Origin of the sequence: Xanthomonas nasturtii (assembly GCF_001660815.1) — a bacterium.
Lineage (GTDB): Bacteria > Pseudomonadota > Gammaproteobacteria > Xanthomonadales > Xanthomonadaceae > Xanthomonas > Xanthomonas nasturtii.
The window spans coordinates 115,343-173,013 of record NZ_LYMI01000009.1 but is presented as its reverse complement, the minus strand read 5'-3'; the positions used below and the strand labels follow the sequence as shown (position 1 = coordinate 173,013).

Sequence of the window (57,671 nt, the reverse complement as noted above, 5' to 3'; positions counted from 1 at the left end):
CATCCAGCCGGGCCACGTGCTCGCGCAGCCGCTGCGCCAGGCCGAGGTCGCGTTCGACCAGCGTTGCGTGTGAGGCCCCGCGCGACACTGCTTCCAGCCCCAGCGCGCCGGAACCGGCGAACAGATCCAGCACGCGCGCGCCGGGCACGCGCGCCATCAGCCAGTTGAACACCGTTTCGCGCACGCGGTCGCTGCTGGGGCGCAGGCCGGGCAGATCCGGCACGGCCAGCCTGGTATTGCGCCAGCGCCCGCCGACGATGCGCACCTGCCCTTCCGCGCCGCGTGGCGCCGGCCGCAGCGGGCGGCTCATCGCAGCGTGCCTGTCGATGGCGAACGGGTGCAAGACAGCGGTGGCGCGAATGACGGCATGGCTAAGGATAGGACGAATGGCCAGCCATGATAGCGCCGCCATCGCCACGGCCGCCCTGCCCGGCCCGGCAGCCACGCACGGCCCGTTCGCCGGGGCCCGCCTTGAAAAATCGGCAGAAGCCCGCATCCCCCAGGCCATCGGCCGCGTTGCGGCCTGGACCACCATGGAGCACGACCCCAATGACCGTTGATACCGACAAGCAGACGCTCGGCTTCCAGACCGAGGTCAAGCAGCTGCTGCAGCTGATGATCCATTCGTTGTACTCGAACAAGGAAATCTTCCTGCGCGAGCTGGTCTCCAATGCCGCCGACGCCGCCGACAAGCTGCGCTTCGAAGCCTTGGTCAAGCCCGAGCTGCTGGAAGGCGGTAGCGACCTGCGCATCCGCGTCGACTACGACAAGGACGCACGCACCGTCACCATCGACGACAACGGCATCGGCATGAGCCGCGAGGATGCGGTTTCGCACCTGGGCACGATTGCAAAGTCCGGCACCGCTGACTTCCTCAAGCACCTCAGCGGCGACCAGAAGAAGGACGCCAACCTGATCGGCCAGTTCGGTGTCGGTTTCTACAGCGCCTTCATCGTCGCCGACCAGGTGGACGTGTACTCGCGTCGCGCCGGCCTGCCCGCCAGCGAAGGCGTGCATTGGTCCTCGCGCGGCGAAGGCGAATTCGAAGTTGCCAGCATCGACAAGCCCGAGCGCGGCACGCGCATCGTGCTGCACCTGAAGGACGGCGAAGACAACTTTGCCGACAGCTGGACCTTGCGCGGCATTCTCAAGAAATACTCCGACCACATCGGCCTGCCGATCGAGATGCGCAAGGAGCACCACGGCGAAGACGCCGACAAGCCCGCCGAACCGGAGTGGGAAGCGGTCAACCGCGCCAGCGCACTGTGGACGCGGCCCAAGTCCGAGATCAAGGACGAGGAGTACCAGGAGTTCTACAAGCACGTGGCGCACGATGCGGGCAACCCGCTGGCGTGGAGCCATAACAAGGTCGAAGGCAAGCTGGAGTACACCTCGCTGCTGTTCGTGCCCGGCCGCGCCCCGTTCGACCTGTACCACCGCGATTCGGCCAAGGGCCTGAAGCTGTACGTGCAGCGCGTTTTCATCATGGACCAGGCCGAGCAGTTCCTGCCGCTGTATCTGCGTTTCATCAAGGGCGTGGTGGATTCGTCGGACCTGTCGCTCAATGTCTCGCGCGAAATCCTGCAGTCCGGCCCGGTGGTGGACTCGATGAAGTCCGCACTGACCAAGCGTTCGCTGGACATGCTGGAAAAACTCGCCAAGGACAAGCCGGACGACTATGCGACGTTCTGGCGCAACTTCGGCCAGGCGCTGAAGGAAGGCCCGGCCGAAGATTATGCAAACCGCGAAAAGATCGCCGGCCTGCTGCGCTTCTCCTCCACCCACGACACCACCGGCGCGCAGAGCGTGGGCCTGGCGGACTACGTCGGTCGGTTGGCCGAGGGCCAGGACAAGCTGTACTACCTCACCGGCGAGAGCTACGCGCAGATCAAGGACAGCCCGCACCTGGAAGTCTTCCGCAAGAAGGGCATCGAAGTGCTGCTGCTCACCGACCGCATCGACGAATGGCTGATGAGCTACCTCACCGAATTCGACGGCAAGTCGTTCGTGGACGTGGCCCGCGGCGACCTGGACCTGGGCAAGCTGGATTCGGAAGAAGACAAGAAAGCGCAGGAAGAAGTCGCCAAATCCAAGGAAGGCCTGGCCTCGCGCATCAAGGCCGCCCTCGGCGAGGACGTGGCCGAAGTACGCGTCTCGCATCGCCTGACCGATTCCCCGGCCATTCTGGCCATCGGCCAGGGCGACCTGGGCCTGCAGATGCGCCAGCTGCTGGAAGCCAGCGGCCAGGCCGTGCCGGAAAGCAAGCCGGTGTTCGAATTCAACCCGGCCCATCCGCTGATCGAAAAGCTGGATGCGGAAGCAGACATGGACCGCTTCGGCGATTTGAGCCGGGTGTTGTTTGACCAGGCTGCGCTGGCGGCGGGCGATAGCCTCAAGGACCCAGCTGGGTATGTGCGGCGGTTGAACAAGTTGTTGTTGGAGTTGTCTGCGTAAGCGGCAGCTGCACTGGGTGTCATCCAAAGACCGGCCTGCGCGCCGGTCTTTTTTTGCGCATTTCGGCAGGCACAAGACATACGTTTAGGCAGGCACTCGGCTTCGCACAGCTGCCGCATGTCGTCGACGCTGGCCAACCGCCAGGATGGGTGGCCTTGCGATCTCTACTCGACCAGGCAGACGCGGCGCAGCGGACTGCAGCCAACTTACCTCATCACAGAGTGCAGTGGATCGTCGACAGATTTCCCGCTTGCGCTTGCGGGGGCTATCGTTGGAGCAGTTGCGACTTGCGGTTGGTTGCAAGTTGCAGCCCGTTGCGCGTCGAGGTGAGTTGGTGGTGGCTGCTGCGGAGGATTCCGTGGCGAGGCGGTGAGGCAACGTGGTGCGATGGATTGTCGTGGGGGCTTCGCCTACGTACCCTCACCCCAACCCCTCTCCCGGGGGGAGAGGGGCTTTTGTTCCCTGCGCTGGTTGCTTCTGATGCTTTGCTGGTTGTGTGCTTGCGGTGTGCCATCTACGCGTGACACAGCTCATAGGTAACTACAGCGATGCGGCAACGGCTGCGTTTCTGTCCCCCCGCTCTCACGCCGACTCCAGCACCCAGCACCCAAACGCCGGCCCTGCCGAATAACCGGTTTCCGGTTCGATGCGGATCTGCAGGGTGGTGCGACCTGCTACCGCTGCGGGTAAGGCGTAGTCCACGTCGACGAAATCCAGGCCGCGGTTGCCGTCGAGGCGTTCGTTGGCGATGAGTTCGCCGTCGGCGAGGATGCGGAAGCGGCGGCGGGTTTCGGCGCCCCAGTACCGCAGGCGCAGGATGCGCGCCTGTGTGGTGTTGCGCACGGTGAAGGCGATGAAGCCGCCGGTGCGGGCGTCGCGGCCGGCGCGGCGGCGGTAGCTCAGTGCGTAAGAGCTTTCGCTGGTGAGTGCGTGGGCTTTTTCGGAGGTGTCGTCGCCAAGCGCAACGTGGTCGAGTGCGCGGGTATCCAGGGCTTTTTGCTGTTGCGCGCCGGCGGCTTGTTCGGCCTGGCGTTGCTGCCAGGCGGCGGCGTCGCGGTGTTCCAGGTACACCGCGCTGCGGCGGTCGAACTGGGCGTAGAACGGCGAGAAATGCCATTGCTGGGCGCCGTCGGCATATGCGTAATGGCCGTGTACCGGCAGTGGCTGCAGGCGTTGCAGCACTTCATCGCCACCGACCAGTGCGGGGGTCTTGGTGCTCCAGGGCGTTGCGGCGTCGCCAAGGTCGGCGGCGAGCACTAGCGGGCCGCGCATGAGCGTCACCCAGGCCGGGTCGTCCGCCGTGGGTTCCAGGCGCAACGGCATGTCCAGCTGCAGGGACACGGTGTCGCCAGCCTTCCACACCCGTGCGATGCGCAGGTAGCCATCCACCGGCTGCAGGGTTTGCAGCTCACCGTTGACCTGCAGCGTGGGCGCGCTGGCCCAGCCGGGCACGCGCAAGGCCAGCGTGCGTGCCTCCGCTGGTGCGGCTTCGATGCGCAGTGCGACCTGGCCTTGTTCGGGCAGCGTGCTGTGCAAGGTCAGTGCGAAGCCGGCGGCATCGCGCACGGTGGAAGGCACATATAGATTGACGTAGACGCCCTGCCCGTCTTCCCAGTAGATCGAGTCGCCGAACTGCGCGTGCGCTTCCATGCCGCTGCCGACGCAACACCAGAAATCGTCGAACGGCGACGACCAGCCGCGCGCTTCGCCGGCCAGCAGCGGTGTCATGTAGGTGAACATGCCGGTGCGCGGGTGCTGCTGCGCCATCACGTGATTGAGCAAGGTGCGCTCGTAGTAATCGAAGAACGCGGCTTGCGGCCCCCATTGATACAGATGCCGGGTGAGCTTGAGCATGTTGTAGCTGGCGCAATGCTCGCAGGTTTGTTCGGTGAGGAATTTCGAGATGCTGTCCGGCTGCTGGAAATATTCGCGGTCGCCATTGCCGCCGATCACATAGGTGTGGTGGTTGATGACGGTGTGCCAGAAGAAGCGCGCTGCGGCGCCGGATGCGGCATCGCCGGTGACCTCGTACTCGCGTGCCAGGCCGATCAGCTTGGGGATGTTGGTATTGGAATGCTGGTGCACCAACTCGTCGCGCTGGGCGATGAGTGGGTCGAGCACGGCGTGGTGATGCAGGCGCTGCGCCAGCGCCTGCCATTGCGCGTCGCCGGTTTGCACATGCAGTTCGACGAACGATTCGTTGAGGCCGCCGAATTCGCACGACAACACTTTCTGCAATTGCGCGTCGTCGAGCGCGGAGAAGATGCCCTGCAGATACCCGGCCAGGGCGACTGCCACCTGTAGCGCTTGCGCGTTGCCGCAATGCGCATGCACGTCGAGCAAACCGGCGAACAGTTTGTGCCAGGTGTAGAGCGGCGCCCAGCTACCGTTGAGATAGAACGGCGCCGGGTCGATCTTGCCGCGTTTGAGTTCGTCGAAGACCGCGCGCCCGCTTTCGATCTGCCCTGCCGCGTTCTTGCGGGTGAAGCCGGCCACGTAGCCATCGCCGGCATGTGCCTGGCAGCGGGCCAGTTCGCTGACGATGTAGGCCGCGCGCGTGCGGCATTGCGCATCGCCGGTCTGCGCATGCATCAGCGCCAGTGCGCTGAGGTAGTGGCCGAGCGTGTGCCCGGCGATGGTGTCCGCTTCCCAGCCGCCATAGGCCGGCGCCTTGGGATCGAGGCCGGCATACAGTACGAAGTTGTGCAGCAGGCGGTCCGGCTGCAGGCGCATCAGATAACGGCGGTTGGTATTGAGCGCATCCAGGAACAACGACGGCGTGAGCCTGACCTGGGCCAGCGGCACCGCGCGTACGCTGCCCGGTTGCGCAGCGCTGGCCTGGGCAGGGAACCGCAGGAAGCCGGCGGCAACCGCCAGGCTGCTCCAGGCCAGAAAACGCCGCCGCGACACACTCGGTGCGTGGGCGTTGGTTGATTCGCTCGCAGGCATCTCCGTCATGGGCTCAGCTTAGCTCCTGTCGGCACGCATGGACTGCGCGCACCATTGCAAACAAAGGCATGCGCAGCGGCGATCTTTCGCGACTGCACAAGCGTGGCTTACGCGCGACCGGCTCCCCCTCCCCGCGCGCTTCGGCACTCAAAACTTCACCGTCGCGCGCGCCCAATAGAACCGACCCAGCAAATCGTAGGTGGCCACATCGGTGTTCGCATTGCCCACGTTGTTGGAGTAATACAACGGCGGCTGCTTGTTGGCGATGTTGTCCACGCCCACTTCAAAGCGCGTGTGCCAGGGTTCCACGTTGTAGCCAAGCTGCAGGTTGTTGTAGACGTAGGCGCCGATGTTGCGCACCACGGTCGGCTGGCTGGAATCGGCGGAAAGGCTCTGGTCCGGATCCGAATTGCCGATGGCGGTGTGCCCCACATAGCGGATGCGCCAGGTGGCGCTCCAGTCGTCCAGTGCCCAGCTCACCGTGCCCAATGCACGCCAGCGCGGGAAGTTGCCGTAGGCCTGGGTGTAGCGGCCCACGTTGTGGATGGTGACCGAGCTGGGGTCGGTGGTGTCGGGCAGCACGTCGTAACGGGTGAGATAGGTGCCGTTGAGGCCGGCGGTGACGTTGCCCCAGGCAGTTGCCGGCAAGCGGTAGGTCAGGTTGAAGTCCATGCCCTTGGCCCAGAGCTTGCCCAGGTTGACGGTGGGCTCGGCGATGTAATTGATGGTGCCGTTGCCGTTGCGATGGATCAACGCGCAGAACGCGCTGGCCGGGTTGGCGAAGCATTGATTGAGCACGGTCTGCGCCGACACCGTGGTGATGGTGTCTTCCAGGTCGATGCGCCACCAGTCTGCGCTCAACGACAGGCCATCGATCCATTGCGGGTCGTACACGAACCCCACATCGTACGACTTGCCGGTTTCCGGCTTGAGCTGGTAGCCCGCCACCGCCGCACCGGACACCTTGCCCGACACCTGCCCGTCCGATTGCTGGTAGCTGCCGTCGGTGGGCACGTTGGCGCAGGCCACGGTGTTGCCACCGGTGTAGCCATTGCAGGGGTCGTTGACGGTCGCCGCATCGCCGGCCACGCCGGCATACAGTTCGTTGATGTTGGGCGCGCGGAACACCTGCGACACGGTGCCGCGCAGCAGCAGGTTTTCGATCGGGCGGTATTCAAGCGACAGCTTGCTATTGGTCTTGCTGCCCACCGAGCTGTAGTCGGAAAAACGCGTGCCCACGGTGATGTTCAACGCGTTGATGCCGGGCAGATCCTTGAGCAGCGGGAACAGCGCTTCGGCATAGGCTTCCTTGACGTCGAAACTGCCACTCAAGGTGGACGAGCAGAACTCGATCACCCCGCACAGGCCGTTTTCATCGCCAGTCCACAGCGGGTCCGAGGCGGTGGTGGAGCGCTCCTTGCGGTAGGAAATGCCGGCCGCCAGGCTGGCCGCGACGGCAGGCAAGTCGAACAAGGTGCCGTTTGCATTGGCCTCGAACTGCTTGACCGTGTACACGCTGGTGACGATGGGATTGACCACCATGCCTTGCAGGGTCGCAAGGTTGGAGCTGTCGTTGAGGTTGAAGAAATTCAACGGCGTGCAGCCGGCAACCGCTGCGCCAGCACTGCCGCACTTCACCACACCATCGCTGTCCAGGAACGACGGGCCGATGGCTTGATTGAACGCGGCATAGTCGAGAAAGCCGTTGTTGATCGACTTCTGCTTGACCTTTCCATAGTTGAAGGTGGCATCCCATTGCCAGGAGCTGTCGCCGAAGCGGCCGCGCAGGCCGGGGCTGATCTGGAAGTTGTAGGTGTTGTATTGGTAGCTGCGATTACCCAGCACGGTGGCGCGCGTGTTGAGGTCGTTGTAGGAGGTGCCGGTGCTGCGGTCGGTGCCGAAGTTCACGCCGAACGGGTTGTAGTAACTCTGCGCCGACACCAGGATGTTGTCGCCGTTGGAGAAGATCGGAATTGGCGCAATGATCGAGGCCGATTCGGTTTTACTGAACCATGTGTTGACGTAGCCCTCGACGCTGTCGCTGAAGCGATAGGTGCCCAGCAGGAAGGCGTTGGTGCGTTTTTGCGGCGTTTGCAGCAGGTTGAATGGCTGGTAGTTGTAGGAGTCTGCGCTGGCGTTGTAGCAATGGAAATCGCCCGGGCCGGCGCGCCCGCTGACGCCGCTGTTGAGGGTGACGCGCCCGCAGCCATTGGACTGGGCGAGCAGCAGCGATTGATCCGAGCCGTCGTTGAAGTTGACCGTGCCGGTGGGCGTGGCGGACGAGCCCTGCTTCACCGGTTGGCCATTGGTCAAGGCGAGCGCGTCCCTGGAGTAATCGCGCGCCGCTGCCGAGACCGGGTCGATGTTGTGGTGCGACAGGCCGCCGATCAGGCTACCGCGCTCCCAGGTCTTGCCGGTGGTCAGGGTGAAGTTGTGGCGGTTGCCATCGCCTTCACTGCTGGTGCCGAAGTCGCTGCTGAACTGCACGCCGTCGAAGCGCGTGCGCAGGATGAAATTGACCACGCCACCGATCGCATCGGAGCCGTAGACCGCCGAGGCGCCATCGCTGAGCACTTCGATCCGCTCGATCATGCTGGACGGAATGGCGTTGACATCGTTGTAGGCCAGCCGGACGCCGTTGACCAGCACCAGCGTGCGTTTGTCGCCCAGGCCGCGCAGCGAAATTGCGGACGCGCCCGTGCCGCCGCCGTTGTTGGTGTACGGGTTGGTGGCGTTGCCGGCAATCGATGGCAGCTCCTGCAACAGATCGCCGACGGTCGCCTTGCCGGTGGCGGCGATCTGTTCCTGGCTGACGGTCACCACCGGGTTGGCGGTTTCGGTATCCACGCGGCGCAGGCGCGAGCCGGTGACCACCACGCTGTCCAGGGTCTGCGTCGTATCGCCAGCGGTCGCCTGCTGTGCCGACACCGGCGCGACCGCACCTGCCGACAACGCCAGCAACAGCGCGGTGGTGAGCATGCTCGGCAATGGCCGCATGGTGGCGCCGCAGGTGCGGGAGAGAGGCAACGGCAACATCGGCATGCAAGGCTCCTGAGTCGTACAACAGACAAACGATGGGCAACACGCGCCCGTGCCGGCGTACAGCGGCGCAGGTCGAGGTGATTGGCAGAGGCATGACGCAGCGAAACCGCTGCTCACGCCCGTAGTGCAGACACGCGGACAACCTGCGGCACAGGCGAGCGATCGCGCAGCAACGCGTGTTGTCAGGAAGAGGTGGATTCCGCACTGAAGGCGCCCATGCGCTCCAGTTTCATCAGCTGGTCACAATGTGCCTGTGCGCACGCGCCACGTCTTGTCGCATTTGGCGACAGCGCATGCGGAAAACAGCATGGTTCGCAAGTGAACCATCGTGCGTTGGTGGTGCGAGCGCGCTCCAGTCCGCAATCGCACGCGCATTGCTGTGCAGCGATTGCGGTGTTGCAGACGTGCGAGGTGTCACTGCCACAGGACGCAAGGATCACCGGCAAGATGGCCGCTACCGCTGGATGCTGGTGCACCACGCGACGATTGCGATACGACGACGTGACGAAAGGTGCACGCGTGTCCGCTTGAAGGGCGGGCCGTGAGTCACTTGTACTCAGGGTGCAGCATCGGCAGCGCCGACACCGGAGGCATGCTTCGCTTTGACGGCCACACCCTTCCATTCCTGCAAGGCTGCGCCGCACCGTGGGTGCTGGCGCACCGGCGGAGCCGCACCGATTGCAGTGCCGGCGGTCGAACATATCGGGAAGGTCAGTGGTTGTGCCAATCGCGCGGCGCTGCACCGTACGGCAGCGCAGCAGCGCCGGGCTGGCGCGCCGTGCCTCAGCCGTACCACGCCTGCACCCTCACCGTTGCCGCGCGTGCGGGCAGCGCCACGCGGTCGGCATGCGGACCTTGCAGGCGCGCCGGTGTGTCGTCGATGAGCACACGTTGCAGACGCGTGCCCGCTGGAGCGCGCAGGGTCAGCCAGGTGCGTTTGGGTGTGCGCTCGGGCAACTGCACCTCTGCATCGATACGCCCCGCGGCCACGTCGGTCCGCAGGCTCAGCGTCACCGTGCCCCAGCGCGTTGGCGCTGCGGTGATGCCCAGCGGCGTGCCGCTGCCCAGCCATGCGCGCGGTAGCGCGCGTGCGAGAAACAACTGCTCGCCCGCGCTGTCGTCGCTGACCAGCATCCAGCGCAGCAGCAGCGGGATGGTCATCTGCGCCGGGATGCAGAACAACGGCATGCCACCGGTGATGCCGCTGACTTCGCCCGCCGTCCAGCTGCCGCGCGTGTGCACCTGGTAGCGGTGCGCGTAGACGAACAACAGATATTCTTCGATGCGGTCCAACCGCAGAAGCTGTTGCGCATAGCCGTAGGAAATGAAGCCGAGCAGATCGCGGCTGCCCGGCTCCGGCGGCGCGATATTGGCCACCACGCCGATGCTGGTACCGCCATGACCACGCAAGCAATCGACCACCAGGTTGGCCAGATCGTCCGGCAGTACGTCGGCCTGCAGCAACTCAGCATACGCACGATGCGGCCATTGCTGTTCGCTGGGTTTTTCCTGCAGCAGCGATTGGCGGAAGGTCAGTGTGGTGCCGGGCAACGGGCCCACGTACGGTGGCGAGATATCGCGGCGCACGTTGGCACGCAGGCTGGCTTCCAGGCGCGCGCGCAGTTGCCTGGCGCGGCGCTGCCACTGTGTTGCCTGGCCGATATCGCCGCCAAGTGTGTTCCACACCTGTGCGATGTCTTCCCAACCGCGGATTGTCAGCGCGCTGTTGGCGTAATACGGCTTCCACCATAATGATGGATCGGAAAACAGGCAGGCGTCGGATTCGTTCCAGCCATGCAGCAGGCCATGCCCGTGCGCGGTGCGCGGCAATGCCAGCGCCTGGTCGTGCAATGCACACAATACCTGCGCGGTGGCGGCAATCTTGGGCAACAAGCGCCGCAGCCGTGGCGCATCGCCGGTGTAACGCAGGTAGCGCGCCAGCAGCGACAACGTCAGCCCGAACTGGCCAACCTCGGGCCCGCGCATGTTCGGCAGGCCATCGTCCTGCACGAAATCATCGAAGTAATTATCGAGTACCGCCGCAGCCTGCGCGAAGCGGCCCCACTCCAGGTTGGCGTAGAACGAACTGGTAAACGTGTCCTGGAAGCCGTCGTATTCGTTGCCGTAGTAGTCGCGTTCCACGGCGCCGTACTTGGGGTAATCGCCACCCGGGCGCACCACCAGCTCGCGCGCAAACGCGAACTGCGCCATGTCGTTCCAGCTGGCATCGGGCAGCTGCGCCTGCACGGTACCGTCCAGCGCCTGCTGCCAGTACGCGGCGAAATCTATCAACGCCGCGTAGAACTGTTCGGCAGTGGCGGCGCTGCGCGATGGCGCAAATTCGGGATAGCTGTGGGTGTAGTGCACCGCGACGATGGCGCCGGCCTGCACCTTCATCGTGCGGTGCCAGGTCTGCGCCACGAAGCGGTCGCTTGCCCGCACATCGGCAAACACCAGCACGTCGTACCAGGCATCGACCTCGCCTTCGCGGCGCATCACCTTGCGCACCGCCGGCATCCAGCCACCGAGCATGCCTTCTTCGCGGCGCTTGATCAGCGCTTCCTCGCCCAGCTCGGTGAAGGCATGTTCCGGACGCGAGGTGCGGCTGCGGCCGTTGGGCAGGATCGGCATGGTGTCCAGGCTTTCGCGCGTGCCCACAAAGGTGGTCCACGGCCAGCGGCCGCCGTTGTCCTTGGGGTCGAGCAAGGACGCGGGCGGCGGCGCCACATCGCGCACCTGAGCCTCGTCCGGGTCGCCATCGCGCAGCAGGCGGTCGGCCAGCAGGTCGGCTTCGGCCATCGCTACTTGCGCCAGCGGCAGCCCGAAGTACGGCTTGCGCTCGGCCGGATAGGTTGGCTCGGTGCGCTTGTCCAGCTGCAGCATGCCGCTGTCGGTCCACAACGTGAGCTGGCCTTGCGCATCGTCCAGATGCTCGTAGACCGTCCAGCGTTGCTGCAGGTGCGTGAAGCTGCACAGCGTACTGCCCACATGCGCGGCCGAAGGCAGCGGCTGCAGATGCGGCCGTGCCGGCGGCGGCGCGGCGGTTGCCCTTGCTGCCGTGGCAGGTAGTGCCAGCCCAGCACCTGTACCGACAGCTGCCGTAGCCGCCATGCCCTGACGCAGAAAGGTTCTACGGTCCATCGTTGCGCCCTCGAATGATCGTTGCCCATCGTGCGCGCCTTCGCGCAGCGCGTCTTGTGACAGCGCTCAGACGCCCGTGCGGAAATCTGCATAGAGAGGGTGTATTGCCTGCCTGCAGCGGTGCTTACGGCGAACGTGGCTGCGCCAGACCACACGCAATGCACATCACCCGGCACGCTGTCGCAGGATCTGAGGCGCACGCCTTAGATGCTGACCTTGCTGCAGACGCCCGCCGTTGCGGGCCGTTGCCAGGGCGATCCACCGATCGACCTGTCATCACTTCGCATGGCGATCGATCGCACGCGGCGGCGGAGGCGCACACAGCCCAGGCATGGTGTTGAATGCAGAATGCCGTGCGCCTGGCTGCTGCGCTGTGCGGCCGTGACCGTGACCGTGCAGCACGCTGTATCTGCATCTCGACCGCTATCGGCTCGCCTACCCTGATGGAGTTCTTCCCGCATGCATACGATCCTCGCTGGCAGTGAGCGCCGTCCCGCACCCTCCACTGTCGAGGCTGGCCAACCGCCGCTGGACGAGCGCCTGCGCGTGCTGCTCGCGGTGCGGATGCCGGCACTGAATGCCGCCGCCGATGTGCTGTTGCAACTGCAGGCCAGTACGCTGCCGGTTGCCTTCACGCGCGCCGAGTTCAGCGAACGCTTCGCCGCCAGCGCCGCAGATCTGCAGGCTGTCGCCGACTTTGCCGCCAGCTATGGCTTGACGGTCGAGCGCGCCCACGCAGACAGCGGCAACGTGATTCTGGAAGGCACCGTGCAGCAGTGCGAAACCGCATTTCAGGTCAGCTTGCGCGAATACGTCCATGGCACGCTGCGCTACCGCGGCCGCACCGGCCCGGTGTCGATTCCGCAGCCCCTGGCCGGCATCGTCACCGCCGTGCTCGGGCTGGACGCACGCCCGCAGGCGCAGACGCTACCCAGTGCGCCCGCCCCCTCTGCGGCCTTGCCAACCTCGCCGCGGCCAGCCGAGCCTGCCGACACGCAGGATGGCCCGATCATGCAGTACACACCGCCGCAGCTGGCGCAGCTGTACGGCTTTCCCGAGCACGACGGACATGGGCAGTGCATCGCCATCATCGTGCTCGGCGGCGGCTATGCACGCGAGCAGATGGCTGCCTATTTCGCGCAGTTGCGTGTGCCCATGCCGACGCTGGTGGATGTGCTGTTGCCCGGTGCCACCAATACCGTCAGCACCGGCAATGCGGATGCCGACGTGGAGGCGCAGATGGATATCCAGATCGCCGGGGCCATCGCGCCGGGCGCCAAGCTGGTGGTGTATTTCGCGCCCAACACCGACAACGGCTTTCTGGAAGCGATCAATGCCGCCATCCACGACACCGAGCATTGCCCCGGCATCATCGCCATCAGCTGGGGCTTCACTGAATCGCAGTGGACGCCGCAATCGCGTCAGGCCTACGACTGTGCGTTTCAAGCCGCCGCATTGTTGGGCATCACGGTGTGCATCGCCGCAGGCGACGATGGCGCCAGCGACGGGCAGCCGGGGTTGAACGTCTGCTTCCCCGCTTCCAGCCCATTCGTGCTGGCCTGTGGAGGCACCCGGCTGCAGGTCACGGCGGACAGCGCCAACGAGCAGGCGTGGGCCAACGGCGGTGGCGGGCAGAGCAAATTCTTCGCACGCCCTGCCTGGCAGAAAGATCTGCGCCTGACCGATGCACAGCACCAATCTCGCCAATTGAGCATGCGCGGTGTTCCCGATGTGGCTGCCAACGCCGATTCGCAGACCGGCTACTACCTGTCGATCAACGGGCAGCCAGCGGTGATGGGCGGGACCAGTGCCGCCGCACCGTTATGGGCCGCCTTGCTGGCACGCATCTACGGTGCAAACGGCATGCAACCCCACTTCGTGCTGCCGCGCCTGTACGGGCGAACGGATGCGTTCCGCGACATCGTCGCCGGCGACAACGCCGGCTTCCGCGCATCCGCCGGCTGGGATGCCACCACGGGATTGGGCGTGCCCGACGGCGCACGCTTGACAGACGCCCTACGACCGGACTGAGAGCAGCGCGAGTGATACCGCAGGCGGCCATCACGGCGCACAGGGCCGGCATCGCTATCCGCGTAAGCGTGGTGACTGCCGCCGCATTCGCCGCTCCCCTCTCGGCTCTGTGCAGGCCTGCCTGACGCAGGCGACTTGCGCACGGCGCGTACCACGCGCCGGGGACTATGTTTCAGCATCAGGCAGGCGCGTTGTGGTCTGTGCACGCCAACGCCCCCTGCCATTTGACCGCATGACTTTCCGGCCGGGCCCGACGCCTGCTGCTTCGGCCACACGCGCCGCACGTCCACTGCTGCGGCGTGCGCTTGCGGCAGCGCGCATTCCACAAGGAACGTCATGCAGATTCCCTTCTATCGCAAAGCGAGCAGCGGCGACACAGCCAGTGCACGTTCCGCTCCATCACCGGTCGTGCACACTCGCCCGCGAAGTCGCGTGCTGTGGTCAGCATTGCTCACGCTCATCACGCCCTGCATCGCGCCCCGCATCGCGCAGGCACAGGTGGAGCTATCGCAGCTGGATGCAGAGATGGCCGCGCCACGCAGGAGGTGCTGGTTCTTGGCAGCGTGCACCTGTCGCAGCTACCCAAGGGCAGCGATGTCTCTGCCGCGCGCCTGCAACCGTTGCTGGACCGGCTGGCGGCCTGCCAGCCCACCATCATCACGACAGAGGATCTGTCGGGCGAAACTTGCGATTTGATGCGCCGGCACCCCACGGTCTATCTGCCGGAAGACGGTGCAGCTTATTGTCCCAAGGTCGACGACGCGGCGCGTGCGACCGGCCTGGATGTGCCGGCCGCCATCGGCAAGGTGCATGCAACACTCAAGAGCTGGCCCAGCGCGCCGACGTCGGCGCAGCGCCGGCAGCTAGCTGCATTGTTTCTGGCCTCGGGCGATCCATGGTCTGCCTTGGTGCAGTGGTTGCAGCTTGCACAGACAGAGCAACGCCCTGGCGATGGATTGGATGCCGCGCTGGTGGCACGGCTGCGTGCGATGGAACATCGCCAGGACGAGAGTAGCCAGATCTCCGTGCCTCTGGCCGTACGGCTGGGCCTGCAGCGCGTCCACCCTGTCGACGATCACACCGGCGACAATGTGCAGGTGGACAACCCGGCGGCCTATGGAAACGCGGTCCAGGCAGCCTGGGAAAAAGCTGCGCCGCGTGCCGGCACGATGCGCGCGCAGAGAAAAGATCTGGCGCAACAAGGCAAGCTATTGGAGCTGTACCGCGCAATCTACCTGCCGGCCAACCAGCAGCTCTCGATCGAGGCGGACTTCCGCGCTGCGTTGAGCGAGAAGTCACCGCAACACTACGGCTATCGCTACGTATCCTGCTGGGAGATCCGCAACCTGCGCATGGTGTCTAGCGTGCGTGCCAGCTTTTCCGACCAACCCGGTGCACGTGTGCTGGCGGTAGTGGCGCTACGCACAAGCCCTGGTTCGATCAGTGGCTAGGCCAACTGCAGGGCGTAGAGATCGTGGACGCGGCGCAGGTGTTGGGCAGTAACGAGCAATGACGACGGTGAGTACAACGATTGCAGCATGACGGGTTCGGTCAAGTGCACGGTGACCTCATCGCGTCTGACTTGCAGCATGTCGAGGATGGTGTTTTCCACCGCTCGTGGGATCTTGGAGGTATGGATTCCGCCAAAGAGCTAAAGGACGTGCTTGCAGCATGTCGTGCGATGGTGAGCAGGCAAGGGCTTCAGTGAAGGCGCAGCGTCGGTCGAGTGCGCGGTGCCCTCACCGCTCGCGGGACACGCCGTGAATCTCCGTCCGTGGAGGCTCGGCGGCGGCATCCATGCCGCCAACGGTCCCGCAATCGGTGAGGACACCGCACCAGACAGTTGGCTGGTGGTTTTTTGAAGAGCAAAAGCCACCGCATCGCAGCCTGCTGGGGCGCTGGTTCAGATCCATGCGAACCGACCATCTCCGCTGGTCCTTGCTCGCCCACCGTCGCGGGACCCTTGGCGGCATGGATGCCGCCACGGAGCTTACATGGACGTACTTGCAGCGTGTCCCGCGATGGTGGGCGGGCAAGGGCCCTGCAGCAAACGCGAAGAACTCGAGCGCGCGGTGCCCCACCAGATAGTTAGCTGGCGGCTTTATTGAAGAACAAAATCACCGCACCAGAAATTCTGCGGACTGTTTGATCGAAGCTCTGCGCACCGACCATCTCCACCAGTGCTTGCAGCCAAGCAGCAGACGGATGTCGCCAGGGCGCGACCACACCGACAGCCGTGTACCCGGTGTATCAGGACGACGAGGGCTGGCATCCACTCCGCGCCGCTTAGGTCAACACGTCCAGCAAGCTACCCAACATCTCGTCGGAGCGCCGCAGCGCGGTGGCGTTGGCCTGGAAATCGTTGCGTGCCGACAGACCCTCGACCAGATCGGTGGCCGGCGCCGATGGATCGGCGCCGGCATCGACGACGCTGGCGGCCACGCCGCCATTGGCCTGCGTGCTGGCGGCAACGGACTGCCGTGGGCTGCCGTCCACTGGCTGACGGGCCACATTGCTGGCGGCTACCTGCTGGCGCAGTGCGGCCACCTGCATTCCGGAACTGGCGATGCTGTTGATGCTCATGATGGCTCCAGTGCACAAACTATGAAAAAAAAGCGAGGACGCTCGTTGACTCACCAACCGGCGCAGCCGCCGATCACAATCGCGCTGCGCTGCTGTCGCGTTTACCGCACGCTAACCGCCGGGCGAGCCTTTCTTACGCGGATGGACCCAGCGAACAGCAACTGCGACCCACCTGCTCCACCCACATGTCCTACCTACCCATTGCGACAACGCCCGTCTTACGGCTGCACGGTCGCCTCGCCCGCTCAATACGTACCCACCCGCACACGCAACACCACGGGCACATTGCCGGCCGCATCCGCACGCCCGAAGTTGAGGCCGTAGTCGGTCTGGTCGCCGTTGAGCTGTTTTTCCACCTGCCAGCGCCCGTCGACATACCGCCCCTGCTCCACCCGCAACAGTTGTCCATGACGGGTATCGGCCGCGTCGCGGAAAAATTCAATACGTGCAGCCATACCCGTCACCAGAAATTCTTCCGGCCCCAGCTGGGCGACCAGCAACCGGCCTGCATGGTCGTCGTTGCCGGGCAGAATCGGCGGCGCATCGCCCCAGAGTGGCGCACCGAACGACACCTTGCCCTCCCACTCGCCGAAGCGCAGCGTGCGCTGCGGCGCGCCGGGCTGTTCGGCCACCGCCTGCAGCCGGCCGTCGAAGGCGGCCTGCGCCAGAATGCGCTGCATCGGCGCAAGCAGCTTGAAGTTGGCCGCGTGCGCAGCGATTGCGGCGCGATTGGCCTCGCTGTCGGGGTTGCCATCCATGCCGAACACCGAAAAACCGATCCCGCCCTGCCCCAGTACATGGAACAGATAGGGCGCGGTGGCCGCTTCGAAGCCGGTTTCCGACACCCAGGCCGGGTTGTCGGGCCGCGCGTACTGGCCGATGACCTTGGTGTATTCGTTGTAATCGTTGGTGTAGATGTCGGTGCCGATGAAGTCGATCGACGGCGTGGCCGCGCGCCATAGCGCGAACATGTTCACCGTGGCACCGCCGGAGGGATAGTCCATGCCCGGATAGCGCTTGCCCTTGTAGCGCAGCCAGGTGTTGACGTAGAGCGGCAGCGGGTACGCACGCTTGCCGGCTGCGGCCACCTGCTCGATGTAGGCGGCGGTGGCATGCGCGTTGAATGCTTCGGCCGCTTCGGCGCCGAACAGTTGCTGCCAGCTGCCCTGCGGCTTGCCCAGTGCACGCGCAATCTCGGCCGGCACCGGTTGTGCGAAGGCGGCCTCGCCGGCCGGGCCATGGTCGCGCACGGTGCCGATCGCACCGGGCTCGTTTTCCACCTGCGCCAGGATCACCGTGTGGCGGTCGCCATCCACCTTGCGCAGGTGCTGCATCAGTGCAGTGAACGCACGCGCATCGGCCTGCACGTTGGCCGCCACATGGGGCGACAGCACATCCACCGGCTCGCCATTGGCATCGCGCATGCGCGGATACGTTGTCTCGTCGCGCTTGATCCACTCGGGCACGTAATGCATCTGGCCGTTCTTCCAGCTGCCGAACCACAGCAAGGCCACGCGCAGGCCACGCTTGCGCGCGCCGGCAATCAGTGCGTCGACGTTGGTGGTATCGAAGCGGCCCTGCGTCGGCTCGAACTGCTCCCAATACACCGGCGCTTCCACGGTGTTGGCATGCAGCGCGACCACCTCGTCCAGCGCCTTGGGCAAGACGGCCGGCCATGCGCTGGAGTTATGCAGTTGCGCGGCCAGGACCGTATAGGGCGCACCATCGACGAAGACCGCATGCCGCCCGTTCTGGGTGACAAAGCGCGGCAGCTCTGCTGCGCTGGCAAGCAGCGGCACACCGACTGCCAGCACCACCAGCAACCACACCAGACCGGTCACCCGGCCGCAGCGTTGTGCCGTGAATCGAGCAAACACACGCATCATTGCGCCTCCGATGACAGCGAATTCCAGTGTGGCGTAGGGTCGTTGCGCAGGTGGCGCACGAAGAAGTCGTACTGACGGCGTTGCACGTAGTCGATCGGCCCGCTGGAGCGGCCCACCGAATGCTCGCCACCGGGCACGTTGAGCAGATCGAACTGCTTGCCGGCCTTGATCAGCGCATCGACCACCTGCGCAGTGGAGGCCGGGTCGACATTGCTGTCCTGCTCGCCGACGATCAACAGCAGGTCGCCCTGCAGCTTGCTGGCGTTGACCACGCCGGATGCCTGCGCGTAGCTCGCATCCACCGGCCAGCCCATCCACTGCTCGTTCCAGCTGATCTTGTCCATGCGATTGTCGTAGCACCCGGCAAACGCCACGCCCACCTTGTAGAACTCCGGGTGGCGTTCGAGTGCACCCAGCGTGCTCTGCCCGCCGGCCGATGCGCCATAGATGCCGACCCGGCTGATGTCGTACGCAGGATCCTTCGCGGCCAGCGCGCGATGCCAGGCGATCCGGTCGGCAAAGCCGGAATCGCCCAGATTTTTCCACGCCACATCGTGAAACGCCTTGGAACGATTGGCGGTGCCCATGCCATCGATCATCACCACGATGAAACCCAGATCGGCCTGCGCCTGCATGCCGATCTGCTTGTCGCCGCCGGAGTGGTAGCCGAACGGCCAGAACGTCTTGGGCACGAAGGCGTCGTGCGGCCCGGCGTAGATGTTTTCGATCACCGGGTATGTTTTGTGCGGGTCGTAATCGCGCGGGCGCACCACCATGCCCCAGATATCGGTGCTGCCATCGCGGCCCTTGGCCACGAAGATCTCCGGCGCGCGCCAGCCGGCGGCCTGCAGCTTGCCGATATCGCCGCGCTCAACGGTGTGCAGCAGTTGCCCATCGATGGCGTGCAGCTCCATCACCGGCGGCAGATCCGGGCGCGAATACACATCCACGTAATGCCGGCCATCGTCGGCAATGGCCACATCGTGATCCGCTTCGGCGTGGGTGAGCCGGGTCAAGTGGCGGCCATCGAAATCCACGCGGTAGAGCTGCCGGTAGTACGGGTCCTTGCCGGCATCCATGCCGCTGGCGGCGAACCAGATGCGGCGCTGCGCATCGTCCACGCGCAGCACATCACGCACCACCCACTGCCCGCGGGTGATCTGGCGTTTGACCTTGCCGCTGCGGCCATCGAACAGGTACAGGTGCCGCCAACCGTCACGTTCCGAAATCCACAACACCTCATCGCCACGCCCATCCACGTCGTGGCGAAAGCTGCGGTCGGCATACACGAAGGTGCGCGCATCTTCGCCAACGGCCACATGCGCGCGTGCAGTGCGCGCATCCACCGCAATCACCCGCATGTGCTGAAACCCGCGCTGCACGTACTCGAAGCTCACACTGCGGCCATCGCTGCGCCATTGCAGCGGCGACAGCGAATATGGAGTGGCGAACAAGGCGTTATCCACCACGCGCCGGCTGCCATCCACGGACAGCAGCACCGGCCGTTCCACATCCACCGCATCGCCCGGCTTGGGATACAGCTGGGTGTGCACCACCGGCTGAAGGCGACCGGCCGGTGCGGCCTCCACACGGGTCACCCGGCGCGCAGTGCCCGGCCGTACCCGATACACCGCCAGCTGCTGCGAATCGGGCGACCAGGCAATGCTCTCCGGATCGAAATAGTCTTCCGCACGGCCATCGTCGGTGCGCTGGACCAGCTGGCCATCGGCCACCCGGCGCACGACCAGGTTCCAGCCATCGGCCAGCGCCTCCCACTGCCCGTCGGGCGAACGGCGTGGCGTGGTATCGGCGGCCACGTCCGGGTCGCGCACCACGCCAAAGGCGCGCGGCCGCTGTTGCCCCTGCGGCTGCCGGCCGGGATCGTCGGGCGCGCAGCGGTAGGTGGTCAAGGTACAGCGCCACGCAGCGTCCTCGATGGCGAACACGATCGCCCCGTCCTCACGCGCGCCTTGCTGCGCATACGCAAACCGCTCGAATGGCAGCATCGACGCCGCATAGGCAGTGCCGGTGGCTGCCTGCAGCGCCTGGGCCACGCGCGCCTGATCGAAGGCCGGTTGCTTGTGCAACGTGGCGACGTCCACGCGCATGAAGGCGAACCCGCCAGGCACCGTCTTGCGGTAATGGAAGGTGCCGTTGTCCTGCCAGTACGCCGGCCAGGCAACGTTCTCGGTCAGCGTGCTCCAGTGCGCGCGCAGGCCGAGCGAACGTTGGTAATCGGCCACGCTGGGTGCCGCATGCGCAGTGACGGCAAGCAACAGCAGGCAGGCGGCCATGGCGCGCGATGTCTGCGCCAGCCATGCGCAGCGCAAGGCATCACTCACCATCGTCGTCCTCCAATGCCAGTTCGTCGCTGCGCAAACCGCTGCGTGCGCCCCAGTGATAAATGAAGAACGCGATCACCGCCACGCTCAACGTATCGAACGGATGCGCGATCCAACCGTGTCCACCGAAGGTGCCGGCCCACGACACCAGCATTACCAGCACGAAGAACACGATCAGCCACAAGGACGCGCGTACCTGCCGCAACAGGCGGGTGCGGCCCTCGCGCGATGGCAGGCGATACAGCACGTACAGCGCAAATGCCAGCACCTGCAAGCCAAGCAGCCACGACAAGGTGGGCCATGTGGACCAGTACACGATCAACGCCGCCACCATGAACGACAGCGGCCCCAACACCGCCAGGCCGCGGACGAAAAACGGGCGCGGCAATTCCGGCGCGCTGCGGCGCAGGGCTGCCACCGTCACCGGCGCTACCGCGTAGCTCAGCACCAAGGCGGCCGACACCACGCCGATCAAGGTTTCCCATGAAGGGAACGGCAACGTCCAGAAGATCGACAAGCCCAGGCTCAACCACAGGGCCGGGCGCGGAATGCCCGACACCGGGTCCACCCGCGTCAGCACCGGCAGGAACCCGCCGCTACGTGCCCAGCCATACACCACCCGCGGGGTGGCATTCATGTAGATATTGCCGGTGCCGCTGGGCGACACCATGGCATCGCAGATCACCAATGCCGCCAGCCACGCCATGCCCAAGGCCAGTGCGATGTCGTGGTACGGCAGCGCGAAGGCCTTGTCGATGCCGGTCCATCCTTGCGCAAGCTGTGCGGCCGGAATGCTGCCCAGAAACGCCAGCTGCAGCAGCACGTAGATCACCGTGGACAGCGCCACCGATAGGATCAAGGCGATGGGAATATTGCGCTGCGGGTCGCGCACCTCGCTGGCCACCGACACGATCGGGGTCAACCCCAGATACGCGAAGATGATGCCGCCGGCGGAGATCGCCGCTTCCACCCCGGCCATACCCGAGGGTGCGAACCCGTGCACGCTCAGATTGCCGGCATTGAAGTGCTTCATCAGCAGCACGATCACCAGGATCGGCACCAGAAACTTGAAGATGCTGACGATGTTGTTGGCCAGCGCAAAGGTCTTGACGCTGAAGTAGTTGAGCAGGAAAAACAGCACCAGCAAGGCCAGCTGCACCAGCCAGCCCCAGATGCTGGGGTGCGTGCTGTTGGGCTGACTCAACCACGGAAACCACGCCGCTGCATATTGCCGCGCCGCCTCCACTTCAATCGCGATCAAACTGGAAAACGCGATGAGCGTGATAAAGCCGGTCAGCGAGCCGAGCAAGGCGCCATGCGAATACTCCGGGTAGCGCACCACCCCGCCGGCGCGCGGCAACGCCGCACCGAGTTCGCAATAGACCAGGCCCAGCAGCAAGACGGCGATGCCGCCAAGGATCCACGACACGATGCCGGCCGGCCCCGCAATCGAGGACACATGGCTGGCCGAAAACAACCACCCGGAACCGAAGATCGAACCCAGCCCGATAAAGGTCAGGTCGGTCAGGCTGAGCCGCTTGTGGAACTTGCCTTGCGTGGCCATGGTGCCCCCGTTGGAAAGGTTGTAGGCGATTCCTAACTACTACAGCTGTTCCTTCTCCCTCCGGGAGAAGGTGCCCCGACGGGGCGGATGAGGGTACGGGCGCAGCCTCGTGCCATTTCGACCCGCGCGGCTTCGCCCCGTACCCTCACCCCAACCCCTCTCCCAGAGGGAGAGGGGCTTGAACGACGCCCCCTTCTCCCTCCGGGAGAAGGTGCCCCGAAGGGGCGGATGAGGGTACGTGCGCAGCCTCATGCCATTTCGACCCTGCGCAGCTTCGCCAGTACCCTCACCCCACCCCCGCTCCGCGCCCCGGCCCGCGCCAGTGGCGCGCAAACTGTGCCTTCTCGCCCCGGGGGGAGAGGGGCTCGAACCATGCCCCCTTCTCCCTCCGGGAGAAGGTGCCCCGAAGGGGCGGATGAGGGTACGTGCGCAGCCTCATGCCATTTCGACCCTGCGCAGCTTCGCCAGTACCCTCACCCCAACCCCCGCTCCGCGCCCCGGCCCGCGCTTGTGGCGCGGGCGCTCCAAGGCACGCGCGCCAACGGCGCACAAACTGTGCCTTCTCGCCCCCGGGGAGAGAGGAGCTTCAGCATCGCTACTGCTTCGATACCTCCTGCGCCCAAGGCGACTTCCCACCCTCGGCGATGAAACGGTCGATGCGTTGCTCCAGCACCGGGAGCGGCACCGAGCCGGTTTCCAGGATCGCGTCGTGGAAGGCGCGGATGTCGAACGTCTCGCCGAGCGCGGCTTCGGCCTTGCGGCGTAGCTCCAGAATCTTCAATTCGCCCAGGTAGTACGACAGCGCCTGCCCCGGCCAGGCGATGTAGCGGTCCACCTCGGTGGTCACTTCGTGTTCGCTCAGTGCGGTGTTGTCGCGCAGGTACGCCTGCGCCTGTTCGCGCGTCCAGCCCTTGTGGTGGATGCCGGTATCTATCACCAGACGGCAGGCGCGCCACATCTGATAGGTGAGATAGCCGAAGCGGTCATAGGGCGTGTCGTACATGCCCATTTCCTGGCCAAGGTACTCCGAATACAGTGCCCAGCCTTCGCCGTAGGCGGAAATGAAACTGTAGCGGCGAAATTCCGGCAGCCCCTGCGCTTCTGCCGCCAGCGGCATCTGCAAGGCGTGGCCGGGCGAGGACTCATGCAAGGTCAGCGCGGTCAGGTTGTACAGCGGCCGCGACGGCAGGTTGTAGGTGTTGACCAGGTAGATGCCCGGCCCGCCACGGCCGCCGGTGTAGAACGGCGCCAACTCCGGCGGCACCGGTTCGATGGCGAAGCGGCGGCGCGGCAGCCGGCCGATGTAATCGCCCACCTTGGCATCCACACGCTTGGCAATCCATGCGGCCTGCTTGAGTAGCTCTTCCGGCGTCTTGGCATAGAACTGCGCATCCGTCCGCAGGAAATGCAGGAATGCCGGAAACACCACCTGCCCGGCCGGCGCTTTGAAGCCGCTGGCCGCGATGGTCTGGTCCATCTGCGTACGCAACTTGGCAACCTCGTCCAGACCGATCTGGTGGATCTGATCGGGGCTCAAGTCCAGCGTGGTGAACTCACGAATCTGCGCGCGGTAATACGCCTGCCCGTCCGGCAAGGCCTCGCCGGCCAGCGTGGTGCGCGCACGCGGCTGATAGTCGTTGCGGATGAAGTCCAGCAACCTGGCGTACGCCGGCAGCACCTGCGTATCGATGGTCTTGACCGCCTGCTGGCGCAGTTGCGCCTGCACCTCGGCCGGCAGCGTTGCCGGCATCTGCTTGAACGGTGCGTAGAACAGATTGGCCTGGCCCTTTGCCTGCGCCACGTCGGCGATGGATTGATCGCGTCCGGTCAGCGTCACCCTGGGCTGGCTGAAACCGCGCGCCAGCCCGGCGCGCATGTTGTCGGTGTGCTCGGCGAAATAGCGCGGGATATCGGCCAGCATCTTCAGATAGCGCTGATAGTCCTCGCGCGTGCGCAGCTTGGCCTCGGCGCTGAAGCCCAGGTCGCTCCAGAACGCCGAATCGCTGTTGAACGGCATTTCCCAGGCGCGAAAACGCTGCTGATCCAGCAGCACCAGCAACTGCTGGCGGTACACCTGGTAACTCACCTGATCTTCGGCCGACAACTGCGCCTGCGGGATGCCATCCAGTTCCTTCAACGCCTGTTGCCAGTACGCCGTGCGCTGGTCCTGCGTGGCCACATCCACCTTGGGCAGATGGTCGGATTGCTCCTGCGTGGCCTGGTTGTCTTCATCCACCGCGCCGGACAACTGTGCCTGCCGCCAGCGCCATTCGCGCGTGTACAGCGCTTTGAAGCGTGCCGCCGCGCTGTCTTGCGTGGTTGCTGCGGGTGCGGGGACTGCAGCCTGCGCCTGCACGGCGGCAGTGCCCAGACCGGATGCAAGCAACACGCTCAATGCGCTTGCGCGCCAGATGCGGCTGGTCTTCATCCGCGTGCCTCCGGCGCCGCCTTGGCCTGTGCAATCCACTGCCGCACGCGCTGCTGCAACAGTGCCAGCGGCATCGCGCCGCCGCCCAGCACCGCATCGTGGAAGGCGCGCACATCGAAACGATCGCCCAGCTCCTTTTCCGCTTCCGCGCGCAATGCCAGGATCTGCAGCTGGCCGAGTTTGTAGCCCAGCGCCTGGCCGGGCCACACGATGTAGCGATCGGTTTCGGACTGGATGCTGGGCTCGTCGTCGGACGGGTGCGCGTGGAAGAAGTCCACCATCTGCTGGCGATTCCAGTGCTTGTAGTGCACACCGGTGTCGAGCACCAGCCGGTTGGCGCGCAGCAACTCGCCAGACAGGCGGCCGTAGTCGTTGTACGGGTCCTTGAAGAAACCGATCTCCTTGCCCAGCCGCTCGGCATACAGCGCCCAGCCTTCGATGTAGGCGTTGTAGCCGGCCTGCTGGCGGAACGGCGGCAGGGGCAGCGTCTGCGCAAGCGAGATCTGCAGGTGATGCCCGGGCACGCCTTCGTGATAGGCGGTGGTTTCGATATTGATCAGCGTGCGGCTGGCGAAGTCGCTGGTGTTGACCTTCACGATCGCCGGCTTGGTGCCTTCCGGATTGCTTTGCCAGTACTCGGCACCGGGTGCGCTGCGGCGGAACGCCGGCATCGCCTGCACCTCCAGCGGGGTCTTGGGCAGATGGCCGAACAGCTTGGGCAGTTCCGGTTCCATCGCCGCGATGTACTGCCGGTACTGCTGCAAAATCTGTTGGCCGGAGCTGGCGAAGTGGCGCTTGTCGGTCTCCACCGCCTTGCGGAAGCTGGCCAGATCGGCAAAGCCCTGCGCCTTGGCGATCACCGTCATCTCGCCTTCGATGCGCGCCACTTCCTTCAGGCCGATCTGGTGGATCTCCTCCGGCGCCATGTCGGTGGTGGTCTGGGTGTGAACGGCGTAGCGGTAACGGCGCTCGCCATCGGGCAGCGACCACACGCCTTCTTGCGCGCGCCCTTGCGCGGCGTATTCGTCGCGCACGAACGCAGCCAATTTGCCGTAGGCCGGGCGCACCTGTTGATCGATCGCGGCGAGCACCTGTTGACGCAGCGCGTCGCGTTGATCGGCCGGCACCGCCGCATCGAGCTTTTTCAGCGGCGAGGCGAACGGGCTCTGCTCGCCGGTCAACGCGGCAATCTTGTCGATCTGCTCGGGCAGGCGCTCCAACAGATAGCGCGGCTGGGTGAGGCCATCGGTCGCGCCCTGGCGCGACACCGCGATGACTTGTTCGATCACCGTCGGAATTGTCTGCAGGCGCTTGATGTAATCCCGGTAATCCTTGGCGTTTTCGAACGGAAACGCATCGCCATACCCGGCCAGCGCCAACTGCACGCCGCCGATGGGCTCCAGCGGCATCGTGTAGGTCTTGAGGTCGATGCCTTCCAGCTTGTCGCGCAATTGGCCCAGCATCATCTGCAGGCTGAGCTGGCGTTGCGCGTCCAGCACCTTGGCATCCACTGCTTCGAACTGCGTGAGCAGGTCCGCGGTTGCGGCGCGCTCGGCCTGCACCGCTTCCAGCGAATAATCGCTCCAGCGGTCGTTGTAGCGTTTGTCGCCGATGATGCTGGCGAACTCCGGGTTGTGCTGCAGCTGGTATTGCCATTGTTTGTCCAGCAGCGCATCGAAGGCCTTGGCTGCTTGTTCGCTGGTTGGCGCGGAAGTGGCCGCAGCCGCCGTTTCCGATGCCGGCGGTGCTGGCTTGCAGGCAGTAAACAATGCGGCGGCAAGCAGGCCGATGGCGACAGGACGCAGGTGGTTCATGCATTCACTCCAAGATGCGATGGCGGCCGCAGGAGCGCGCTTGCGCGCGATGGGCGTTACCGATAACGCCATTCGCGCGCAAGCGCGCTGCTACGGGTACGTGAATCCGGGCCGGCTCACGCAAACGGTTGATCGATTGCCAGCGACGGCGGCGTAAACCACTGCGCGCCCGCCTCGGTGACATAAAAATGGTCTTCAAGCCGCACGCCGAACTCACCGGGCACCACGATCATCGGCTCGTTGCTGGCGCACATGCCCGGCTGCAGCGGCTGCGCATTGCCGCGCACCAGATACGGCGCCTCGTGAATCGCCAGACCGCAACCGTGGCCGGTGCGATGCGGCAGGCCGGGCAAGCGATAGTCCGGGCCCAGCCCTGCGGCTTCCAGCACCGTGCGCGCGGCCTGGTCCACCGCTTCACAGGCCACGCCCGGGCGGATCGCCGCAAATGCCGCTGCCTGCGCGGCCTGCTCCAGGTCCCAGATGCGCTGCTGCGCAACGTTGGGCGTGCCATAGATCCAGGTGCGGGTGATGTCGGAATGGTAGCCCTGCACGGTGCAGCCGGTGTCGATCAGCACCAGCTCGCCTTCGCGCAGGTGCTGCACGCCGGGGATGCCATGCGGAAATGCAGTGGCGTGGCCGTATTGCACGATGCAGAAGGTCGACCCGTTGTCCGCGCCCAGCGCGCGATGCGCCTCGTCGATGAAGCGCACCAGTTGATCGGTCCCGATGCCCTCGTGCGCAATGCCGGCGGCCAGCCGCTGCACCAGCAGGGTCATGTCGCAGGCCTGCTGCATCAACGCCAGCTCGGCAGGCGACTTGCACATGCGGCAGCCGTCGATGATCGCCCCCGCATCGCGGATCGCCGCACCCAGATGCGTGCACAGACCGGTGTGCACGGCGAAGGCAATGCCCGGGTCCAGCGCCAGCGCATGTGCGTGGCGCTCGTCCATGGCATGTGCCACCAGCGCATACGGGTCGTCGTGTTCTTCCCACAGGTACTTGGCCACCGGGATCTTCAGCACCGCGTCCAGCGAGCCTTCTTCGAACGCAGGACACAGCAGCACCGGGTCGCCATTCAAGGTCAGCAGCAACGCCACCAGGCGCTCGCTCGCGCCCCACGGCACGCCGGTGAAATAGCGCAGCGAGGTGCCGGCGCCGATCAACAGCGCATCCACGCCCTGGCTGCGCATCAGGCTGCGCGCGCGTTCGATGCGCCGCTCGTATTCGTCCGCGGCGATCGGCGCGGCGCGTTGCGTCCACGGCGCCAGCTGCGCGCGCGCCTGCTCCAGCGACAGCCCGCCGATCTGTGCGCTCATGCACCGGCTCCCAGATCGGCCGTGCTCCATTGCCCATCGACCAGCCGCGCCACCCCGCCCGGATTGCGCTGGCGCAATTCCGCAGGCAGCAGTGCATCGGGCACCGCGTCATAACTGTGCAGGGCCGCAAAACGGCCGATTGCACCGGGCATGCCCACGGCGGTGAAGCCCGGGTGCCCGGTGCTCGGGAACGGCCCGCCATGGTTCTGCGCCGCGCTCACTGCCACGCCGGTCGGCATCTTGCTGTTGATCAACCGCCCCACCCGCGCGCGCAACACCGGCGCGATGGCCTGCCAGGCCGCATCGTCGCTGCCGTCGCCGGCGCGATACAGCGTGCCGGTGAGATTGCCTTCGAACGCGGCCGCCACCTGCGTCATCTGCGCTGCATCGGCCGCGCGCACCAGCAGGCTCACCGGGCCGAACGCTTCGGCCTGCAGTGCCTGCGGGTTGGCGATGAACGTCTTTGCATCCACGCTCAACAAGGTCGGCGCGTAGCGGTAGCCATCCTCGCCGGTGTGCCCGCCTGCCAGTACGCTGGCGCAGGCAGCGCGCAGGCTGGCCACCCCGCGTTGCACACTGTCCACACCGGCCGCCGAGAACAGCACCATCGGCATGGCCGCTTCGAAATGGGCCTTGGTGGCCGCAACAAACGCATCGCCGGCCGCACCGTGCGGCACTACCACCACACCGGGATTGGTGCAGAACTGCCCGCTGCCCAGCGTGCAGGACGCGAAGAACTCCTGCGCCAGCGCATCGCCGCGTTCGGCCAGCGCGCCGGGCAACAGGAACACCGGGTTGACGCTGGACAGCTCGGCGTAGAACAACACGCCTGCTGCGTCGGCCGCCGCTTTCAGCGCCAGCCCACCGGCACGGCTGCCGGTAAAACCAATCGCGCCCAGCCGCGCATCGCCGGCCAGCCGCACGCCGATGGCGTTGTCGAAGTGATACAGCAGCTGCACGGCCGCCGCCGGCAGACCGGCCGCAACCAGCGCCTGATGCGCCAGCTGCGCCATGCGCTGGCTGGTGGCCGGATGCAACGGATGCGCCTTGGCGATAACCGGATTGCGCGCGGCGATCGCGCTGGCGAAATCGCTGCCGGCAATCGCGTTGAACGCAAACGGGAAATTGTTCGGGCCGAACACCAGCACCGGCTTGCCCAATGGCGCCAGGTGCGAACGCAGATCGGCCGCGCGATCGATGACGGGATGGGTCCAGCTGTACGTGCGCACCGCCTGCGCGGCCTGGCGCAGCTGCCCGCTGGTGCGCGGCAGTTCGTTGCCACGCAAGCGTGTGGGCGCGGGCAGTGCGGTTTCGGCATGCGCCAAGGCGACCAGGGTGTCGGCATCGGCATCCAGTGCGTCGGCATAGGCGTCCAGGAAGGCGGCGATGCGCTCCACCGGTGCGGCCGCCAGTTCCGCTGCCACCGCCTGCGCGGCGGCGACGGCGGCTTCCACATCGTCCGCGCCACTGATCGGAAACTGCGGACCGATCGGCTCGCCGGTGTTCGGGTCGGCAGCGCGGAAGCTGCCGGCCGCATTGCGGCTGGGTTGCCATTGGCCTGCCAGCAGCACCTCGGCGGCGGTCGTGGGAATGGAGTGGTTCGTGTCGTTCATTGCGGCACCTTCGATAACAGGAATGCAGGGCCTGCGCACTGTGCGCCGGCGGCCGACCAGAAAAGCGATTAAGCGATGAGGATGCAGCACTGCATGCCGCATGCGCAGGCACGGCGCGTGGGGAGAATCCGCATGCGCCGCACGCTGTGCGTACTTGCAGGCGCAGCGTGCGATGGCAGTGCACCATCAGGAAAACTGAGAGCGTCTAACAAGACGTAGCGAGCGGTCGTCGGATGGGTGCGGGCGGCGCGTTCAGAGCCGGAGTGTACGAGTGGTACATGCCGATTCCGAGCAACGACCACGCCCGCCTGGCGGCCGCGCGGTCGTGTTGCTAGCTGTTCTTCGGCGCCGTGGCAATGGCATGCTCGATCACCTTCAACGCGGCATCGCGTTCGGCGCCGGCCACCACCAGCCGCGGCGCACGTACCTGCTCGCTGCCCATGCCCACCTTTGCCTGCACCAGCTTGATCAGCTGCACGAAGGTGGGCACGGTGTCCAGGCGCAGCAGCGGCAGGAACCAGTGGTACAACTCCTTTGCCGCCGGGTAACCGCCGTCGCGGGCGAGCTCGAACAGGCGCACCGATTCTTTCGGATACGCATTGACCAGGCCGGCGATCCAGCCCTTGGCGCCCATGCTCACGCCTTCGACGATGGCATCGTCCATGCCCACCAGCAGCGCCAGACGATCGCCCAGCAGCTCCTGCAGCGCGGCGAAGCGGCGCACGTCGCCGGAGGACTCCTTCACTGCCTGCAGGTTGGGGAATTCGGCGGCCAGCTCGGCAATCTGCGCCGGGCCGAAATCGGTCTTGTAGGCGACCGGGTTGTTGTACAGGATCACCGGCAGGTCGGTTGCGCCGATCACCGCGCGCACATGTGCGCCCATCTCGCGCCAGTCGGTGGAGTACACGTACGGCGGCAGCACCATCAGGCCGCCGCAGCCGATCTCCTTGGCCGCCTTGGCCAGCGCCACCGCTTCGCCGGTTGCCAGGCTGGCGATGCCCGGCACCACCGGCACGCGGCCGTTCAAGGCGGTGACCAGTGTGCGCAGGATCGCCAGCTTGTCGTCCACGCTCAAGGTCGCGGCCTCGCCCAACGAACCCAGCGGCACGATCGCGGTGCAACCGGCATCCACCAGCTGGTTGGCATGCTTGCCGAGAAAGTCGTGGTCGATATCGCCATTGGCGGTGAACGGGGTGGTGATGGCCGGCAACACGCCGTGCCAGAACGCAGCAATGCTCATGGGTGATTCCCTTGCGAGTCGGAAGTGAACGAGTCGGCCAGCGCCGCGAGGCGGACCGGGAACAACGGCGGCCGGCGGCCGGCGTCGGTGGAAAGCTCGGGCGGGCAACGGCCCAGTTCGGCCAGCGCGGTGCCGCAGACGCGGCCCTGGCAGGCGCCCATGCCGCAGCGCGAGGCCAGCTTGGCGTCGCGTGCATCGGTGAAGTTGTCCAACGCACCCAGCGGCACGTCTTCGCAACGGCAGATCAGCGTGTCTGGTTGCGCCAGCGCGCGGATGCGCGGGTCCAGCGCGAACTGCTGCTGCAACAGATCGGCAAATGCACGCGCTGCGCGCCGCCGTGGTTGCAGGCGCAACGCGCCCTCCGGCGCATCGGCGGCCATGTGCCCGGCCATCGCGCCTTCAATCAAGGCGCAATCGCGCCCGCCGATGCCGCAGGCTTCGCCGGCGGCAAAGATCTGGGTGACGCTGGTGCGCAGCAGCGCATCCACCTGCACCTGTTGGTGCGCCCCATACGCCTGCAGCTGGCAGCCCAGCAATTGCGCCAGCTCGGTATTGGGCACCAGGCCGTAGCCCACCGCCAATTGATCGCACGCAATGCGCGTGCGGCCGCCGGGCCCTTCAAGCTCGACTTCGCGTAGCTGCGTATCGCCATCTGCGGCGTTCACGACGCTGCCGGCGCGATACGCCACTGCGTGCAGCTGCAGGCGCAACGCGGCAGCCTGCGCGGCCTTGCCCGGCCAGCGCCACAACTGCAGCGCGAACTGGCGCAGCGCCGCTGCCGAAGCCTGTTCGTGGATGCCCAGCACCTGCGCGCCATGCCGTTGCAAGGTGGCCGCACTGGCCAGCAACAACGGGCCACTGCCGGCCACCAGCACGCGCTTGCCGGCCAGCGGCCAGCCCTGTTTGGCCAGCGCCTGGGCGGCGCCGGCACCGGTCACGCCGGGCAAGGTCCAGCCCGGAAACGGCAGCAGCAATTCGCGCGCACCGGTGGCCAGCACCAGGGCGGCGTAATGCAGTTGCAGCGTGCCATCCGGGCCATCGGCCAACAACCAGCCCGGTTGCGCCAGCAGAACCTGCGTGCGCGTCAGCAGCGTGATCGCCGCATCGCCCTGCACCTGTTGCAGCAGCGCGCGCGCAGCGGCCGGCGCACCGTGCTGCACATCGCTGCGCCACACCTGCCCACCCGCACGCGGCTGCATGTCCACCATGCCCACGCGCACACCGTGACTGGCCGCCGCCTGCGCTGCGGCCAACCCGGCCGGGCCGGCGCCGATCACCAACACATCGAAATGCAGCACGCGCTCAGCCATCGCTGCGCACCTGCATGCCATCGCGTGCGTCCACCAGACACGCGCGTTGCTGGCCGATGCCATCGATCCGCACGCGGCATTCGAAACACACGCCCATGCCGCATAACGGCGCGCGCGGTTGCCCGCTGCTCGATTGCCGGAACTGCAGCGTGGCCTGCGCCACCGCGGCCGCCACGCTGGCACCGGCCGGCACCTCGACCAGCTGCGCATCCACGTGCAGCCGCACTGTCGCGCTCATACGGCCGCGCCCTGCACGGCACGCGCCGGTGCGTACGGCGCCGGGTCGATGGCCGGCGTGCGCCCGAGCAGGCTGTCCACGATCACCCGTGCGCTCCCCAGCGCCGTGGTGACGCCCAGCCCCTCGTGACCGGCAGCCACCCACACATCGCGGCGGCCGGGCACCGGCCCAAGATACGGCCGCCCGTCCGGCGTGGCCGGACGCAACCCGGTCCATACGCGAATTGCCTGCAACTCGCGCAGCACCGGCAGATAGGCAAAGGCGCGCTGCAACATCTGCTGCAGCACCGGCATCGACAACGCGCGATCGTGCTCGCCGAACTGGCGCGAGGAGCCGATCAATATCTGGCCGGTCGGCCGCGGCTGCACATTGAAGGCCACGCTGGTGTCGTCGGCGCCGTGCGCCGAATCCGCATAACCGAGCTCCAGCAGCTGATGCCGGATCAACCCCGGGTGGCGGTCGGTGATCACCAGGTGGCCCTTGCGCGGGCGCAACGCCAGCTCGGGCAGCAACTGCGGCAAGGCCACACCGCTGGCCACCAGCACCGGCCCGGAAAGCATCTGGCCATCGTCCAGACGCACTGCATGCTCCTCCAACTGCGCAACGCGGCGGCCGGCAAACACCTGCGCGCCGGCCTTGCAGGCCAGGCTCACCAGATGCCGTGCCACCCGCGGCGGATACACCACCGCTTCAGCGGGCACGCGCATGCCGCCTGCCAGGCCTGGCACCAGCTGCGGCTCCAGCGCATACAACTGCGCCGCATCGATCGCTTCTGCCTGCAGGTCGGCAGCGGCCAGGCGCGTGATCTTGGCCGGCACCGCCGCCAGTTCGCGCGCATCGCGGGCCACCCACAGCGTGCCGCAACGGCTGAATTCGGCTTCGCTCAGCGTGGCGAAGCGCTCCCACAGGCGCAGCGAATACGCCGACAACGCCAGCTCGGCCGGATCGTCGTCCATCGCCACCAGGTGCCCCATTGCCGCTGCGGTGGAGCCGCCGCCGATCGGTCCCGGTTCGACGATCGCCACCCGCAGCCCCTCGCCCGCTGCAGCCTCGGCGCAGGCGGCGCCCACGATGCCGGCACCGACCACGATCAGGTCGTAACTGCGCTGCGTGGAAGCGGCAGGCGGTGCAGAGCCGGATTCGGATCCGGCAACGGAACCCGGCACAGGCGCAGAGGTCATCGCGGGCGATGGCGACGCGGGCAGCGCAGCAGACGTGCCGGGGATGGGATCAGGCAACAGATCGGCCGACGCCACGGCCGACGCAACCACCGGCGCGGGCCGCACGGCCGCCATCAGGCCACGATGCCCCAGGCGAACGGGTCGGCCGGGTCGATCAGCAATTGCGCGCGCGCAGTGATGTACGCCTGCCCGCTGATGCGCGGCGCAATACCGCGCCCGCTCAGACGATAACTGCCTTCGAACGCACTACCCAGGATGCCTTGCTGCACCCAGCGCTCGCCCTCGGCCAGCTTGCCGTCGGCGGCCAGGCACGCCAGCTTGGCGCTGGTGCCGGTACCGCACGGCGAGCGGTCGTAGGCCAAGCCCGGGCACAGCACGAAATTGCGTGCCACGCCGCTGCCGTCGGGCGCGGCGCCGTTGACTTCGATATGGTCGATCTCGCCACCGCCCTCGCCCGTGATCCCGGCCGCTTGCAGGGCCAGCCGGATCGCTTCGGTGTAGCCGGTCAGCTCGCGCTGATGCGCCAGGTCCAGCACACACGGCGCCTGCTCGGTGATGAAAAACCAGTTGCCGCCCCAGGCCACATCGCCGCGCACCGTGCCATACCCCGGCACGTCCACCACCACATCGGTGGCCGCACGATAACTTTCCACGTTGTCTACCCACACCGTGCCATCGTCGGCCAGCTCTACCCCCACCGTACCCACCGGCGTCTCGATGCGGTGCTGGCCCGGCGCAATGCGCCCCAGTTCGGCCAGCGTGCGCACCACACCAATCGTGCCGTGCCCGCACATGCCCAGGTAGCCCACGTTGTTGAAAAAGATCACCCCGGTGCAGGCGCTCGGGTCGCGCGGCGGCAGCAACAACGCGCCCACCATGGTGTCCGACCCACGCGGCTCGCAGGCGATGGCGCTGCGCCAGTGGTCGAACTCGCGGCCGAAGCGTTCGCGGCACTGCGCCAGGTCGCCATCGCCCAGATCGGGAAAGCCGGAGAGGACCACGCGGGTAGGTTCGCCGGCCGTGTGGGAGTCGATGACGTCGATGGTGTGCATGGCTCATGCTCCCACTGCCGGCCCGCGCACGACTAGCGTGCAATGCGAAGTGAAAATGCGGAAATCTGCACAATCGACAACCCGATGCACAGCCGCGCGTTTGCGCTAGGATCATTGCTGGGTTGCACCTTCGTGCAACCGTCAAATCGTGACCGCTACCATGACCCCGATGGACCTCAACCTTCCCGCGCTGGAAATGCAGACGCTGTTCGATGCACTGCCGGATGTGGTGTTCTTCATCAAGGACAGCGAGGGCCGCTACACCCACTGCAACCTGACCCTGGTGCGCCGGCTTGGACGCAAGCTGCGCAGCGAGATCATCGGCCGCTCGCCACTGGAAGTCTTCCCCTTGCCGCTGGGCGGCAGTTACATGATGCAGGACCGCCGCGTGCTGTGTGGCGAGCTCATCGACAACCAGCTCGAAGTGCATCTGTATCCCAACCGCCTGCCCGGCTGGTGCCTGACCTTCAAACGCCCGCTGTGCGAGGCCAACGAGGTCATCGGCGTGGTCGGCATCTCGCGCGATCTCGGCCAGCCCGACAGCCGTCACTCCGCTTACGAGCGCTTGAGCCAGGTGATGGAACACATGCAGGCCAACTTCGGCGACAACCTGCGCGTGCAGGCCCTGGCCGATCTGGCCGGGCTGTCGGTGGCGCAGCTGGAGCGGCACTTCCGCCGCGTCTTCCAGGTCACCCCGCAGCAGCTACTGACCAAGCTGCGCATCGAATCGGCGATGCGGCTGCTGTACGGCGACGAAAGCATCGCCAGCATCGGGCAACGCTGCGGCTTTGCCGACCAGAGCGCCTTTGCGCGCCAGTTCAAGGCTACCGTCGGTATGACGCCACGCGATTACCGTGCGCTAAAAGGTCAGTTGTAAGAACAGAATTTCGCCTTGACACATAGCTGGCACAAATGCCGAATTCGGCAGGATTTGCGGCGCGCTGGCGATCTGAGTTGAGCCGCCATGCAGGCCGCGCTGTGACGCAGGCGATGCGCCCGCGCAATCGTCTGCGCTGAAGGTGGCGTCAAGGCGATACGGGGCCCGGATGATAGAATTTCGGGTTTCCCCTACTGCGTTGCCAATGGCCAGCTTTTTTCGCCGCAACAAGCCAACCACGCCCGACAGCTCGCGTACCTCGCGCTACAGCCTGGAAGAACTGGCAGCCGCATTCCCCACCGCGCCGTCTGCCGCCACCCCGGTATCGCCGGCCGAGGCGATGCCGACCGCCGAGCCGAGCACGGGCACAGCCGCAGCTCCGGTCGTAGCCACCGCGCCTGTAGCGCCCACGCACAGCGAACCTGCTGCACCGGCAGCTGCGACAACATCGCCGCCAACCGCGGCAACGCCGGCCGACCAGCTTGCACAGGAGATCGCTGCACGCACTAGCCAGGCGCAGAGCATCGCTGCCGTTCCAAGCGCACCTGCGGCCCCGGCAACGCCTGCGCCTACCGCAGTGCAGGCGCTGCCCGACCCGATTCCCGCTAGCGCGCCAGGCACGCCAGTCACCGTTGTGGTGCCGCCGGTGGTGGTACAGCCGCAGACCACGCCGACGCCGCCTGACGCAACGCCCGCCCAGCCGGTAACGCCGTCGCATAGCGCGGCGCCTGCCATAGTCGCCGCGCCGGGCACCGCGTCACCGGCCATCGCTCCGCCGGCGGCAACGCCGACACCTGCCGCTGCTCCGGCTGCCGCAGCCCCAATCGCTGCGGCTTCGGTAAGCACTGCGCCGACCGTCACCGCACCAGCCATTGTCAGCGCGCCGCTGCCGTCCTCCCAAGACAGCGACAGCATCGTTGGCCAGCACGATGCGCTGCCAGCCGCGCCCGCAGGCAAACCCGGCTGGCGCGAGCGGCTGCGCAACAGCACCTTCGCGCGCAGCTTCGGTGGCCTGTTTTCGCGCAACCCCAAGCTCGACGACGATCTGCTGGATGAAATCGAAACCGCGCTGATCACCGCCGATGTCGGCATCGGCGCCACCACCGCGTTGGTCGAAGGCCTGCGCAAGCGCATGAAAGCGCGCGAATTCGTCGATGCGCAGGCGATGTTCAAGGCCTTGCGCGCCGATCTCATCGCGCTGCTGCAACCGGTCTCCAAGCCGCTGGTCATCGACCGCTCGCTCAAGCCGTTCGTGGTGCTCACCGTTGGCGTCAACGGCGTCGGCAAGACCACCACCATCGGCAAGCTGGCCAAGCGCTTCAAGGACGAAGGCAGCAGCCTGATGCTCGCCGCCGGCGACACCTTCCGCGCCGCCGCCGTGGCGCAGCTGCAGGCCTGGGGCGACCGCAATGGCGTGGCGGTCATTGCGCAGGGGCAGAACGCCGATGCCGCCTCGGTGGCGTTCGACGCGCTGCAGGCCGCCAAGGCGCGCGGTACCGACGTATTGATCGCCGATACCGCCGGCCGCCTGCACACCCAGACCGGGCTGATGAACGAGCTGGGCAAGATCCGCCGCGTGCTCGGCAAGATCGACGCCGCCGCGCCGCACGAAGTGCTGATGGTCATCGACGGCACCACCGGCCAGAACGCCATCTCGCAGCTGCGCCAGTTCCATGCTGCGGTCGGCGTCACCGGCCTGGTCGTGACCAAGCTCGACGGCACCGCCAAGGGTGGCGTGGTGTTTGCGCTCGCGCGCGAGTTCAACATTCCGATCCGCTTTGCCGGCATCGGCGAACGGCCGGAAGATTTGCGCGTGTTCGACCCGGTGGCGTTCGTGGATGCCTTGTTGCCGGACGCATTGGGCGGTTGATTGACGGCCGGAACCGGGGACCAGGGACCCGGAAAGGCAACAGCCACGGCACAGGGCAAATCGATGCTGGTGTAATGGATGCGCTGAATGAGCAACTGGTTGCCAATACGGCACGACGTCTCTTAAGTGCCGTTCGATCAGATGGCAATGTTCGGACATGCCCGGCTCGCTGCGATTGGTCAGCGAAAGGCGTCGCCGATCGAGCGGCCTTCCTCCGCTGTACACAGCGCCAGCGCTGCAGCCACATGCAGCGTTCGCACAGGAACTGCGCAACGAGAAAGCCGCTACACCGCATGAAGCGTGGCCAACGCTGCCTTTTGCGTCACTTGCCTGCAGTGACGGCAAGCACTGCGTAGGTGACAACCTGCAGCTGCGATCAAGGCACGGAGATCGCCTGGCAACGAGCGTGCGCTGCATCCTGCACCATCGCCCAGCCGGCGCAGATCACCGGCAAGGTATGTCATCGTCTGGCGGCTCAACCACACCCCCAGCCCCTTTTCCCAGCCAGCAGACGTCATGCCCGCCGATCACACCGCCCCTTCTTCCGACGCCTTCGTCGAGCGCCTGCTGCACTGGTTCGACGGCCACGGCCGCCACGACCTGCCCTGGCAGCATCCGCGCGCGCCATACCGGGTGTGGCTGTCGGAGATCATGCTGCAGCAGACCCAGGTTGCGGTGGTCATTCCGTATTTCCAAAAGTTCGTGGAAAGCTTCCCTGCACTGTCCGATCTGGCGGCGGCCGACAACGACACGGTGATGGCGCATTGGGCCGGGCTGGGCTACTACGCCCGCGCGCGCAACCTGCATGCCGCCGCCAAACACTGCGTCGCCCTGCATGGCGGCGAGTTGCCACGCGATTTCGATGCGCTGCTCGCGCTGCCGGGCATCGGCCGCAGCACCGCAGGCGCCATCCTGAGCCAGGCCTGGAACGATCCTTTCGCGATCATGGATGGCAACGTCAAACGCGTGCTCACGCGCTTCCACGGCATCGCCGGCTATCCCGGCCTGCCGGTGGTCGAAAAGCAGTTATGGCAGCTGGCCACCACCCATGTCGCGCACGTCCCGGCCGGCCGTCTGGCCGACTACACCCAGGCGCAGATGGATTTCGGCGCAACGCTGTGCACACGCGCCAAACCTGCATGCGTGCTGTGCCCGCTACAGGACGATTGCAGCGCACGCCGCGATGGCCTGGTCGAGGCATTGCCCACGCCCAAACCCGGCAAGCTACTGCCCGAACGCGAAGCCACCGCGCTGCTGCTGCAGAATGCAGACGGGCATCTCCTGCTGCAGCGTCGCCCACCGACCGGCATCTGGGCCTCGCTGTGGACGCTGCCGCAGGCCGAGACCGACAGCGGCATGCGCGCCTGGTTCGCAGCGCATATCGACGGCGACTACGAACGCGCCGACGAGATGCCGCTGATCGTGCACACCTTCAGCCATTACCGCCTGCATCTGCAGCCGCTGCGCCTGCGCAAGGTCGCGCTGCGGGCAGCGGTACGCGACAACGACGATCTGCGCTGGGTGGCACGTGCCGATCTTGGATCGCTGGGCCTGCCGGCGCCAATCCGCAAGTTGCTCGACGCGCTGTAACGCACTGATCGAACGACTGCGTGTTTGAACTGATACCAGGACGACCGCGCCCACCGCCAGGCGCGCAGCCGATGCTCGAAATCGGTATGTACCGCTCGTACACTCCGATTCCCATGCGCCATCCACACCCACCTGACGGCTGCGCGTTACGTTGCATAGATGCTGCTTCGACGCATCGCGGCAACCGCAACTCGTACACTGCACTGGCGAACGCATCACCCCTTGCACCTGCGCGCCCTGCATGCCTTCCAAGGCGCAACTGCGCAGGTCACTCCACCCCGCATTCAAAGGAATCCACATGTCCCGCACCGTGTTCTGCCAGTACCAGCAAAGCGACGCCGAAGGCCTGGATTTCGTGCCGTATCCAGGCGAACTCGGCCAGCGCATCTTTGCGCAGATCGGCAAGACCGCCTGGCAGGCGTGGCTGGCGCATCAGACCATGCTCATCAACGAAAACCGGCTGTCACCGCGCGACCCCAAGCACCGCGCCTTCCTCGAAGCCGAGCTGCAGAAGTTTCTGTTCGAGCGCAATGCCGACAAGCCAGAGGGCTACGTGGCGCCGCTCGGCGAGGAATAGGTTGAGGGTGGGGATTCGGAATTAGGAATTGGCGGGTCGGCGCTGGGGATTGGCATGAGCGGTTGCAGCTGCCCGCTGCATGTCGTGCGTTTGAGGAAGTGGTTGCCAGGGTATGTAACGAGTGCGCGGTGCCCTCACCGCACCAGACAGTTGGCTGTTTGCTTCAGTGAAGAACGGAATCAGCGCAGCAGAGAGTTTGCCGGCTGTTTTATTGAAAGCTGTGCATACCGACCAACTCCACTGGTCATTGCCCGCTCACCGTCGCGGGACCTTGAGCGGCATGGATGCCGCGCCAGAGCTTACATGGACGTACTTGCAGCGTGTCCTGCGATGGTGGGCGGGCAAGGGCCCTGCAGCAAACGCAAAGACGTCGAGGGCGCGGTGCCCTCACCGCTCGCGGGACACGCCGTGAATCCGTCCGTGGAGGCTCGGTGGCCGCATCCATGCCGCCAACGGTCCCGCAATCGGTAAGGACACCGCACCAGACCGTTGGCTGATGCCTTCATTGAAGAACGGAATCAGCGCACCAGACAGTTTGCTGGCTGTCTTATTGAAACCTGTGCGCACCGACCAGCTTGAAATGCGCTGCCGCCTCCAGCGGCGGCAGCGCACTCTGCAGCGCAAGGTCTCAACCCACGCCGGTTGGTCCATCCAGCAGCATGCGGATGCGCTTCAGCAATTGCTTTTGCGTATAGGGCTTGTTGACCACGTCGAACTCGGCGCCGCCCACATCGGTGCGCTGGATGCTGGCGTCGGCGTAGCCGGTGGTGAGCAGGATCTTGATCTTCGGCAGCATGCGGCGCGCCTCGCGTGCGAGCACCACGCCATTCATGCCGCCGGGCATGATCAGGTCGGTGAACAGTGCGTCCACGTCGGGGGTCTTTTCCAGCATCTCGACCGCCTCGCGTCCGCTGGACGCAGACAGGATGCGGTAGCCTGCATTTTCCAGAAACATCCGTGCCACCACCGCCACGTCCTGCTTGTCTTCCACCACCAGGATGGTTTCGTTGCCGCCCTTGTCGATCGAACGGCTCTTGGCTGCCTGCAGCTCATTTTCGAATTCGCTGGATGCGGGGAAATACAGCCGCACCGTGGTGCCTTCGCCCACCTCGCTATAGATGCGCACGGTGCCGCCGGACTGTTTGACGAAGCCATACACCATCGACAGGCCCAGGCCGGTGCCCTGCCCTTCGTCCTTGGTGGTGAAGAACGGCTCCATCACCCGGCTCACCACCTCCGGCGGCATGCCCGAGCCGGTGTCGCTCACCGCAATACTGACGTAGCGGCCGGGCGCCAGTTGGTGATACATCGCCAGATCGTGGCTGGTGACCTCCACGTTCTGGGTCTGCACGGTAACTTCCTTGCGCTCGGCCTGCGCCATCGCATCGCGTGCGTTGATCAACACATTCAACAGCGCCACTTCGGCCTGGGTGGTGTCGATCTGGCAATTCCATAGCCCGTCTTCCAGCGACTGCCGCAAGGTGATGCCGCCCCCCAATGCGCGCTCGGCCATGTTGTTCATGCCGGCCACCAGCCCATTGAGGTTGACCACTCGCCCGCGCAACTTCTGCTTGCGCGAAAACGCCAGCAATTGCTGGGTCAAGGTGGCCGCCTTCGCAGCCGCCGCAGCCGCATGCTCGGCACTGAAGGCAATGCGCTCGGCGGTGCCACCGCCGGCGCTGGCCATCATCTGAATCACCTCCAGATGCCCGGACATCACCTGCAGCAAATTATTGAAATCGTGCGCGATGCCGCCGGTCAGCTGGCCCAGCGCTTCCATCTTCTGCGCCTGGCGCAACGCGTCTTCCGCATCGCGGCGCCGGCTCACATCCAGTTGCGAGCCGAAGAAATATACAAGGTTGCCCTTGTCGTCGAATACCGGCGAGACGAACAAGGCATTCCAGAACGACGAACCGTCCTTGCGGTAATTCAGCACCTCGGTGGCAAATTCGCTGCGGGTTTCGATCGATTCGCGCACATCGTCGATGCTGGCCGGGTCGGTCTCCGGCCCCTGCAGGAAGCGGCAGTTATTGCCGATGACTTCATCGGCCGAATAGCCGGTCATCTCCAGGAACGCGCGGTTGGCGAACACGATGGGGTTATCCGGAAGATGCGGGTCGGTCACCGTCATCGGCATGCGCGTGGTTTCCACCGCAGCAAAAAAGATGTCCGAGCGATGCTTCTCGACAGGCAGGCTGCGAGATTCGCTGATGTGAGGCGCCCGTAGCTCTCCGTGACCGGGATCGTTCAAGTGATATTCTCCGCGGGGCCATTCCCGTGGCCACAGTCTAGTTGGGCCCGGTGAGGCGACTCGTCACATCCATGAGCCTTTCCCGTACGGCAGCGGCCGCCATTGCAACCTGATGCAATCAGCAACCGCGGCCAAAGACGCGGAGAGCCTTCGCTGGATGTGAGCGCTACCGTTGCGGTGACATCTGCATAGATGGCGACGTCCGAAAACATCCAGCTTTTCATCAACGACAGCTTGTCAGCCGACGGCAGGCGACCATCAGCGGGAATGCCGTCTTGCCCGCAACCTTGCAGCTGTGCGCCAACGCCGCTGGAATGCTTGCTGAAAGCCGCACACCCCGCGCAGGTGCAGCGTGCGTGCGCATGGTTTTGTCGTAGCATGCGCGGGCAACACGCAGCTCCTGCGCCTCGCGGTCGTTTCCGGCTGCGCCAGCGCGCGTTCTTTCCAGGCCAGCGCCTTTCGCCTGGCGACCATGCGATGTCACCATGCCGGGCTACCAGACCCAGATCCACGAGCTGACCTTCGGGCAGCTGACCTACGTCATTCGCGCGCTGGCGGATAAGCAGCAGTACGCCGACCCGGATCAGACCGCTGCCGAGGCGGGTATTTCGTCGGCGCAATGGAGTCTGTTCGGCCAGGTCTGGCCGGCCGGCCAGTTGCTGGCTGAGGCCATGGCCACGCGCCCCATCGAGGGCAAACGCATCCTCGAGCTGGGCTGCGGCCTTGGCTTGGCGAGCCTTGTATTGCGCCGACGCGGCGCCGATGTGGTCGCCAGCGACCACCACCCGCTGGCGGAGGTGTTCCTGGCCTACAACGCTGCGCTGAACGCGCTGGAATCGGTGCCGTATCGCCGGCTCGACTGGAATACCGGCGCGCCGAACATGGGCCAGTTCGACATGATCATCGCCAGCGACGTGCTCTACGAAACCCGCCACGCCGCCATGCTGGCCAAGCTGATCCCGGCGCTGGCCAAACCCGCCTGCGAGATCGTCATCAGCGACCCCGGCCGCGGCAACGCCAACGCGCTGTCGCGCATGCTGGCCGATATCGGCTTCTCATTGATCGCCGGCGAACGCCAGGCCTCGGCGCAGGTAGCCAAGGCGCCGCGCTTGTTCGTTTACCGGCGCAACATGGACAACTGAAGGCCGGCAGGCGGCTGATCGCGCAGCCACGCCATCGCGGCGAGGGTGCATTGGCAGACAGCAGGACCGGCTTGCGCGCGTCCGCAGCAATTTGCTTGTGCTCGCTCAGGCGCAGCGCATCGGCATCGGGCGTGTCCTGGGTCTTCAGTTCCCACGCTTGGATCACGCGCGTGTGAAACACGAACGCGCGGCGGCTGCGGTCGTAGCGGAAGCTGATGTAGTCGGTCCAATGCTGGCCGCACCCGACGATTTCGATCGCGATTGCTACCGGATCCTGCGCAAGGGCCTGGAAACGCATCTGCACAACGTGGTGTTGCTGTAGGCCGTGCATACGCGTGAGCTGGGCTGTTTCGCCCGTTGCACCATCTGCACTGAATCGTGGCTCGGCCGGAAGATCGCGCACCTGTCGGCGCCCCTGCTTGTTCTGTTCCACCACCACACAACACGCGCGTCGCGGTAGCCGAGAGCTTGCGTTTCCTTACCTGCCCCGTGGCTCGCAGCTGCGGTATTCCTTGGGGTCGAGAAACTCTGCCAGACAGGAGCCCACGCGCAGCGCCTGCTCGCGTGCATCGCCGCGGTATTCGCCCTGCCCTGCGCCCTCGATGGTGGCCACGGGCGCGGCGCGGTCGCGGTGGTAGACGAACGCGGTCGAGAGCCACAGCGTCGCGCCAGGGGCCTGGCTTTCCATTGTCTCCACGCGGAATTCACCGCAGTAGCCGTGGATCAGTGTGCGTCGGAGTGTCTTATGCGTCATGCGTGCAGTATCGCCACGCGCATTTGAAGACCACGTGGAAATCGATTGCATCGTTCAACCGAAATGGCGTGCAGGTGCCCAGGCGTGCCTAACGACGCAGCAGCCTGCGTCCACGCCAGATCAAATCAGAGTTTCCGCCACGCAAACCGCCAAACGCAGAACGCGCCCAGTTGGCGCGCTTGAATGAAACGGAGAGCGGTGGATCCGGTGATAACCGGAAAGCCTTGCGAACGAAGGCTTGGAGATGGTGGCCGAGGACGGAATCGAACCGCCGACACGGGGATTTTCAATCCCCTGCTCTACCAACTGAGCTACTCGGCCACTTACCTGCAACACGATGCCTGCGTTGCGAGGACGCGCACTATAGCGAGCAGGCGCAGTTTGGGCAAGCGTTACGACCAATTTTGTTGCTGGCCGCGATCGGCGCGGTGTTTCTTGCACCGGTTCACGCCGCGCGGCCGGGTGCATGGCCTAGCCTGCGTGCGTCTACCGGAGATTGTCATGCACCTGCCCCGCCTGCTGTTGTCGTGCCTCGCCCTGCTGCCGCTGACAGCGTTCGCGCAGCAGCCGGTGCGTGCGGTGCCGCAGCTGGACGTCTCGCGCTATGCCGGCCAGTGGCATGAGATTGCGCACCTGCCGGTGTCGTTCCAGAAGAAGTGCCGCAGCGACATCACCGCCAGCTACACCTTGCGCGACGATGGGCTGATCGGCGTGCGCAATGGCTGCCGCACCGCCGATGGGAGCCTGAGCCAGGCCGATGGCGTGGCGCGTCCGGTCGCCGGCCAGCCCGGGCAACTGCAGGTGCGCTTCGCACCCGACTGGCTGAGCTGGCTGCCGCTGGTGTGGGCCGATTACTGGGTGATCGCACTCGACCCGGATTACCAGTGGGCAGTCGTGGGCGAGCCGGACCGCAACTACCTGTGGATCCTGTCGCGCTCGCCACGGATGCAGCGCGCGCAGTTGGAACGGCTCAAGGCGCAGGCCACCGAAATGGGCTACGACCTGTCGCCACTGATCGTGGCCGCGCCGTTGCTGTGAGCCCAGCCCTGGCTTCGCCGGCTGCTCCGCCCCGACGCGGCGCGCGCGCTCGGGGCAGCGACCGTACTGCGTAGTATTCTTGGCGCCGCCTCATTCCGCAAAGGACCCGAGTACATGCGTCGTGCCTATCGCCTTCTTCTTGTGTCGCTGGCCTGCGGGCTGCTGCTGAGCGCCTGCGGCGGCGCGGTCCGCCGCGTGTCCGAGCCCGCCGCCAGCATCCAGCAACTGACCGTACGTGCCGACGGCGCCTGGTCGGTGGATCTGCGCCTGCAGAACTACAGCAGCATCCCGATGCAGTTCGACCGCGTGGCGCTGGAAATCTCTGCTGGCGACCAGCTGGCCGGCAAACTCGATCAGGCGGTCGGCATGTCGATCGGCCCGGAAACCGCCGACGTGGTCACCGTGACACTGCAGCCCACCTCGCTGGGCCGCATCACCGTGGCCGACGTGCTGGCCGGTGGCCGCTCGTTCCCGTACACGCTCAAGGGCACCGTCTGGGCCACCCCGCAGGACAAGAAACAGCGCGATTTCAGTGTGGAGTCGCGCAATACGCTCAGCCCGGCCCCCGGCCTCAACGGCGTGCTGCGCTGACGCGCACGCCCTCCCGCACCCGCTTCAAGGATCCCGCATGAGCAGCTATACCGCCCCGCTGACCGATTTCCGCTTCGCCCTGCACGACGTGCTCGGCGCACACGCCCTGTTCGCCCGGCTCGGCTACACCGATGCCAGCACCGACATCATCGACGCCGTGCTTGAGGAGGCCGGCCGCTTCACCGCGCAGGTGCTGGCGCCGCTCAACAGCGTGGGCGACGAGATCGGTTGCGCATTCGACAAGAGCACCCACGCGGTGACCACCCCACCGGGCTTCCGTGCCGCTTACGACCAGTTCGTGGAAGGCGGCTGGAACGGGCTCACCGCCGAGACGCAGTTCGGCGGACAGGGCATGCCGCATACGCTGGGCGTGCCGCTGAGCGAGATGATCAACGCCGCCAACCTGGCCTGGGGCAACTTCCCGCTGCTCTCGCACGGCGCGATGGAAGCGCTGCGCCAGCATGGCGAAACCTGGCAGCAGGAGGTCTTCCTCAAACCGCTGATCGACGGCCGCTGGACCGGCACCATGTGTCTGACCGAACCTCACTGCGGCACCGACCTGGGCCTGCTCAAGACCCGCGCCGAACCCAACGCCGACGGCAGCTACGCCATCACCGGCACCAAGATCTTCATCACTGCCGGCGAGCACGACCTCACCGACAACATCGTGCATCTGGTGCTGGCCAAGCTGCCGGACGCCCCGGCCGGCGCCAAGGGCATCTCGCTGTTCGTCACCCCCAAGTTCAGGGTGGACCGCGACGGCAACGTGGGCGAGCGCAACGCGCTGCATTGCGGCTCCATCGAACACAAGATGGGCATCAAGGGCTCGGTGACCTGCGTGATGAACTTCGAAGGCGCGCAGGGCTACCTGGTCGGCCAGCCGCACAAGGGCCTGCAGGCCATGTTTACGATGATGAACACTGCGCGCCTGAGCGTGGGCCTGCAGGGCATCGGGCTGTCCGAGCGCGCCTACCAGAACGCCCTGCGCTACACCCGCGAGCGCCTGCAATCGCGGGCGCTCAGCGGCGCCAAGTTCCCCGACAAGCCGGCCGACCCGATCATCGTGCACCCGGACGTGCGCCGCATGCTGCTGACCATCAAATCGCTGACCGAAGGCAGCCGCCTGCTGGCGCTGCACGCGGCCAGCCTGGTGGACGTAGCCCATCGCGGCGAAACCGAGCAGGAACGCGCCGATGCCGAAACGCTGGTGAGCTTTCTCACCCCGATCTCCAAGGCCTGCCAGACCGAGTGGTCGATCGAGAACACCTACCACGCGTTGCAGTGCTTCGGCGGCCACGGTTACATCCGCGAATACGGCATGGAGCAGCTGGCCCGCGATGCGCGCATCACCACCATCTACGAGGGCACCACCGGCATCCAGGCGCTGGACCTGATCGGCCGCAAGACCGCAGCCAGCCAGGCCGCCGGCCTGAAGCTGTTCCTGGCCGATGTGGAAACCTTCGCCAATGCGCAGGACGGCAACGCGGCGCTGGCCGAGTTCATCAAGCCGCTGCGCGACAAGTGCAGCGAATGGGCGATGCTGACCCGCGATGTGCTCGACCGCGCCGCGCGCAACCCGGACGAGCTGGGCGCGGCCAGCTACGAGTATCTGTTTTATTCCGGCTATGTGGTGCTGGCGTACTGGTGGGCGCGCAGCGTTGCGGCCGCCGATGCTTCCGCACACAGCGACGACTTCAAGCGCGCCAAGCGCGAGACCGCACGCTTCTACTTCGCCCGCATCCTGCCACGCACCTTGACCCATGCCGCCACCATCCGCAGCGGCGCTGCCCCGTTGATGACCCTGGAAGCGGAGCTGTTCGGCGAAGGCTGAGCGCCTTCATCGCGGCGGGCTGCCGCTGCCGTAGGAGCAGCCCTGGCCGCGACGAGGCGGTAGCGATCAACAAATCGTCGCGCCCGGGTGCGCCCTGCCCGTAAACATCGCGGGATTCTCAGCTGTCGTAGGAGCGGCCCTGGCCGCGACAGGGCGGTCTCGATCGGCAAGGCCCCGCGCCCAGGTGCGCTGCTGCGATTCACCTACGCCATCGATGCGTGCACAGAGTGATGCGGCAGCACGGCGGCATCGCGGCCACGTGCGTACTTGCCGAGCTCGTCGTTGCTCGATACGCGCCCGGCCGTTCGCTGCGATACACAAACTGTCAACGATCGGGTATAAGCTGTTTTCCCGATGGAGACAGACACGCACGTTCGTGATGTGATCGTCCCCGGAGGCAGCTCTGCCCCGGTTGCGGGCAACGCTGTCGCTGCGATCCAGCAACTTCCCACGCTTCGCCTGCTGTCGCTCGACGCTCACGGCCGCGTGCTGGACTGGATCAACTGGCAAGACGCTGCCTGCCTGTACGCCCGCGATGCGGTTTCGTGGACGCTGGGCGAGCCCTGCATGCAGATCCATGGCGGCATCTCGCGGCTGACCGGCGAGCGCAGCTCGCTGGAATTGCACCCCATCATCGCCGCACGCGGCCATGCCCGTTCGCGTGCGCTGGACCCGACCCCGACCCTGAGCAACACCGCCCTGTTCGCACGCGATTCGCAGTTGTGCATGTACTGCGGCCAGCGTTTCAGCCGCCCGCATCTGACCCGCGATCACGTCATGCCGGTCTCCAAGGGTGGCCGTGACAGTTGGGAAAACGTGGTCACTGCCTGCTTCCAGTGCAATTCGCGCAAGGCCAACCGCACCCCGCAACAGGCGCATATGCCGCTGCTGGCGGTGCCGTACAGGCCTAGCTGGATCGAGCATCTGATCCTGTCCAATCGCAATATCCTGTCCGACCAGATGGCCTTCCTGCGCGCACAGTTGCCCAAGCGCTCCAAGCTGTCGCTATGAGCCGACAAAGCCACCGATAGCGGCGGGCAGTGCCTGATGCGCTGCACGGTGGTCAGCAGCTCCAGCACCCCGGGTGAGGGCGCGGATATCCTGGATAGTTGAGCCCGGACGCGCGGGCTGCTGTCGCAATCACTGTTCATTGCCGCTTTCGCTGAGCCCGGCGTGCCGGCGGACATAGCGGTCGAATGCATGACATCACGTGCTCCGCCAGCATTTCCGCCAGCCAACGGCGTGCCACGCGCTCGTCCAGCCTCCCTGGAATGAACCGTGCAACGCGCACGCCGCAAGGTGCGGCAGATTGCCGCAGGCGTCCGTGATCGGCACGCAGCCTGACCGTGGCGGCGCCTTTCCCCGTCGCTTCCCGCTGACAGCTGAACCAGTTTGCTTGCCGGGCCTTCGCATGGGGAGGACAATGCGGCTTCAGAATATTGACACGATGATGATCGACTCCACCCGCTATCCGCGCCTGTCCCGCATCCAGACTCCCGACGATCTGCGTCGCTTCGACGAAGCCGAGCTGACCGCGATCGCCGAAGAACTGCGTTCCTACCTGATCGAATCGGTGGGCAAGAGCGGCGGACACTTCGCGGCCGGCCTGGGCGTGATCGAACTCACCGTCGCCCTGCACTACCTGTATCAGACCCCGGTCGATCAGCTGGTGTGGGATGTCGGGCATCAGACCTACCCGCACAAGATCCTCACCGGCCGGCGCGACCAGATCCATACGGTCAAGCAGAAGGACGGTGTGGCGCCGTTCCCCAAGCGCGAAGAAAGCGTCTACGACACCTTCGGGGTCGGTCATTCGTCGACCTCGATCTCGGCCGCGCTCGGCATGGCCATCGCCGCGCAGCGCAATGGCGACGACCGCAAGGTGGTCGCAGTGATCGGCGACGGCGCGATGACCGCCGGCATGGTCTACGAGGCGCTCAACCACGCCGGCGGCATGGACCCGGAACCGAACCTGCTGGTGATCCTCAACGACAACCGCATGTCGATCTCCGAGGCAGTGGGCGGGCTGACCAAGATGCTGGGCCGCGCCAGCGGCAGCCGCACGCTCAATGCCATCCGCGAAGGCGGCAAGAAGATCCTCGGCGACAAGAAGAACAACCCCACCGCGCGTTTCGTGCGGCGCTGGGAAGAACACTGGAAAGGCATGTTCGTGCCGTCCACGCTGTTCGAGGAAATGGGCTTCCATTACACCGGCCCGATCGACGGCCACGACCTGCCCAGCCTGGTCGGTGCACTGAAGACCCTGCAAACGCTCAAGGGCCCGCAGCTGCTGCACGTCATCACCACCAAGGGCAAGGGCTACGAACTGGCCGAAGGCGACCAGATCGGCTACCACGCGGTCGGCCCGTTCGACCCGAGCAAGGGCCTGGTGGCCAAGGCCGGCGCCAAGAAGCCGACCTATACCGACGTCTTCAGCGACTGGGTCTGCGACATGGCCGCGGCCGAGCCCAAGCTGCTGGTCATCACCCCGGCAATGCGCGAAGGCTCGGGCCTGGTGCGTTTCAGCAAGGAATACCCGCAGCGCTATTTCGACGTGGCAATCGCCGAGCAGCACGCGGTGACGCTGGCCGCCGGCATGGCCACGCAAGGTGCCAAGCCGGTGGTGGCGATCTATTCCACCTTCCTGCAGCGCGGCTACGACCAGTTGGTGCACGACGTGGCGGTGCAGAAGCTCGACGTGCTGTTCGCGATCGATCGCGGCGGCGTGGTCGGCCCGGATGGCGCCACCCATGCCGGCAACCTGGACCTGAGCTTCCTGCGCTGCGTGCCGCACATGCTGGTGATGGCACCAGCTGACGAGGCCGAATGCCGCCAGATGCTGAGCACCGGCGTGCAGTACGAAGGCCCGGCAGCGGTACGCTACCCGCGCGGCACCGGCCCCGGCGCAGCGCTGGACACCACGCTGACCACCCTTCCGATCGGCAAGGCGCAGCTGCGCCACAGCGGCACCCGCATCGCCCTGCTCGGCTTCGGCGTGACCGTGGAAGCGGCCGAAGCGGTGGGCCGCGAACTGGGCCTGACCGTGGTCAACATGCGCTTTGTCAAACCGCTCGACAAGGCAATGCTGCTGGAACTGGCCAAGACCCACGACGGCTTCGTTACCATCGAAGACAACGTCATTGCCGGCGGCGCCGGTTCGGGCGTGTCGGAATTGCTCAACGCCGAAGCCATCACTATGCCGACTCTGCACCTGGGTCTGCCGGACAGCTTCCAGCACCATGCCAGCCGCGAAGACCTGTTGGCGGAGGCCGGCATCGACCAGGCCGGCATTCGCGCTGCGGTGCTCAAGCGCTGGCCGCAGTTGATGGTCAGCAAGACGCCTCCGTTGAACGCGGCCGTGGGCTGAGAGCAGCGGACAAGCCGGACGCGCGCGTGCTGCCTTATATCGGCGGCACCGCGTCAGTCCGCGCGAAGCCATCCACCAACTGCACGATGCGCGCCTGCGACCGGATCAGGTGCAGCTCGGCCTGCAAGCGACCCACGCCGGATGGCGCTGCGTTGGTATCGAGCGCCTCGCGCAGCAGCGCCGGCAAGCCATCCAGATCGCGCAACCACCAGGCAGCGCCTGCCACCTGCAAGCGCGCGGCGTGGTCGAACTGGTCGTAATCCAGCGGATAGACAATCGCAGGTAATCCCGCGGCCAGGCAGGCATACAGAATGCCGGCGCCACCGTGATGAACCACCAGCGCATAGCGCTGCAGGTGCTGCGCGTAATCCACGTACGCCAGCCGTTGATAGTTGCCCTGCCCCGGCTGCGGTGGCGCGCCCGTGTCGCCGTCGCTGAAATGGAAGATCACTTCGGGGAACTGTGGCGCCAGCGCACGCAACATGCCATCCATGCGCTGCTTCACCCAGTGCAGATGCGTGCCCAGCGTCACCAGCACATGCCGGCGCCCTGCAACGAAGCTGGGCGCGGTCACGGACGAGGGCGGCGTGCACGACTGGGGCCCGACGAAGCGCACCGCCGCAGGCCAGCGCTGCGCAAGTTCGAACGACGGCACTCCCAGGGCCAGAATGCACTGCGGCGAATACACCGCCTCGCTGCGATCGCTGCGATAGATCGCCGGCAACCCGCAGGCGCGCATCTGGCGTCGATAGCACAGGTGCAAGGTCCGTTTGAAGCCGCGCGTGAGCCGGCGTGCCACCGCGTGCCACGCGCGCTGCAGGGGCGTGGCCGCAGGATGCAACCCACCGAAGTACGCGGGCGGCCCGTCGGCGGTTTCGATCACGCACGGCGAGGGCATGCTGGTCCACCAGGCGATCCCCATCGCCTGCGCCGCCAGTCCTGCGCTGGGCAAGGTGAAGTCGACGATCACCAGATCCGGCCGCCGCGCGCGCCAGCGCTGCTGTAACGCGTCGCCAAGCTGCGCCATCAGACCGAGCGCGCTGTGCAGCTGCCGACGCAGGCGCAAGGGGTTGTGGCCTACTGCATGCGGCGGGTTGGCGATGGAAAGCAGCAAGCGATCGGCATGCGCATCCAGCACGCTGGCGGCAGTGAGCCCGCAGGCACGGATGCGCGCCTGCGCGGCCGGCGTGCTGATGACATGCACCTCGTGCTGTGCAGCTAGCTGCCGCGCGATCGCCAGGATGGGATGCAGATGCCCGCTATACGGTGGTGCGATCAGATCAATGCGCATGCGTCGTGTCCGGTCGCATCCGTTCGATCTGCACGAGCAAGCGCTGGCATTCGGCAAGCACCTCGGCGTTGCGCAGGTACGCCATGTGTCCGCACGCGGGTCTGGCATGCACCTGCCCATCGAACAGTGCATGCGAGATCCAGTCGCTGCGCCCTTGCACCACCCGCAGCCGGCCGAAGGCCGCGGGCGCATGACAGACCGGGCCATACGCAAAGACGGCCAGGCGCGCACGCAGCGCATCCGGCAACTGCAGTGCGCTCAATAGCTGCAGCCCGCAGCTGCCGGCCAGCAGCAGCGTCATCGGCGCCTGTTCCAGCAGCGCGTGCACGCGTGCGCGATCGGCAGCAGCAACGCGGGCGTTGCGCGCCGCAAGATACTGCCGCGCATTGGACAGGCTGGCACGCCACAGCGGTATGCGTCGGTGCGCCGCGCTGTCATGGCGATACGGATAATTGCAGGTCACGCAGTGCCGGCCCGTGCCGCGCAGTTGTTGCAGAAATGCCTGCTGCTCCGCACTCAGCGCGCAGCTTGCCGGGTCGCTTTGCCCGGTGAGGAAGGCGATCTGCAGCGTGCCTGGCTCACTGCACACGAAAACACCCATCAGACAACACGCGGTAACGCCGCGTACGCCAGCGAATCGTGCGTACCAGCGCTGCATGCAGCAGATGCAGCGGCTGCAGGCATTCGGCAATGATCGACAGCAACACGCGGTGGCGGACTGCGCCGGTGACGCGCCATTGCACGCCGCACAGCAGCAGCGCGCGCGCCAGCAACACAATCACCACCGAAGATGCAGCCGGCCAGGTGTGCTGCACGCAGGCGCCGATCAGCATGGCCAGCAGCAGCACTGGCGGCAGCCCCTGCAACATGCCGATGGCGCTGCGCACACCCAGCCGTTGACGGCGCAACAGGATCAATGCGAACAGCATCCAGCGATGCATCTGGCGCAGGTAACCAGGCAGGTCCGGCATCGCGGTGCGCATCGCTACCGGTGCGGTGGATTGCCAGAGGCGCCCGCCACGCGCGCGCACCAGCGTGGCAAAGGCCAGGTCGTCGGTCAGTTGCTCCAGCAATGCAGAAAAGCCTCCCCAGGTACGCAGCTGCGCGGTACGCGCCGCATAGCACATGCCGTTGAGGGTCAGCGGCGCTGCAAACGGCAGCCAGCCCAGGTAGGTCAGCGCGGCATTGTTGTTGACGAACTGCGCCAACAGGCGGCCCGCCACGGTGGCGCTGTCGTGGTAATACGGCAGCGCAGTGACCACATCGGCGTGCGCCAGATCCCGCAACAGCTGCGACAACGCAGGGCCGCTGAGGTGCGCATCGTCGTCAAGAATCAGGCTGACAGGCGCAGTGATGTGCGGCAATGCGTAATCGAGCTTCCATGCCTTGGGATTGATGCCGGGCGGCGCCGGGGGCACCAGCATGCGCGTGATACGCAGTTGCGGAGACTGCGCAATCACTGCATCGGCAGCAGCGTTTCCCGGGCGATCGTCGGCATCCAGCAACCAGACGAACTGCGCCTGCGGCAATGCCTGCACGTTGGCGGTGAGCACGTCCTGCAGATGCGCATCGCCACCAAGAATGGGCTGCAGGATCGCCACCTCTGCCGGCGTTGCAACGGCAATGCGCGGTGGTCTGCGGCGTTCGCCCCGCATGACCCACAGCACCGCCGCCGTCTTGAACAGCAGCACGCCCAGATACAGCACGGCCAGGGTCGGGACGATCAGCTCCACTGCGCCGCCTGCCAGCGCACGAAGGCCTCCACGCCCTCGTCCAGACTGACGCTGGGCGGGCCGAGATCGGCAAGCGTGCGGCGCGGATCGAAGGTCTTGGAGTAAGCGAATGCACCCACGCCAAAACGCGTGATCGGCGGCTCGCCGCGCAGGCGCAGCACGCGATATGCAACCTCCACCACGCTGGCCATACGCAGTGCAGTGGCGATGCGTACCTCGCGTCGCGGCAGCGGCAGCTGCAGGCGCGTGAGCAGGTCCAACAACAACTGTTGCAGATCCACCGGCTGCGCGTTGGTGAGATTGTAAGCAGCCTGCAACTGCGGCGCGGTGGCTGCGCGATACAGGTAATCGCACAGCGTATCGATATAGATCAGGTCGCCGATCACCGGCTGGGTCTGGCCGACGAAACGTGGCAGCGCACCCTTGTGCGCAGCGGCGATCACACGCGGAAACAGCACCGTGTCGCCGGGCCCGAACACGGCACGCGGGCGCAACACGCATCTCTCACCAGGATACGTATCGAGCAGGGTTTCGCCGAGGTATTTGGTGTGCGCGTACGTGTTGACGAAGGCCGGGCCGATCGGGCTGTCTTCATCCAGATCGTATTGATGCGCTTCGCGGTAGAACACCGAACTGGACGACACATACAGCAGCCGCGGGCAGCCATTGCGCTTGCAGAAGTCGATGACATTGGCAGTGGCCTGCACGTTGTGCAGCTGGAACTGCGCGCGCGTGCCCCACGGCGATGCCAGCGCAGCCGCATGAATCACCACATCCGGTTGCCAGTCCAATGAAAACGGTTGGCTCAGGTCGATGCGGTGGTAGTTGGGCAACTCGCTGGCGCGGCGCCCGATGCCGTGAATCTCGACACCCGGCTGCCCCTGAAACCGCCGCAGGAACGAACCACCGACAAAACCGGACGCACCGGTCACGAGAATGCGCAGGCTCATCGCCACTCCGGTTGATAACGGTCGAGACTGGGTTGGCAGTGCGATGGCAGGATGGCCAGCTCCGGATGCACCTGCGACAACGCGTGCAGGCGATGCACGGTGCGTTGGAATGCGTGCCAGTCGTGCATCAGAAGGCGCGTGGGCCAGGCCGGCCATTGCAGCGCGGCCCAGGTTGCCGACGACCACACCGCGTCCGCACACAACAACACCTCGCGGTCGTGCTGATCGCGCAGCCACAGCCCCATCTGGCCGGGTACGTGACCGGGGAGCGGCAACGCCAGCACGCTGCCGTCCTCGAACAGATCGTAGGCCGGGCCGAGCGACTGCCAGGCGCCGCTCAACGCGCGCTGCGACGCCTGTTCGGCAAACTGCAGCCGCTGGTCGAAGTCGTTCGGCAGCAACTGCGGCAGCAAGGCGCGGCGCAACCCACCCAGGCGCGAACAGCTGCGCACCTGCTGGTAATCCGCACGCAGGCAGACAAAGCGCGCATTGGGCAAATCGCGCAGGCCGCCGACATGGTCGGCGTGGAAATGCGAAATCAGGCACCAGGCAATCTCGTCCAGCGCCACGCCGCGTTTGCCCAACTGCGCGCCCAGGGTTTCGTGGGCCGGCAGGCTCACTGGCGTGGTCCAGCGATACACGCGCTCCGGCCACGGATCGGTCGCGCGAAAAAAATGCGCGGCATAGCCGGTGTCGTAGAGCAGCGCGCCACGCTGTGGATGCCGGATCAGCACGCTCAACGCCGGGAATTCCACCGCATGCCAGTGGCCATCCGCGCGCACCATGCGTTCGCAATGGCGACAGTGGCCAACCCGCAACAGTTCGAGCGACACGCGCACCGGCATCAGTAGCGCAACACCATGCCGCCGATGGCAAGCCCCGCACCGGTGCCGAGCAACGCGACCAGATCGCCGCGCTGCAGACCCAGTTCGACACACGCGTGATGCAGTGCATGCGGCAACGAGGCGGCCACCTGATTGCCGGTGCGCTGCAGAATGCGCACCACCTGATCGGGGCGCAGGTCCAGTGTCTGCACCACATGATCCAGGCCGCCGCCGGAGGCTTGATGTGGCACCAGGCAACGCAAGGCTGCAGCGGTGGTGCCGGCGTCGTGCAGCAGCCGTTCCCAGAATGCCGGCAGCTGCCGCGCGGCGAAGCGATAGGCGCCACGTCCATCCATACAGAACGTGCGCGAGGCATCGGGCGCGCTGTCTTCGCCATGCGGATACCGGGTGCCGCCACCGCGAATGCGGCACAGCTCCGCGCCGCTGCCATAACTGGACAACCGGCTGGAGAGCAGCGCCGAGCCCTGCCCCGCTGCGCTACGTCCAACGAGCACTGCGGCCGCACCATCGCCGAACAAGCCGGCCGTGGCCGGCGTTGCTGCATCCAGCCCGGCCGATGCGACCTCGCTGGAGACGATCAGCACGCGCTGGTAACGGCCAAGCGCCAGCGCGTTGGCCGCCATATCCAGTGCCACCAGAAAACTCAGGCAGGTTGCATTGACGTCGAATGCGGGGATGCCGGAATCGCCCAGGCCGAGCGCGCGCTGGATCAGCACCGCCTGGCAGGGAATCGGCTGTTCCATCACGCTACAGGCAGAAATCAGGCAATCGATTTGGCTGGCGTCCAGACCGGCGCTGGCCAAGGCCTGTTGCGCGGCGGCCGCGCCCATCGACGATGCGGTCTCGCCCTCGCCCACGTAATGGCGTGTTTCCACGCCCAGCCGCGCGAATGTTGTTCCCGCCGGCAGCTGCCAGCGCTCGTCCAACTGGTGCGAGGTCACTTCCGTCGCCGGAACATGGCGCCCGGTGCCCAGAATGCGCAGCGGCAATGCGTTCAACGCGGAGCTCTCAAGACACAAGGCGCGCAGCATACCGTGGCCGCATCGGCAGGCCCAAGCCGGCGATCTGCATGCCGCTGCTCATACGTCGTTTGCATACCGCCGCCGCGTGCACGACGCACAACTGCCCCACGACCCGCTACGAATCTGTGCTTGCGCCCGCACTGAGCCAACGGCAGGACGCGCCGGGCGCATTCACCACAAACGCCTCAAGGCGCTTCCACCTCATAGCCCAGCGCCTGTAGCCGGGCCAGGTAACCGTCCGGTGCGGTCAGGCGGCTGATCGGCAGCACCGCGAAGGTGCTGCGGTTGCGTTGCAATGCAGCGGTGGCGATGCCCAGCCAATGCTCGCGCATGCGCCGTTCCAGGTCGTCGATACCGCGCTTCTTGGCGGCACCGGAGCTGGCCATCGCGCTCATGCACGCTGCCTGCGGGTCTTCGCGCGGCAACTGGCGCAAGGCTTCGAGGTCGCCGACCGACCAGGCGTTGGCGCGTTCGACCATCGTGGGGAGGTCGCGCTCCACCGTCACCAAAATGCTGCGGAAGCAGGCAATGTCGTCCATGCCGCCGGCACGGAATTCCTTGAGCGCCTGCCGCGGGTCGGCGATCTTGTAGTCCAACGCCGTCGGTGTGGGCTTGATGCCCGCACGCTTGGCCGCGCGCTCCACGACCGACCAGATCACCGGTGAGCGGGCCAGACCCGAACGCTTCAACGCAGCCTGATACAACTCGCCGGCCGCCAGCATCGGGCGCTTGCGCTCCACGCCGCGATCGTTGCCGATGTAACGGGCCTTGGCCACGCTCCATCGCGCATACAGCTCGGGCGGCAGCAGCTCACGCAGTTCGCGGCCGTCCTCGTTCTTCATTGCTTTCATTGCCGATGGCAACAAGCTCAGCTTGCCGAAGAACCCCATCTCGACATCGAGCTGCACGGTCGGCGCCATCAGTACCTGCTGCGACTGGCCGATGATGGTTTCCACCTCGGTCGATTGCCATTGCAGGCGTTTGGGCAGCGGCGACTGCGTGCCCAGGATCCACAAGACATGCTCGCCCTTGCTGACCTTCCACAAGCCAGGGCCCGGCTGCACGCCGCGCACCACCATGGCCTCCAGATCAACTACAGGTGGTGCCGACGTTGCTTCCTTGGGCGGCACAGTTTCTCCGGCGGCCGCCCACAGCGACACCAGCATCAAGCCCGCTCCCCATCCCGCTGCCTTGCGTCGCATTGCCGGTCGCCCCCTGTTTGAGGCGGACAGTACGCCAAGCCGGCAGCCACCGCGTTAGGGAAGCGTTCGCGCGCGCACTCGGCCAGAGGGCTAGCGTGGAAGCAGCGTGGCCAAGTGCGCGGCCAGCGGCGAGGCGGCGTCGAGCAGCGCGAAGCCTTCCCACACGAATCCAGGCGATACCGTGCAGCCCACCAGGGTGAACTGGCCAAGCGAACGCGCCGCCTGCCAGCAGCCGGCCGGCACCACCTGCATCGGTTCGCCGCGCTCGGCGGCATCCACAATCACACGCTGCAATTGCGCGCTGGAGGGCTCGTAGATCAGCAGCTCCAGCGCATCGCCCTGCTGCCAGTGCCAGGTCTCTTCGGCATCCACACGGTGCCACGCACTGCATTCGCCTGCACTTAATAGAAAGCGGATGGCGGTCAACGCCGGGCGTGACTGACCGTTGTCGGTGACCTGGCGTGCGGAGGCATACACACGGCGATAGTGCCCGCCTTCCGGATGCGGGGCGAGGTCGAGCGAGCGGATCAGGGCGGCGGCGGTGGGATGCATGCTT

At 66.0% G+C, this 57,671-nt stretch carries 41 protein-coding genes, 1 tRNA gene, 2 other RNA genes and 4 pseudogenes (1 of these 48 cut by a window edge); 17 read left to right on the top strand and 31 right to left on the bottom strand.

Translation table 11 applies throughout. From position 1 onward, the window contains the following. A protein-coding gene (rsmD, locus tag A7D16_RS04915) for a 16S rRNA (guanine(966)-N(2))-methyltransferase RsmD (RefSeq protein WP_064630349.1) crosses the window boundary here: on the bottom strand, positions 1-310 show its start. 314 nt of this gene lie to the left of the window's left edge; only the first 310 of its 624 coding nucleotides appear in the window; its start codon is at positions 308-310; its stop codon lies beyond the left edge, outside the window. Between the two features lie 76 nt (positions 311-386). On the opposite strand from rsmD, the gene A7D16_RS23475 reads away from it, so the two are divergent. From A7D16_RS23475 to A7D16_RS24010, 3 genes and pseudogenes are all read left to right on the top strand, one after another. Continuing rightward, positions 387-560, top strand: coding sequence for a hypothetical protein (locus A7D16_RS23475; protein ID WP_161945020.1), 174 nt, complete (start codon positions 387-389; stop codon positions 558-560). Beyond that, positions 550-2,454: a molecular chaperone HtpG gene (htpG, locus tag A7D16_RS04910; protein WP_064630347.1), complete on the top strand. Its 1,905-nt coding sequence runs from the start codon at positions 550-552 to the stop codon at positions 2,452-2,454. Before A7D16_RS23475 ends, htpG begins: the two co-directional genes overlap by 11 nt. Positions 2,455-2,701: 247 nt before the next feature. Further along, positions 2,702-2,827, top strand: a pseudogene (locus tag A7D16_RS24010) (SymE family type I addiction module toxin); the annotation flags it as partial. A gap of 209 nt (positions 2,828-3,036) precedes the next feature. On the opposite strand, the gene A7D16_RS04905 reads toward A7D16_RS24010, so the two are convergent. The 3 genes from A7D16_RS04905 to A7D16_RS04895 all read right to left on the bottom strand — a co-directional run bounded on the left by A7D16_RS04905 (position 3,037) and on the right by A7D16_RS04895 (position 11,586). Next, entirely contained in the window at positions 3,037-5,412 is a 2,376-nt protein-coding gene (locus A7D16_RS04905) for a glycoside hydrolase family 127 protein (RefSeq protein WP_064630346.1), read from the bottom strand. A 138-nt stretch (positions 5,413-5,550) separates the two neighbouring features. Continuing rightward, a complete protein-coding gene (locus tag A7D16_RS04900) occupies positions 5,551-8,445 on the bottom strand; it encodes a TonB-dependent receptor (RefSeq protein WP_064630344.1) in 2,895 nt (964 codons plus the stop codon). A 783-nt stretch (positions 8,446-9,228) separates the two neighbouring features. Continuing rightward, a complete protein-coding gene (locus tag A7D16_RS04895) occupies positions 9,229-11,586 on the bottom strand; it encodes a hypothetical protein (protein ID WP_064630342.1) in 2,358 nt (785 codons plus the stop codon). Between the two features lie 459 nt (positions 11,587-12,045). Here A7D16_RS04895 and A7D16_RS04890 point away from each other — a divergent pair, with 459 nt between their 5' ends. Both A7D16_RS04890 and A7D16_RS24005 read left to right on the top strand, forming a co-directional pair. Next, positions 12,046-13,617: a S53 family peptidase gene (locus A7D16_RS04890; RefSeq protein WP_064630340.1), complete on the top strand. Its 1,572-nt coding sequence runs from the start codon at positions 12,046-12,048 to the stop codon at positions 13,615-13,617. A 432-nt stretch (positions 13,618-14,049) separates the two neighbouring features. After that, positions 14,050-15,130, top strand: a pseudogene (locus A7D16_RS24005) (DUF5694 domain-containing protein). On the opposite strand, the gene A7D16_RS23600 reads toward A7D16_RS24005, so the two are convergent. The 15 genes from A7D16_RS23600 to A7D16_RS04815 form a co-directional block, all read right to left on the bottom strand. Beyond that, complete coding sequence (locus tag A7D16_RS23600) at positions 15,065-15,229, bottom strand: hypothetical protein (RefSeq protein WP_162577184.1); 165 nt, start codon at positions 15,227-15,229, stop codon at positions 15,065-15,067. The pseudogene A7D16_RS24005 and the gene A7D16_RS23600 overlap by 66 nt on opposite strands. A 674-nt stretch (positions 15,230-15,903) precedes the next feature. Continuing rightward, entirely contained in the window at positions 15,904-16,200 is a 297-nt protein-coding gene (locus A7D16_RS04880) for a flagellar basal body rod protein FlgC (RefSeq protein WP_064630338.1), read from the bottom strand. A gap of 245 nt (positions 16,201-16,445) precedes the next feature. After that, the gene (locus tag A7D16_RS04875; protein WP_082925734.1) at positions 16,446-18,083 is read right to left on the bottom strand and encodes a DUF5597 domain-containing protein; all 1,638 of its coding nucleotides are present in this window, start codon (positions 18,081-18,083) and stop codon (positions 16,446-16,448) included. Continuing rightward, positions 18,083-20,431: a S9 family peptidase gene (locus A7D16_RS04870; protein ID WP_064630335.1), complete on the bottom strand. Its 2,349-nt coding sequence runs from the start codon at positions 20,429-20,431 to the stop codon at positions 18,083-18,085. The genes A7D16_RS04875 and A7D16_RS04870 overlap by 1 nt, the downstream gene beginning before the upstream one ends. Beyond that, positions 20,421-21,992: an APC family permease gene (locus tag A7D16_RS04865; protein WP_064630380.1), complete on the bottom strand. Its 1,572-nt coding sequence runs from the start codon at positions 21,990-21,992 to the stop codon at positions 20,421-20,423. The genes A7D16_RS04870 and A7D16_RS04865 overlap by 11 nt, the downstream gene beginning before the upstream one ends. 595 nt (positions 21,993-22,587) lie before the next feature. Then, a complete protein-coding gene (locus A7D16_RS04860) occupies positions 22,588-24,420 on the bottom strand; it encodes a DUF885 domain-containing protein (protein ID WP_064630332.1) in 1,833 nt (610 codons plus the stop codon). Then, positions 24,417-26,234, bottom strand: coding sequence for a DUF885 domain-containing protein (locus A7D16_RS04855; protein ID WP_064630330.1), 1,818 nt, complete (start codon positions 26,232-26,234; stop codon positions 24,417-24,419). The genes A7D16_RS04860 and A7D16_RS04855 overlap by 4 nt, the downstream gene beginning before the upstream one ends. Positions 26,235-26,350: 116 nt before the next feature. Beyond that, positions 26,351-27,550, bottom strand: coding sequence for a M24 family metallopeptidase (locus A7D16_RS04850; RefSeq protein ID WP_064630328.1), 1,200 nt, complete (start codon positions 27,548-27,550; stop codon positions 26,351-26,353). Further along, complete coding sequence (locus A7D16_RS04845) at positions 27,547-29,163, bottom strand: aldehyde dehydrogenase family protein (RefSeq protein ID WP_064630326.1); 1,617 nt, start codon at positions 29,161-29,163, stop codon at positions 27,547-27,549. The genes A7D16_RS04850 and A7D16_RS04845 overlap by 4 nt, the downstream gene beginning before the upstream one ends. 203 nt (positions 29,164-29,366) lie before the next feature. Next, positions 29,367-29,443: non-coding RNA, sX9 sRNA (locus A7D16_RS04840), on the bottom strand. A gap of 51 nt (positions 29,444-29,494) precedes the next feature. Beyond that, complete coding sequence (locus A7D16_RS04835; RefSeq protein WP_064630323.1) at positions 29,495-30,403, bottom strand: dihydrodipicolinate synthase family protein; 909 nt, start codon at positions 30,401-30,403, stop codon at positions 29,495-29,497. After that, positions 30,400-31,713, bottom strand: a complete 1,314-nt coding sequence (locus tag A7D16_RS04830; protein ID WP_193395440.1) for an NAD(P)/FAD-dependent oxidoreductase — start codon at positions 31,711-31,713, stop codon at positions 30,400-30,402. The genes A7D16_RS04835 and A7D16_RS04830 overlap by 4 nt, the downstream gene beginning before the upstream one ends. Beyond that, the gene (locus A7D16_RS04825; protein ID WP_064630318.1) at positions 31,706-31,951 is read right to left on the bottom strand and encodes a 2Fe-2S iron-sulfur cluster-binding protein; all 246 of its coding nucleotides are present in this window, start codon (positions 31,949-31,951) and stop codon (positions 31,706-31,708) included. The genes A7D16_RS04830 and A7D16_RS04825 overlap by 8 nt, the downstream gene beginning before the upstream one ends. Beyond that, complete coding sequence (locus tag A7D16_RS04820) at positions 31,948-33,246, bottom strand: NAD(P)/FAD-dependent oxidoreductase (RefSeq protein WP_064630316.1); 1,299 nt, start codon at positions 33,244-33,246, stop codon at positions 31,948-31,950. Before A7D16_RS04820 ends, A7D16_RS04825 begins: the two co-directional genes overlap by 4 nt. Next, a complete protein-coding gene (locus tag A7D16_RS04815; RefSeq protein WP_064630314.1) occupies positions 33,246-34,184 on the bottom strand; it encodes a proline racemase family protein in 939 nt (312 codons plus the stop codon). The genes A7D16_RS04820 and A7D16_RS04815 overlap by 1 nt, the downstream gene beginning before the upstream one ends. Before the next feature lie 160 nt (positions 34,185-34,344). Here A7D16_RS04815 and A7D16_RS04810 point away from each other — a divergent pair, with 160 nt between their 5' ends. The 5 genes from A7D16_RS04810 to A7D16_RS04790 all read left to right on the top strand — a co-directional run bounded on the left by A7D16_RS04810 (position 34,345) and on the right by A7D16_RS04790 (position 39,098). Then, complete coding sequence (locus A7D16_RS04810) at positions 34,345-35,061, top strand: AraC family transcriptional regulator (RefSeq protein WP_082925730.1); 717 nt, start codon at positions 34,345-34,347, stop codon at positions 35,059-35,061. A gap of 205 nt (positions 35,062-35,266) precedes the next feature. Next, on the top strand, positions 35,267-36,931 hold the full coding sequence (gene ftsY / locus A7D16_RS04805) for a signal recognition particle-docking protein FtsY (protein ID WP_064630312.1): 1,665 nt from the start codon (positions 35,267-35,269) through the stop codon (positions 36,929-36,931). Between the two features lie 516 nt (positions 36,932-37,447). Continuing rightward, complete coding sequence (gene mutY, locus A7D16_RS04800; RefSeq protein WP_064630310.1) at positions 37,448-38,521, top strand: A/G-specific adenine glycosylase; 1,074 nt, start codon at positions 37,448-37,450, stop codon at positions 38,519-38,521. 86 nt (positions 38,522-38,607) lie between these two features. After that, positions 38,608-38,682: non-coding RNA, sX9 sRNA (locus A7D16_RS04795), on the top strand. Between the two features lie 137 nt (positions 38,683-38,819). Continuing rightward, positions 38,820-39,098, top strand: coding sequence for an oxidative damage protection protein (locus A7D16_RS04790; RefSeq protein ID WP_010363477.1), 279 nt, complete (start codon positions 38,820-38,822; stop codon positions 39,096-39,098). A gap of 628 nt (positions 39,099-39,726) precedes the next feature. Here A7D16_RS04790 and A7D16_RS04785 read toward each other — a convergent pair. Beyond that, positions 39,727-41,349, bottom strand: a complete 1,623-nt coding sequence (locus A7D16_RS04785) for a hybrid sensor histidine kinase/response regulator (protein WP_064630308.1) — start codon at positions 41,347-41,349, stop codon at positions 39,727-39,729. 485 nt (positions 41,350-41,834) lie between these two features. Here A7D16_RS04785 and A7D16_RS04780 point away from each other — a divergent pair, with 485 nt between their 5' ends. Continuing rightward, the gene (locus tag A7D16_RS04780) at positions 41,835-42,491 is read left to right on the top strand and encodes a class I SAM-dependent methyltransferase (protein ID WP_064630306.1); all 657 of its coding nucleotides are present in this window, start codon (positions 41,835-41,837) and stop codon (positions 42,489-42,491) included. A 37-nt stretch (positions 42,492-42,528) separates the two neighbouring features. Here the strand turns inward: A7D16_RS04780 and A7D16_RS23690 are convergent. Further along, positions 42,529-42,738, bottom strand: a pseudogene (locus A7D16_RS23690) (hypothetical protein); the annotation flags it as partial. Here A7D16_RS23690 and A7D16_RS24000 point away from each other — a divergent pair. Then, a pseudogene (locus tag A7D16_RS24000) lies at positions 42,727-42,813 on the top strand (ethanolamine utilization protein); the annotation flags it as partial. The pseudogenes A7D16_RS23690 and A7D16_RS24000 sit on opposite strands and share 12 nt — an antisense overlap. 156 nt (positions 42,814-42,969) lie before the next feature. Here the strand turns inward: A7D16_RS24000 and A7D16_RS04770 are convergent. Both A7D16_RS04770 and A7D16_RS04765 read right to left on the bottom strand, forming a co-directional pair. Then, the gene (locus A7D16_RS04770) at positions 42,970-43,245 is read right to left on the bottom strand and encodes a hypothetical protein (RefSeq protein ID WP_064630304.1); all 276 of its coding nucleotides are present in this window, start codon (positions 43,243-43,245) and stop codon (positions 42,970-42,972) included. A gap of 245 nt (positions 43,246-43,490) precedes the next feature. Next, a tRNA-Phe gene (locus A7D16_RS04765) sits at positions 43,491-43,566 on the bottom strand. 180 nt (positions 43,567-43,746) lie between these two features. Between A7D16_RS04765 and A7D16_RS04760 the strand changes: the two genes are divergently transcribed. The 5 genes from A7D16_RS04760 (at position 43,747) to dxs (ending at position 50,072) form a co-directional block, all read left to right on the top strand. Beyond that, a complete protein-coding gene (locus A7D16_RS04760; RefSeq protein ID WP_064630302.1) occupies positions 43,747-44,283 on the top strand; it encodes a lipocalin family protein in 537 nt (178 codons plus the stop codon). Between the two features lie 114 nt (positions 44,284-44,397). Continuing rightward, on the top strand, positions 44,398-44,874 hold the full coding sequence (locus tag A7D16_RS04755) for an LEA/WHy family protein (RefSeq protein ID WP_064630300.1): 477 nt from the start codon (positions 44,398-44,400) through the stop codon (positions 44,872-44,874). Between the two features lie 37 nt (positions 44,875-44,911). Then, complete coding sequence (locus A7D16_RS04750; RefSeq protein WP_064630298.1) at positions 44,912-46,705, top strand: acyl-CoA dehydrogenase C-terminal domain-containing protein; 1,794 nt, start codon at positions 44,912-44,914, stop codon at positions 46,703-46,705. 354 nt (positions 46,706-47,059) lie between these two features. Further along, a complete protein-coding gene (locus A7D16_RS04745) occupies positions 47,060-47,716 on the top strand; it encodes an HNH endonuclease (protein ID WP_064630296.1) in 657 nt (218 codons plus the stop codon). 439 nt (positions 47,717-48,155) lie between these two features. Next, the gene (gene dxs, locus A7D16_RS04740; protein WP_064630376.1) at positions 48,156-50,072 is read left to right on the top strand and encodes a 1-deoxy-D-xylulose-5-phosphate synthase; all 1,917 of its coding nucleotides are present in this window, start codon (positions 48,156-48,158) and stop codon (positions 50,070-50,072) included. A gap of 34 nt (positions 50,073-50,106) precedes the next feature. Here the strand turns inward: dxs and A7D16_RS04735 are convergent, their stop codons facing one another. From A7D16_RS04735 to A7D16_RS04700, 8 genes are all read right to left on the bottom strand, one after another. Beyond that, positions 50,107-51,363: a glycosyltransferase gene (locus A7D16_RS04735; RefSeq protein WP_064630294.1), complete on the bottom strand. Its 1,257-nt coding sequence runs from the start codon at positions 51,361-51,363 to the stop codon at positions 50,107-50,109. Next, the gene (locus A7D16_RS04730; RefSeq protein ID WP_064630292.1) at positions 51,353-51,964 is read right to left on the bottom strand and encodes a hypothetical protein; all 612 of its coding nucleotides are present in this window, start codon (positions 51,962-51,964) and stop codon (positions 51,353-51,355) included. Before A7D16_RS04730 ends, A7D16_RS04735 begins: the two co-directional genes overlap by 11 nt. Continuing rightward, positions 51,942-53,096, bottom strand: coding sequence for a glycosyltransferase family 2 protein (locus tag A7D16_RS04725; protein ID WP_064630290.1), 1,155 nt, complete (start codon positions 53,094-53,096; stop codon positions 51,942-51,944). The genes A7D16_RS04730 and A7D16_RS04725 overlap by 23 nt, the downstream gene beginning before the upstream one ends. Continuing rightward, positions 53,087-54,046: an NAD-dependent epimerase/dehydratase family protein gene (locus A7D16_RS04720; protein WP_064630288.1), complete on the bottom strand. Its 960-nt coding sequence runs from the start codon at positions 54,044-54,046 to the stop codon at positions 53,087-53,089. The genes A7D16_RS04725 and A7D16_RS04720 overlap by 10 nt, the downstream gene beginning before the upstream one ends. After that, a complete protein-coding gene (locus A7D16_RS04715; protein WP_064630286.1) occupies positions 54,043-54,891 on the bottom strand; it encodes an MBL fold metallo-hydrolase in 849 nt (282 codons plus the stop codon). Before A7D16_RS04715 ends, A7D16_RS04720 begins: the two co-directional genes overlap by 4 nt. Continuing rightward, the gene (locus A7D16_RS04710; RefSeq protein ID WP_064630284.1) at positions 54,891-55,922 is read right to left on the bottom strand and encodes a 3-oxoacyl-[acyl-carrier-protein] synthase III C-terminal domain-containing protein; all 1,032 of its coding nucleotides are present in this window, start codon (positions 55,920-55,922) and stop codon (positions 54,891-54,893) included. Before A7D16_RS04710 ends, A7D16_RS04715 begins: the two co-directional genes overlap by 1 nt. Before the next feature lie 176 nt (positions 55,923-56,098). After that, the gene (locus A7D16_RS04705) at positions 56,099-57,115 is read right to left on the bottom strand and encodes a TraB/GumN family protein (protein ID WP_064630282.1); all 1,017 of its coding nucleotides are present in this window, start codon (positions 57,113-57,115) and stop codon (positions 56,099-56,101) included. A 90-nt stretch (positions 57,116-57,205) separates the two neighbouring features. After that, positions 57,206-57,667, bottom strand: a complete 462-nt coding sequence (locus A7D16_RS04700; RefSeq protein ID WP_064630280.1) for a cupin domain-containing protein — start codon at positions 57,665-57,667, stop codon at positions 57,206-57,208. Between the last annotated feature and the right edge of the window lie 4 nt (positions 57,668-57,671).

What these genes read in the sequence shown, in the direction of transcription:
- A7D16_RS04875 (WP_082925734.1), bottom strand. Translation starts at nt 18,083, where the DNA reads ATGCGTGTGTTTGCTCGATTCACGGCACAACGCTGCGGCCGGGTGACC.
- A7D16_RS04770 (WP_064630304.1), bottom strand. Translation starts at nt 43,245, where the DNA reads ATGACGCATAAGACACTCCGACGCACACTGATCCACGGCTACTGCGGT.
- A7D16_RS04760 (WP_064630302.1), top strand. Translation starts at nt 43,747, where the DNA reads ATGCACCTGCCCCGCCTGCTGTTGTCGTGCCTCGCCCTGCTGCCGCTG.
- A7D16_RS04715 (WP_064630286.1), bottom strand. Translation starts at nt 54,891, where the DNA reads ATGCCGGTGCGCGTGTCGCTCGAACTGTTGCGGGTTGGCCACTGTCGC.
- A7D16_RS04860 (WP_064630332.1), bottom strand. Translation starts at nt 24,420, where the DNA reads ATGAAGACCAGCCGCATCTGGCGCGCAAGCGCATTGAGCGTGTTGCTT.
- dxs (WP_064630376.1), top strand. Translation starts at nt 48,156, where the DNA reads ATGATCGACTCCACCCGCTATCCGCGCCTGTCCCGCATCCAGACTCCC.
- A7D16_RS04780 (WP_064630306.1), top strand. Translation starts at nt 41,835, where the DNA reads ATGCCGGGCTACCAGACCCAGATCCACGAGCTGACCTTCGGGCAGCTG.
- A7D16_RS04710 (WP_064630284.1), bottom strand. Translation starts at nt 55,922, where the DNA reads ATGCTGCGCGCCTTGTGTCTTGAGAGCTCCGCGTTGAACGCATTGCCG.
- A7D16_RS04850 (WP_064630328.1), bottom strand. Translation starts at nt 27,550, where the DNA reads ATGAGCGCACAGATCGGCGGGCTGTCGCTGGAGCAGGCGCGCGCGCAG.
- A7D16_RS04700 (WP_064630280.1), bottom strand. Translation starts at nt 57,667, where the DNA reads ATGCATCCCACCGCCGCCGCCCTGATCCGCTCGCTCGACCTCGCCCCG.
- A7D16_RS23475 (WP_161945020.1), top strand. Translation starts at nt 387, where the DNA reads ATGGCCAGCCATGATAGCGCCGCCATCGCCACGGCCGCCCTGCCCGGC.
- A7D16_RS04845 (WP_064630326.1), bottom strand. Translation starts at nt 29,163, where the DNA reads ATGAACGACACGAACCACTCCATTCCCACGACCGCCGCCGAGGTGCTG.
- A7D16_RS04880 (WP_064630338.1), bottom strand. Translation starts at nt 16,200, where the DNA reads ATGAGCATCAACAGCATCGCCAGTTCCGGAATGCAGGTGGCCGCACTG.
- A7D16_RS04900 (WP_064630344.1), bottom strand. Translation starts at nt 8,445, where the DNA reads ATGCCGATGTTGCCGTTGCCTCTCTCCCGCACCTGCGGCGCCACCATG.
- A7D16_RS04890 (WP_064630340.1), top strand. Translation starts at nt 12,046, where the DNA reads ATGCATACGATCCTCGCTGGCAGTGAGCGCCGTCCCGCACCCTCCACT.
- A7D16_RS04730 (WP_064630292.1), bottom strand. Translation starts at nt 51,964, where the DNA reads ATGGGTGTTTTCGTGTGCAGTGAGCCAGGCACGCTGCAGATCGCCTTC.
- A7D16_RS04820 (WP_064630316.1), bottom strand. Translation starts at nt 33,246, where the DNA reads ATGGCGGCCGTGCGGCCCGCGCCGGTGGTTGCGTCGGCCGTGGCGTCG.
- A7D16_RS04815 (WP_064630314.1), bottom strand. Translation starts at nt 34,184, where the DNA reads ATGCACACCATCGACGTCATCGACTCCCACACGGCCGGCGAACCTACC.
- A7D16_RS04790 (WP_010363477.1), top strand. Translation starts at nt 38,820, where the DNA reads ATGTCCCGCACCGTGTTCTGCCAGTACCAGCAAAGCGACGCCGAAGGC.
- A7D16_RS04855 (WP_064630330.1), bottom strand. Translation starts at nt 26,234, where the DNA reads ATGAACCACCTGCGTCCTGTCGCCATCGGCCTGCTTGCCGCCGCATTG.
- A7D16_RS04750 (WP_064630298.1), top strand. Translation starts at nt 44,912, where the DNA reads ATGAGCAGCTATACCGCCCCGCTGACCGATTTCCGCTTCGCCCTGCAC.
- A7D16_RS04825 (WP_064630318.1), bottom strand. Translation starts at nt 31,951, where the DNA reads ATGAGCGCGACAGTGCGGCTGCACGTGGATGCGCAGCTGGTCGAGGTG.
- A7D16_RS04735 (WP_064630294.1), bottom strand. Translation starts at nt 51,363, where the DNA reads ATGCGCATTGATCTGATCGCACCACCGTATAGCGGGCATCTGCATCCC.
- ftsY (WP_064630312.1), top strand. Translation starts at nt 35,267, where the DNA reads ATGGCCAGCTTTTTTCGCCGCAACAAGCCAACCACGCCCGACAGCTCG.
- A7D16_RS04705 (WP_064630282.1), bottom strand. Translation starts at nt 57,115, where the DNA reads ATGCGACGCAAGGCAGCGGGATGGGGAGCGGGCTTGATGCTGGTGTCG.
- htpG (WP_064630347.1), top strand. Translation starts at nt 550, where the DNA reads ATGACCGTTGATACCGACAAGCAGACGCTCGGCTTCCAGACCGAGGTC.
- A7D16_RS04810 (WP_082925730.1), top strand. Translation starts at nt 34,345, where the DNA reads ATGACCCCGATGGACCTCAACCTTCCCGCGCTGGAAATGCAGACGCTG.
- A7D16_RS04835 (WP_064630323.1), bottom strand. Translation starts at nt 30,403, where the DNA reads ATGAGCATTGCTGCGTTCTGGCACGGCGTGTTGCCGGCCATCACCACC.
- A7D16_RS04865 (WP_064630380.1), bottom strand. Translation starts at nt 21,992, where the DNA reads ATGGCCACGCAAGGCAAGTTCCACAAGCGGCTCAGCCTGACCGACCTG.
- A7D16_RS04895 (WP_064630342.1), bottom strand. Translation starts at nt 11,586, where the DNA reads ATGGACCGTAGAACCTTTCTGCGTCAGGGCATGGCGGCTACGGCAGCT.
- mutY (WP_064630310.1), top strand. Translation starts at nt 37,448, where the DNA reads ATGCCCGCCGATCACACCGCCCCTTCTTCCGACGCCTTCGTCGAGCGC.
- A7D16_RS04830 (WP_193395440.1), bottom strand. Translation starts at nt 31,713, where the DNA reads ATGGCTGAGCGCGTGCTGCATTTCGATGTGTTGGTGATCGGCGCCGGC.
- A7D16_RS04720 (WP_064630288.1), bottom strand. Translation starts at nt 54,046, where the DNA reads ATGAGCCTGCGCATTCTCGTGACCGGTGCGTCCGGTTTTGTCGGTGGT.
- A7D16_RS04870 (WP_064630335.1), bottom strand. Translation starts at nt 20,431, where the DNA reads ATGGTGAGTGATGCCTTGCGCTGCGCATGGCTGGCGCAGACATCGCGC.
- A7D16_RS04745 (WP_064630296.1), top strand. Translation starts at nt 47,060, where the DNA reads ATGGAGACAGACACGCACGTTCGTGATGTGATCGTCCCCGGAGGCAGC.
- A7D16_RS04905 (WP_064630346.1), bottom strand. Translation starts at nt 5,412, where the DNA reads ATGACGGAGATGCCTGCGAGCGAATCAACCAACGCCCACGCACCGAGT.
- A7D16_RS04755 (WP_064630300.1), top strand. Translation starts at nt 44,398, where the DNA reads ATGCGTCGTGCCTATCGCCTTCTTCTTGTGTCGCTGGCCTGCGGGCTG.